The sequence below is a fragment of the Streptomyces sp. NPDC002133 genome (assembly GCF_040296405.1).
Lineage (GTDB): Bacteria > Actinomycetota > Actinomycetes > Streptomycetales > Streptomycetaceae > Streptomyces.
This window is the reverse complement of the sequence record NZ_JBEOXF010000002.1, coordinates 57,672-114,857: the sequence shown is the minus strand read 5'-3', so window position 1 is coordinate 114,857 and position 57,186 is coordinate 57,672. Positions and strand designations below refer to the sequence as shown.

52 protein-coding genes and 4 tRNA genes (1 of these 56 cut by a window edge) are annotated in these 57,186 nt (G+C 67.6%); 9 read left to right on the top strand and 47 right to left on the bottom strand.

From position 1 onward, the window contains the following. Window positions 1-49: 49 nt before the first annotated feature. A complete protein-coding gene (locus tag ABT078_RS02890) occupies window positions 50-1,891 on the top strand; it encodes a glycoside hydrolase family 18 chitinase (protein WP_502981144.1) in 1,842 nt (613 codons plus the stop codon). Window positions 1,892-1,931: 40 nt separating this feature from the next. Here ABT078_RS02890 and ABT078_RS02885 read toward each other — a convergent pair whose 3' ends face one another. The 27 genes from ABT078_RS02885 to ABT078_RS02755 all read right to left on the bottom strand — a co-directional run bounded on the left by ABT078_RS02885 (window position 1,932) and on the right by ABT078_RS02755 (window position 31,068). Beyond that, window positions 1,932-2,690, bottom strand: coding sequence for a 4'-phosphopantetheinyl transferase family protein (locus ABT078_RS02885; RefSeq protein WP_351223130.1), 759 nt, complete (start codon window positions 2,688-2,690; stop codon window positions 1,932-1,934). A gap of 15 nt (window positions 2,691-2,705) precedes the next feature. Continuing rightward, complete coding sequence (locus ABT078_RS02880; RefSeq protein WP_351223128.1) at window positions 2,706-3,158, bottom strand: DUF2550 domain-containing protein; 453 nt, start codon at window positions 3,156-3,158, stop codon at window positions 2,706-2,708. Window positions 3,159-3,281: 123 nt separating this feature from the next. Continuing rightward, window positions 3,282-3,653 (bottom strand): F0F1 ATP synthase subunit epsilon, encoded by a 372-nt coding sequence (locus ABT078_RS02875; RefSeq protein ID WP_351223126.1) that lies wholly within the window; start codon window positions 3,651-3,653, stop codon window positions 3,282-3,284. A gap of 280 nt (window positions 3,654-3,933) precedes the next feature. Continuing rightward, entirely contained in the window at window positions 3,934-5,376 is a 1,443-nt protein-coding gene (gene atpD, locus ABT078_RS02870; protein ID WP_351223124.1) for a F0F1 ATP synthase subunit beta, read from the bottom strand. Continuing rightward, window positions 5,376-6,293 carry a F0F1 ATP synthase subunit gamma gene (locus ABT078_RS02865; protein ID WP_351223122.1) on the bottom strand — a complete coding sequence of 306 codons (918 nt, stop codon included), beginning with the start codon at window positions 6,291-6,293 and terminating at the stop codon, window positions 5,376-5,378. Before ABT078_RS02865 ends, atpD begins: the two co-directional genes overlap by 1 nt. Window positions 6,294-6,313: 20 nt before the next feature. Continuing rightward, window positions 6,314-7,912 (bottom strand): F0F1 ATP synthase subunit alpha, encoded by a 1,599-nt coding sequence (atpA, locus tag ABT078_RS02860; protein ID WP_351223120.1) that lies wholly within the window; start codon window positions 7,910-7,912, stop codon window positions 6,314-6,316. Between the two features lie 130 nt (window positions 7,913-8,042). Further along, window positions 8,043-8,858 carry a F0F1 ATP synthase subunit delta gene (locus ABT078_RS02855; RefSeq protein ID WP_351223118.1) on the bottom strand — a complete coding sequence of 272 codons (816 nt, stop codon included), beginning with the start codon at window positions 8,856-8,858 and terminating at the stop codon, window positions 8,043-8,045. Further along, complete coding sequence (locus ABT078_RS02850; RefSeq protein ID WP_351223116.1) at window positions 8,855-9,403, bottom strand: F0F1 ATP synthase subunit B; 549 nt, start codon at window positions 9,401-9,403, stop codon at window positions 8,855-8,857. The genes ABT078_RS02855 and ABT078_RS02850 overlap by 4 nt, the downstream gene beginning before the upstream one ends. Window positions 9,404-9,444: 41 nt before the next feature. Beyond that, a complete protein-coding gene (atpE, locus tag ABT078_RS02845) occupies window positions 9,445-9,681 on the bottom strand; it encodes an ATP synthase F0 subunit C (RefSeq protein ID WP_351223114.1) in 237 nt (78 codons plus the stop codon). Window positions 9,682-9,757: 76 nt separating this feature from the next. Further along, window positions 9,758-10,576 (bottom strand): F0F1 ATP synthase subunit A, encoded by an 819-nt coding sequence (gene atpB, locus ABT078_RS02840; protein WP_502981142.1) that lies wholly within the window; start codon window positions 10,574-10,576, stop codon window positions 9,758-9,760. Between the two features lie 226 nt (window positions 10,577-10,802). Then, complete coding sequence (locus ABT078_RS02835; protein ID WP_351223112.1) at window positions 10,803-11,240, bottom strand: Cg1360 family ATP-synthase-associated protein; 438 nt, start codon at window positions 11,238-11,240, stop codon at window positions 10,803-10,805. Window positions 11,241-11,512: 272 nt separating this feature from the next. Continuing rightward, on the bottom strand, window positions 11,513-12,844 hold the full coding sequence (locus tag ABT078_RS02830) for an MraY family glycosyltransferase (RefSeq protein ID WP_351223110.1): 1,332 nt from the start codon (window positions 12,842-12,844) through the stop codon (window positions 11,513-11,515). 112 nt (window positions 12,845-12,956) lie between these two features. Then, on the bottom strand, window positions 12,957-14,213 hold the full coding sequence (glyA, locus tag ABT078_RS02825; RefSeq protein WP_351223108.1) for a serine hydroxymethyltransferase: 1,257 nt from the start codon (window positions 14,211-14,213) through the stop codon (window positions 12,957-12,959). A gap of 604 nt (window positions 14,214-14,817) precedes the next feature. After that, on the bottom strand, window positions 14,818-15,459 hold the full coding sequence (locus ABT078_RS02820) for an arsenate reductase/protein-tyrosine-phosphatase family protein (RefSeq protein WP_351223106.1): 642 nt from the start codon (window positions 15,457-15,459) through the stop codon (window positions 14,818-14,820). Further along, on the bottom strand, window positions 15,456-16,103 hold the full coding sequence (locus ABT078_RS02815) for an L-threonylcarbamoyladenylate synthase (protein WP_351223104.1): 648 nt from the start codon (window positions 16,101-16,103) through the stop codon (window positions 15,456-15,458). The genes ABT078_RS02820 and ABT078_RS02815 overlap by 4 nt, the downstream gene beginning before the upstream one ends. 43 nt (window positions 16,104-16,146) lie before the next feature. After that, the gene (prmC, locus tag ABT078_RS02810; RefSeq protein WP_351223102.1) at window positions 16,147-17,028 is read right to left on the bottom strand and encodes a peptide chain release factor N(5)-glutamine methyltransferase; all 882 of its coding nucleotides are present in this window, start codon (window positions 17,026-17,028) and stop codon (window positions 16,147-16,149) included. A 57-nt stretch (window positions 17,029-17,085) separates the two neighbouring features. Then, window positions 17,086-18,162, bottom strand: a complete 1,077-nt coding sequence (prfA, locus tag ABT078_RS02805; protein WP_351223100.1) for a peptide chain release factor 1 — start codon at window positions 18,160-18,162, stop codon at window positions 17,086-17,088. Between the two features lie 104 nt (window positions 18,163-18,266). Next, complete coding sequence (gene rpmE / locus ABT078_RS02800; RefSeq protein WP_351223098.1) at window positions 18,267-18,491, bottom strand: 50S ribosomal protein L31; 225 nt, start codon at window positions 18,489-18,491, stop codon at window positions 18,267-18,269. 190 nt (window positions 18,492-18,681) lie between these two features. Further along, window positions 18,682-19,773, bottom strand: coding sequence for an LCP family protein (locus ABT078_RS02795; RefSeq protein WP_351223096.1), 1,092 nt, complete (start codon window positions 19,771-19,773; stop codon window positions 18,682-18,684). A 281-nt stretch (window positions 19,774-20,054) separates the two neighbouring features. Continuing rightward, window positions 20,055-21,719 (bottom strand): trypsin-like serine protease, encoded by a 1,665-nt coding sequence (locus ABT078_RS02790; RefSeq protein ID WP_351223094.1) that lies wholly within the window; start codon window positions 21,717-21,719, stop codon window positions 20,055-20,057. 230 nt (window positions 21,720-21,949) lie between these two features. Then, complete coding sequence (rho, locus tag ABT078_RS02785; RefSeq protein WP_351223092.1) at window positions 21,950-23,947, bottom strand: transcription termination factor Rho; 1,998 nt, start codon at window positions 23,945-23,947, stop codon at window positions 21,950-21,952. 390 nt (window positions 23,948-24,337) lie between these two features. After that, window positions 24,338-25,255 carry a homoserine kinase gene (thrB, locus tag ABT078_RS02780; protein WP_351223090.1) on the bottom strand — a complete coding sequence of 306 codons (918 nt, stop codon included), beginning with the start codon at window positions 25,253-25,255 and terminating at the stop codon, window positions 24,338-24,340. Window positions 25,256-25,524: 269 nt separating this feature from the next. After that, complete coding sequence (thrC, locus tag ABT078_RS02775) at window positions 25,525-26,592, bottom strand: threonine synthase (protein ID WP_351223088.1); 1,068 nt, start codon at window positions 26,590-26,592, stop codon at window positions 25,525-25,527. A 6-nt stretch (window positions 26,593-26,598) separates the two neighbouring features. Further along, window positions 26,599-27,891, bottom strand: a complete 1,293-nt coding sequence (locus ABT078_RS02770) for a homoserine dehydrogenase (protein WP_351223086.1) — start codon at window positions 27,889-27,891, stop codon at window positions 26,599-26,601. A 112-nt stretch (window positions 27,892-28,003) separates the two neighbouring features. Then, the gene (gene lysA / locus ABT078_RS02765) at window positions 28,004-29,395 is read right to left on the bottom strand and encodes a diaminopimelate decarboxylase (RefSeq protein WP_351223084.1); all 1,392 of its coding nucleotides are present in this window, start codon (window positions 29,393-29,395) and stop codon (window positions 28,004-28,006) included. A 19-nt stretch (window positions 29,396-29,414) separates the two neighbouring features. Further along, complete coding sequence (nrtL, locus tag ABT078_RS02760; protein ID WP_351223082.1) at window positions 29,415-30,413, bottom strand: ArgS-related anticodon-binding protein NrtL; 999 nt, start codon at window positions 30,411-30,413, stop codon at window positions 29,415-29,417. Window positions 30,414-30,585: 172 nt separating this feature from the next. After that, window positions 30,586-31,068 (bottom strand): response regulator, encoded by a 483-nt coding sequence (locus tag ABT078_RS02755; protein ID WP_351223080.1) that lies wholly within the window; start codon window positions 31,066-31,068, stop codon window positions 30,586-30,588. 280 nt (window positions 31,069-31,348) lie between these two features. On the opposite strand from ABT078_RS02755, the gene ABT078_RS02750 reads away from it, so the two are divergent. After that, window positions 31,349-31,420: transfer RNA gene (locus tag ABT078_RS02750), tRNA-Arg, on the top strand. A 257-nt stretch (window positions 31,421-31,677) separates the two neighbouring features. On the opposite strand, the gene ABT078_RS02745 is transcribed toward ABT078_RS02750, so the two are convergent. The 14 genes from ABT078_RS02745 to ABT078_RS02680 form a co-directional block, all read right to left on the bottom strand. Beyond that, window positions 31,678-31,974: a GYD domain-containing protein gene (locus ABT078_RS02745; RefSeq protein WP_351223078.1), complete on the bottom strand. Its 297-nt coding sequence runs from the start codon at window positions 31,972-31,974 to the stop codon at window positions 31,678-31,680. Between the two features lie 279 nt (window positions 31,975-32,253). Next, entirely contained in the window at window positions 32,254-33,627 is a 1,374-nt protein-coding gene (locus ABT078_RS02740) for a tyrosine-type recombinase/integrase (RefSeq protein ID WP_351223076.1), read from the bottom strand. After that, entirely contained in the window at window positions 33,624-33,818 is a 195-nt protein-coding gene (locus ABT078_RS02735) for a helix-turn-helix transcriptional regulator (protein WP_351223074.1), read from the bottom strand. The genes ABT078_RS02740 and ABT078_RS02735 overlap by 4 nt, the downstream gene beginning before the upstream one ends. Further along, entirely contained in the window at window positions 33,794-35,113 is a 1,320-nt protein-coding gene (locus ABT078_RS02730) for a replication initiator (protein WP_351223072.1), read from the bottom strand. Before ABT078_RS02730 ends, ABT078_RS02735 begins: the two co-directional genes overlap by 25 nt. A 131-nt stretch (window positions 35,114-35,244) precedes the next feature. Further along, complete coding sequence (locus ABT078_RS02725) at window positions 35,245-35,532, bottom strand: DUF6251 family protein (RefSeq protein ID WP_502981141.1); 288 nt, start codon at window positions 35,530-35,532, stop codon at window positions 35,245-35,247. Next, window positions 35,529-35,723 carry a hypothetical protein gene (locus ABT078_RS02720; protein ID WP_351223068.1) on the bottom strand — a complete coding sequence of 65 codons (195 nt, stop codon included), beginning with the start codon at window positions 35,721-35,723 and terminating at the stop codon, window positions 35,529-35,531. Before ABT078_RS02720 ends, ABT078_RS02725 begins: the two co-directional genes overlap by 4 nt. 10 nt (window positions 35,724-35,733) lie before the next feature. Further along, the gene (locus ABT078_RS02715) at window positions 35,734-35,925 is read right to left on the bottom strand and encodes a mobile element transfer protein (RefSeq protein WP_351223066.1); all 192 of its coding nucleotides are present in this window, start codon (window positions 35,923-35,925) and stop codon (window positions 35,734-35,736) included. Beyond that, complete coding sequence (locus tag ABT078_RS02710) at window positions 35,925-36,116, bottom strand: hypothetical protein (RefSeq protein WP_351223064.1); 192 nt, start codon at window positions 36,114-36,116, stop codon at window positions 35,925-35,927. The genes ABT078_RS02715 and ABT078_RS02710 overlap by 1 nt, the downstream gene beginning before the upstream one ends. A gap of 19 nt (window positions 36,117-36,135) precedes the next feature. Beyond that, window positions 36,136-36,786, bottom strand: coding sequence for a DUF2637 domain-containing protein (locus tag ABT078_RS02705; RefSeq protein ID WP_351223062.1), 651 nt, complete (start codon window positions 36,784-36,786; stop codon window positions 36,136-36,138). Between the two features lie 80 nt (window positions 36,787-36,866). Next, entirely contained in the window at window positions 36,867-38,240 is a 1,374-nt protein-coding gene (locus ABT078_RS02700; RefSeq protein ID WP_351223060.1) for an FtsK/SpoIIIE domain-containing protein, read from the bottom strand. A gap of 5 nt (window positions 38,241-38,245) precedes the next feature. Next, window positions 38,246-38,596: an SCO3933 family regulatory protein gene (locus tag ABT078_RS02695; protein WP_351223058.1), complete on the bottom strand. Its 351-nt coding sequence runs from the start codon at window positions 38,594-38,596 to the stop codon at window positions 38,246-38,248. A gap of 133 nt (window positions 38,597-38,729) precedes the next feature. Continuing rightward, window positions 38,730-39,458, bottom strand: a complete 729-nt coding sequence (locus ABT078_RS02690) for a GntR family transcriptional regulator (protein WP_351223056.1) — start codon at window positions 39,456-39,458, stop codon at window positions 38,730-38,732. Between the two features lie 92 nt (window positions 39,459-39,550). Further along, window positions 39,551-39,988: an ATP-binding protein gene (locus tag ABT078_RS02685; protein ID WP_351223054.1), complete on the bottom strand. Its 438-nt coding sequence runs from the start codon at window positions 39,986-39,988 to the stop codon at window positions 39,551-39,553. Window positions 39,989-40,265: 277 nt separating this feature from the next. Then, window positions 40,266-41,006 carry a GntR family transcriptional regulator gene (locus tag ABT078_RS02680; RefSeq protein WP_351223052.1) on the bottom strand — a complete coding sequence of 247 codons (741 nt, stop codon included), beginning with the start codon at window positions 41,004-41,006 and terminating at the stop codon, window positions 40,266-40,268. Between the two features lie 99 nt (window positions 41,007-41,105). Between ABT078_RS02680 and ABT078_RS02675 the strand changes: the two genes are divergently transcribed. The 4 genes from ABT078_RS02675 to ABT078_RS02660 all read left to right on the top strand — a co-directional run bounded on the left by ABT078_RS02675 (window position 41,106) and on the right by ABT078_RS02660 (window position 48,946). After that, the gene (locus ABT078_RS02675; protein ID WP_351223050.1) at window positions 41,106-42,203 is read left to right on the top strand and encodes a DUF1152 domain-containing protein; all 1,098 of its coding nucleotides are present in this window, start codon (window positions 41,106-41,108) and stop codon (window positions 42,201-42,203) included. Window positions 42,204-42,780: 577 nt separating this feature from the next. Beyond that, window positions 42,781-43,923 carry a PIN domain-containing protein gene (locus tag ABT078_RS02670; protein ID WP_351223048.1) on the top strand — a complete coding sequence of 381 codons (1,143 nt, stop codon included), beginning with the start codon at window positions 42,781-42,783 and terminating at the stop codon, window positions 43,921-43,923. 353 nt (window positions 43,924-44,276) lie between these two features. Continuing rightward, complete coding sequence (locus ABT078_RS02665) at window positions 44,277-46,424, top strand: DNA methyltransferase (RefSeq protein ID WP_351223046.1); 2,148 nt, start codon at window positions 44,277-44,279, stop codon at window positions 46,422-46,424. After that, the gene (locus tag ABT078_RS02660; protein WP_351223044.1) at window positions 46,421-48,946 is read left to right on the top strand and encodes a DEAD/DEAH box helicase; all 2,526 of its coding nucleotides are present in this window, start codon (window positions 46,421-46,423) and stop codon (window positions 48,944-48,946) included. Before ABT078_RS02665 ends, ABT078_RS02660 begins: the two co-directional genes overlap by 4 nt. A 183-nt stretch (window positions 48,947-49,129) precedes the next feature. Here the strand turns inward: ABT078_RS02660 and ABT078_RS02655 are convergent, their stop codons facing one another. Beyond that, the gene (locus tag ABT078_RS02655) at window positions 49,130-50,272 is read right to left on the bottom strand and encodes a hypothetical protein (protein WP_351223042.1); all 1,143 of its coding nucleotides are present in this window, start codon (window positions 50,270-50,272) and stop codon (window positions 49,130-49,132) included. A gap of 453 nt (window positions 50,273-50,725) precedes the next feature. On the opposite strand from ABT078_RS02655, the gene ABT078_RS02650 reads away from it, so the two are divergent. Then, window positions 50,726-50,784, top strand: a tRNA-Ser gene (locus ABT078_RS02650). 297 nt (window positions 50,785-51,081) lie between these two features. Here the strand turns inward: ABT078_RS02650 and ABT078_RS02645 are convergent. The 4 genes from ABT078_RS02645 to ABT078_RS02630 form a co-directional block, all read right to left on the bottom strand. After that, window positions 51,082-51,181: transfer RNA gene (locus ABT078_RS02645), tRNA-OTHER, on the bottom strand. 19 nt (window positions 51,182-51,200) lie between these two features. Next, a complete protein-coding gene (locus tag ABT078_RS02640; RefSeq protein ID WP_351223040.1) occupies window positions 51,201-51,752 on the bottom strand; it encodes a hypothetical protein in 552 nt (183 codons plus the stop codon). A gap of 766 nt (window positions 51,753-52,518) precedes the next feature. Next, a complete protein-coding gene (locus ABT078_RS02635; RefSeq protein WP_351223038.1) occupies window positions 52,519-52,899 on the bottom strand; it encodes a hypothetical protein in 381 nt (126 codons plus the stop codon). A gap of 47 nt (window positions 52,900-52,946) precedes the next feature. Further along, window positions 52,947-53,018, bottom strand: a tRNA-Cys gene (locus tag ABT078_RS02630). A gap of 227 nt (window positions 53,019-53,245) precedes the next feature. Between ABT078_RS02630 and ABT078_RS02625 the strand changes: the two genes are divergently transcribed. Then, the gene (locus ABT078_RS02625; protein ID WP_351223036.1) at window positions 53,246-53,470 is read left to right on the top strand and encodes a cold-shock protein; all 225 of its coding nucleotides are present in this window, start codon (window positions 53,246-53,248) and stop codon (window positions 53,468-53,470) included. A 912-nt stretch (window positions 53,471-54,382) separates the two neighbouring features. Further along, window positions 54,383-55,228, top strand: a complete 846-nt coding sequence (locus tag ABT078_RS02620) for an alpha/beta fold hydrolase (protein ID WP_351223034.1) — start codon at window positions 54,383-54,385, stop codon at window positions 55,226-55,228. Between the two features lie 284 nt (window positions 55,229-55,512). Here ABT078_RS02620 and ABT078_RS02615 read toward each other — a convergent pair whose 3' ends face one another. Then, window positions 55,513-57,186, bottom strand: the final stretch of a protein-coding gene (locus tag ABT078_RS02615; RefSeq protein ID WP_351223032.1) for an outer membrane protein assembly factor BamB family protein. The gene runs 3,027 nt beyond the window's last position; only the last 1,674 of its 4,701 coding nucleotides appear in the window; its start codon lies off the right edge, out of view; its stop codon occupies window positions 55,513-55,515.

Here is a 57,186-nt window from a genome sequence, read left to right as displayed (position 1 = left end):
GCACGGACCGACCCCCCGACTTGTCCGTCCGCAACTCGAGGAGCATCCCTTGAGCACGAGTACCCCCCGCACCAGAGGCAGATTCAGATCCAGAGCGACGGCGGGACTCACCGCCCTGCTGCTCCCCCTCGCCGCGATGGTCGGCCTCGCGACGCCTGCCGAGGCAGCCACCTCCGCCACCGCCACCTACGCCAAGGTCCAGGACTGGGGCACCGGCTTCGAGGGCAAGTGGACGGTGAAGAACACCGGCACCACCTCCATCACCTCCTGGACCGTCGAGTGGGACTTCCCCTCCGGCACGTCCGTCACCTCCGCCTGGGACGCCGACGTCACCGCCTCCGGCACCCACTGGACCGCCAGGAACAAGAGCTGGAACGGCTCCCTCGCCCCCGGTGCCTCGGTGTCCTTCGGCTTCAACGGCGCGGGCCCCGGCGCCCCGTCCAACTGCAGGATCAACGGCGGCTCCTGCGACGGCGGCACCATTCCCGGCGACAACCCGCCGTCCGCCCCCGGCACCCCGTCCGCGAGCAACATCACCGACACCTCGGTGACGCTGAGCTGGGCCGCGGCCACCGACGACAAAGGCATCAAGAACTACGACGTCCTCCGCGACGGTACGAAGGTCGCGACGGTCACCGGTCTCACCTACACCAACACCGGGCTGACCGCCGGCACGGACTACTCGTACACCGTCCAGGCCCGTGACACGGCCGACCAGACCGGCCCCGTCAGCGGCGCCCGCGCCGTGCGCACCACCGGCGACGGTGGCGGCGGAGGCGACAAGATCAAGCTGGGCTACTTCACCAACTGGGGCGTCTACGGGCGCAACTACCACGTGAAGAACCTGGTGACCTCCGGCTCCGCGTCGAAGATCACGCACATCAACTACGCCTTCGGCAACGTCCAGAACGGCCAGTGCACCATCGGTGACGCCTACGCCGACTACGACAAGGCCTATACGGCGGACCAGTCGGTCGACGGCGTCGCGGACACCTGGGACCAGCCGCTGCGCGGCAGCTTCAACCAGCTGCGCAAGCTCAAGGCCCGGTACCCGCACATCAAGGTGCTGTGGTCCTTCGGCGGGTGGACCTGGTCCGGCGGCTTCCCGCAGGCCGTCCAGAACCCGGCCGCCTTCGCCGACTCCTGCTACCGCCTGGTGGAGGACCCGCGCTGGGCCGACGTCTTCGACGGCATCGACCTCGACTGGGAGTACCCCAACGCCTGCGGTCTGTCCTGCGACACCAGCGGCCCCGCCGCGTTCAAGAACATGATGCAGGCCATGCGCGCCAGGTTCGGTGCGAACAACCTCGTCACGGCCGCCATCACGGCGGACGCCAGCAGCGGCGGCAAGATCGACAAGACCGACTATGCGGGGGCCGCTCAGTACACCGACTGGTACAACGTGATGACGTACGACTTCTTCGGCGCCTTCGACGCGGACGGACCGACCGCCCCGCACTCGCCGCTGACCTCGTACGCCGGCATCCCGCAGGCGGGCTTCAACTCCGCCGAGGCGATCGCCAAGCTCAAGGCGCAGGGCGTCCCCTCGGGCGAGCTCCTGCTCGGCATCGGCTTCTACGGCCGCGGCTGGACCGGCGTGACCCAGTCGGCACCGGGGGGCACCGCGACCGGACCGGCGCCCGGCACGTACGAGCAGGGGATCGAGGACTACAAGGTCCTCAAGACCTCCTGCCCTGCGAACGGCACGGTCGCGGGTACGGCGTACGCGCACTGCGGCTCGAACTGGTGGAGCTACGACACCCCGTCGACGATCGGCGGAAAGATGAGCTGGGCGAAGAACCAGAACCTGGGAGGCGCGTTCTTCTGGGAGTTCTCCGGTGACACGGCGAACGGCGAACTGGTCGGTGCCATCAACAGTGGCCTCGGATAGCGGTCACGCGTCGCGAGCCCCGTCGGACCCGTCAGACCCGTCAGACCCGGACGTCCGTATCCGGGTGCCGTACCACCTGAACGCGGTCGCCGTCCCCCACGACGGCGACCGCCGCCCGGTAGTCGTCACCCTCGTCAAGATCCTCGAGCCGCACCGGAAGGTGCGGCTCGGGGCGTTCCCGCCACTCGATCAACTGCGCGGGCGCGGCGGGACCGGTCACCGTGAGTGTCGCCGGGTCGACCATCAGTCCCTCGCCGGTGGCCTTGAGCACGGCTTCCTTACGTGCCCAGTAGCGCGTGAAGGCCCCGGCCCGGTCCACTGACGGCAAGCGCTCCAGTTCGGCGCGCTCGGGCGCGGAGAGCACGTCGAGCGGCAGGTCCGCCTGCCTGGCGACCTCCTCGACGTCCACGCCGACCGGCCCGGCGGTCGTGAGCGCGACCATCACCCGGCGCCCCGAGTGCGACAGCGAAAGCTCCAGTGGAGTGCCCGGCAGGGTCGGCTTTCCGTGCGGTCTGCCCCGCGGCTCGGTGCAGTGCTTGCAGACGAGTACGAAGATCACGTCGCGCGGATCGACGGACAGCTGCGCCGCGACGACCCTGCGGGCGAGGACATGAGCGGTCAGATACAGCCCTCGGTGCTCCTCGCGGCGGAACTGCGCACAGCGCTCACGCTCGCCCTCGTCGAGGACATCGAGGAGCTCGGGCACCCAGTGGGCCCGGGCGGACCACACATGGCACTCCCCCGGCCCGACGACGGCGATGCCGGCCGTGCCGTCGCCGTTCACTCGGGCCCTGCCCAAGGTGACTCGCCCTCGTCAGGCGACATTGACTCGTTGGCCGGGAGGCGCCGCCTCCAGCCAGGCGAGAAAGCCGGTGAGCGCGTCCTCGCTCATGGCCAGTTCCAGGCGGGTGCCGCGGTGGAGACAGCCGAGGATGATGGAGTCGGAGAGGAGCGCGAGCTCCTCCTCGCCCTCCGGGAGGCGCCGCGCGAGCACCTCGATCGCGGCACGTTCCAGCTCGCGGCGAGGACGGATCGCGTACGAGAAGACACGGAACCACTCGATCCGGTCACCGCTGTAGCGGGAGACCCCGTACACCCAGCCCTTACCGGAGTGGTCCCGCTCCTCCGTCACGTTCCAGCGCAGGCTGCAGTCGAAGGTTCCGCCGGAGCGCTGGATCAGCCGTCGGCGCAGACCGAAGACGAAGAGCCCGATCACCAGCAGTGCGACGATCAAACCGCTCACGAGCAGAGTGAGGACCATCTCCACCGACCTCCTCGCTTCGTCCCGTAGCGGAATACAACCTGCACCTGCATTGCCTCAGCCGCGACCCGGTCTGGAGAAGTCCAGCCCGAGCCGCGGCTGAGGATGATCCATCGGCGCAGTGCGCGCTCAGCGCACCGCCAGCGCACGCAGCCGGACATCGGCGCGCCGCTCGGCGGCGGCGTCGGACTCAGACTGTGCGCGCTCCAGCGCACGCTGGGCGCGCTGCTGGTCGATCTCGTCCGCCAGCTCGGCGATCTCCGCCAGCAGCGACAGCTTGTCGTCCGAGAACGAGATGAAGCCGCCGTGCACAGCGGCCACGATCGTTCCCTCGCTCGTACGGATGGTCACCGGGCCCGACTCCAGCACACCGAGCAGCGGCTGGTGACCGGGCATGACGCCGATGTCGCCGGACGTGGTGCGCGCGACAACCAGGGTGGCCTTGCCGGACCAGACCTGGCGGTCGGCAGCGACCATCTCGACGTGCAGCTCAGCAGCCAAGGGTGGCTCCTCGGGTCACCACCCGGCGGTCATGCCGGGTGTTGGGTCATAAGTCTAATAGGGGTCCGCGCGCCGAAACGCACGGGCCCGCCCCGGGGTCTTGCGGCCTGGGGGTCCCCCCGCCGGAGGCAGGGGGAGGATCCCGGGGCTGCCCCCGGAGAATGGGGCACAGGGGTCCGCGCGCCGAAACGCACGGGTCCGCCCCGGCGTCTTGCGGCCGCCGGGAGGGCGTGGAGAAGGGGGCGGGACGGAACCCGCCCCCTTCCACGAGTCACGGGACTCAGGAGACGCCGAGCTCCTTGGCGTTGGCCTTGAGGTCCTCGAGGCCACCGCACATGAAGAACGCCTGCTCGGGGAAGTGGTCGTACTCACCGTCGCAGATCGCGTTGAACGCGGCGATCGACTCCTCCAGCGGCACGTCCGAACCGTCCACGCCGGTGAACTGCTTCGCCGCGTGGGTGTTCTGGGACAGGAACCGCTCGACACGACGCGCGCGGTGGACAACGAGCTTGTCCTCCTCGCTCAGCTCGTCGATACCGAGAATCGCGATGATGTCCTGGAGGTCCTTGTACTTCTGCAGGATTCCCTTGACGCGCGTGGCGGCGTCGTAGTGATCCTGCGCGATGTAACGCGGGTCCAGGATGCGGGACGTGGAGTCCAGCGGGTCCACGGCCGGGTAGATGCCCTTCTCGGAGATCGGACGGGAGAGAACCGTCGTCGCGTCGAGGTGGGCGAAGGTGGTGGCCGGGGCCGGGTCGGTCAGGTCGTCCGCGGGGACGTAGATCGCCTGCATCGAGGTGATCGAGTGACCGCGGGTCGAGGTGATGCGCTCCTGCAGGATGCCCATCTCGTCCGCGAGGTTCGGCTGGTAACCCACCGCGGAGGGCATACGGCCCAGCAGCGTGGAGACCTCGGAACCGGCCTGCGTGAAGCGGAAGATGTTGTCGATGAAGAACAGCACGTCCTGCTTCTGCACATCGCGGAAGTACTCCGCCATGGTCAGACCGGCCAGGGCCACGCGCAGACGCGTGCCCGGGGGCTCGTCCATCTGGCCGAAGACCAGCGCGGTCTTGTCCAGAACGCCGGACTCTTCCATTTCGGCGATGAGGTCGTTGCCCTCACGCGTGCGCTCACCGACGCCGGCGAACACGGAAACACCCTCGTGCAGCTTCGCCACACGCACGATCATTTCCTGGATGAGGACGGTCTTGCCGACACCGGCGCCACCGAACAGACCGATCTTTCCACCCTTGACGTACGGGGTGAGAAGGTCGACGACCTTCAGGCCGGTCTCGAACATCTCGGTCTTGGACTCGAGCTGGTCGAACGCCGGGGCCTTGCGGTGGATGGACCAGCGCTCGCCGACCTCGGACTCGGCCTCGGGCTCGTTCAGGATCTGGCCCAGCGTGTTGAATACGCGGCCCTTGGTGACATCGCCGACCGGCACCGTGATGCCGTTGCCGGTGTTCGTCACGACCGCCTGGCGGACCAGACCGTCGGTGGGCTGCATGGAAATGGTGCGCACGACACCCTCGCCGAGGTGCTGGGCGACCTCGAGCGTCAGGGTCTTCTTGGCGCCTTCCTCGGCCGGGTCGGCAACCTCGACGTGCAGCGCGTTGTAGATCTCCGGCATCGCGTCGACGGGGAACTCCACGTCGACGACCGGGCCGATGACCCGGGCGACGCGGCCCGTGGCGGCGGCCGTCTCAACAGTGGTCGTCATTACTTGTCACTCCCCGCGGTCGCGTCGGCCAGGGCGCTGGCGCCACCGACGATCTCGCTGATTTCCTGGGTGATTTCGGCCTGGCGGGCCGCGTTGGCAAGTCGGGAGAGCGTGTCGATCAGCTCACCCGCGTTGTCGGTCGCCGACTTCATCGCGCGGCGCGTGGCGGCGTGCTTGGAAGCGGCCGACTGGAGCAGCGCGTTGTAGATACGGCTCTCGACGTACCGCGGCAGCAGGGCGTCGAGGACGTCCTCCGCCGACGGCTCGAAGTCGTACAGCGGACGCAGCGTGTCCGTGGCGCCCGCCTCCTTCGCCACCTCGTCGAGGCTGAGGGGCAGCAGCCGGGCCTCGACCGCCGTCTGCGTCATCATCGAGACGAACTCGGTGTAGACGATGTGGAGTTCGTCCACGCCGCCTTCGGCCGTGTCCTGCTCGATCGATTCGATGAGCGGAGCCGCGATCTTCTTGGCGTCCCCGTACTCCGGCTGGTCCGTGAAGCCGGTCCACGAATCGGCCAGCTTGCGCTCACGGAAGTTGTAGTGCGCGATGCCTCGGCGGCCGACGACGTACACGTCGACCTGGCGGCCCTCGCCCTCCAGCTTCGCCGTCAGCTGTTCCGCCGCCTTGATGGCGTTGGAGTTGAAGGCGCCGGCCAGACCGCGGTCGCTCGTGAGGAGCAGAACCGCGGCACGGGTCGGGTTCTCCGCCTCGGTGGTCAGCGGGTGCTTGTCATTGCCACCCGTCGCCACCGCCGTGACCGCGCGCGTGAGCTCGGTCGCGTACGGAGTGGACGCCCGCACCTTGCGCTGCGCCTTGACGACACGCGAGGCGGCGATCATCTCCATCGCCTTGGTGATCTTCTTCGTCGCGGTGACGGATTTGATGCGACGCTTGTAGACCCGGAGCTGCGCTCCCATGAGTCAGGTCCCTTCCGTCGTCACTTCGAGACGTTGACGGCAGCGGGAGCGTCCTCGCCGAGCAACTTGCCGTCAGAGGTCTCGAACTGCTTCTTGAACTCCGCAACGGCGTCACCGACGGCCTGCAGCGTGTCGTCCGACATCTTGCCGCCCTCACGGATGGAGCCCATGAGGCCCGAGTGGCTCTGGTGGAGGAACGCCAGCATCTCGGACTCGAAGCGGCGGATGTCGTTGACCGGAACGTCGTCCATCTTGCCCGTGGTGCCGGCCCAGACGGAGACGACCTGGTCCTCCGTGGCCATCGGCTGGTACTGAGGCTGCTTGAGCAGCTCGACCATGCGCTGACCGCGCTCCAGCTGCGCCTTGGAGGCCGCGTCCAGGTCGGAACCGAAGGCGGCGAACGCCTCCAGCTCACGGAACTGGGCGAGGTCCACGCGCAGACGGCCGGAGATCTGCTTCATGGCCTTGTGCTGGGCGGAACCACCGACACGGGAGACCGAGATACCGACGTTCAGGGCCGGACGCTGACCGGCGTTGAACAGGTCGGACTCCAGGAAGCACTGGCCGTCCGTGATGGAGATGACGTTGGTCGGGATGAACGCCGACACGTCGTTGGCCTTGGTCTCGACGATCGGCAGACCGGTCATCGATCCGGCACCCATCTCGTCGGAGAGCTTCGCGCAGCGCTCCAGCAGACGGGAGTGCAGGTAGAAGACGTCACCCGGGTAGGCCTCACGGCCCGGCGGGCGGCGCAGCAGCAGGGAAACGGCGCGGTAGGCGTCGGCCTGCTTCGACAGGTCGTCGAAGATGATGAGGACGTGCTTGCCGTCGTACATCCAGTGCTGGCCGATGGCCGAACCGGTGTACGGCGCCAGGTACTTGAAGCCGGCCGGGTCGGACGCCGGGGCGGCGACGATCGTCGTGTACTCGAGCGCTCCGGCCTCCTCCAGCGCGCCGCGCACGGACGCGATGGTGGAGCCCTTCTGGCCGATGGCGACGTAGATGCAGCGGACCTGCTTGTTCACGTCGCCCGAGCGCCAGTTGTCGCGCTGGTTGATGATCGTGTCGACGGCCAGGGCGGTCTTGCCGGTCTGGCGGTCGCCGATGATCAGCTGACGCTGGCCGCGGCCGACCGGCGTCATGGCGTCGACGGCCTTGTAGCCGGTCTCCATGGGCTCGTGGACCGACTTGCGCTGCATGACGCCGGGGGCCTGCAGCTCGAGGGCGCGGCGGCCCTCGGTCGCGATCTCGCCGAGGCCGTCGATCGGGTTGCCGAGGGGGTCGACAACGCGGCCGAGGTAGCCCTCGCCGACACCGACGGAGAGGACCTCGCCGGTGCGCTGCACCGACTGACCCTCCTCGATACCGCTGAACTCGCCGAGAACGATCGCGCCGATCTCGCGCTCCTCGAGGTTGAGGGCGAGACCAAGGGTGCCGTCCTCGAACTTCAGCAGCTCGTTCGCCATGGCCGAGGGCAGACCCTCGACCTTCGCGATGCCGTCGCCGGCCAGGCTGACCGTACCGACCTCCTCGCGCGAGGCCGCGTCCGGCTTGTACGACTGGACAAAGTTCTCCAGCGCGTCCCGGATCTCGTCCGGCCGGATCGTGAGCTCCGCCATCTGGGTTCCCTGCTCTCCTTGTTGGGCCCGAAGTTTCTTTGGGGGTCTGGGGGCGACCCCCAGGAATCTTCTGCAATCTCTGCACGGCCCAACACGGGCCGTTGGTCATGCGTCTTGTATTGGTGGCCGGTCAGCCGGCCACTCGCCGAGCCGCCTCGTCGAGACGCTCCGCGATGGTCCCGTTGATGATCTCGTCGCCGACGCGCACCGAGATCCCGCCGAGGACCTCGGGGTCCACGTCGAGGTTCAGGTGCATCTCGCGGCCGTACAGCTTCGCCAGTACGGCTCCGAGGCGCCGCTTCTGCTGGTCGGTCAACGGCACTGCCGAGGTGACGACGGCAACCATCCGGTTCCGGCGTTCCGCAGCGATCTTGGAGAGGGACTCGAGTCCTGCCTCCAGGCTACGTCCCCGAGGCGCGGTCACGAGACGGACCACGAGACGCTCGCTGACGGGGTTGGCCTTGCCGCCGAGCAGGCTGCGCACCAACTCGCCCTTGGCGGAGGCCGCCGCGGAGCGGTCCGACAGCGCGGCCCGCAGCTCGGTGCTGGAGGTGACGATCCGGCCGAACCGGAAGATCTCGTCCTCGACGTCGTCGAGCACGCCGGCCTGCTGGGCGGCGGTGAGGTCGGCGGTGGCCGCCAGCTCCTCGACCGCGTCCACCAGGTCACGCGACTGCGACCAGCGGGAACGGACCATGCCGGAGACCAGGTCGACGGTCTCGCCGCCCACCTGACCGCTCAGCAGTCGCGCGGCCAGCTCGGCCTTGGCCGAACCACCCTGCGCCGGGTCGGTCAGGACCCGACGCAGCGACACCTCGCGGTCGAGCAGCGCGGTGACGGCGGCCAGCTCCTCGGCAAGCTTCGCCGCGTCGACCGACGTGTTGTCGGTCAGCGCGTCGAGACGCTCACGTGCGGCAGCCAGTGCCTCGCGGCTCGCTCCGTTCATCGGGCGGCCTCGGCCTTCTCCTCGAGCTCGGCGAGGAAGCGGTCGATGGTGCGGCTCTGGCGGGCGTGGTCCTCGAGGGACTCGCCGACCAGCTTGCCGGCCAGGTCGGTGGCGAGCGTGCCGACGTCCTGGCGCAGCGCCTGAGCGGCGGCCTTGCGGTCGGCCTCGATCTGGGCGTGGCCGGCGGCGATGATCTCCTCGCGCTGACGCTGACCCTCCGCCTTCATCTCCTGGATGATGGCAGTGCCCTGCTCGGTCGCTTCCTGGCGCAGACGCGCGGCCTCGTGGCGGGCCTCGGCGAGCTGAGCCTTGTACTGCTCGAGGACACTCTGGGCCTCGATCTGCGCGGACTCGGCCTTCTCCATGCCGCCTTCGATGGCCTCGCGGCGCTCTTCCAGAACCTTGTTGATGTTCGGGAGGAGCTTCTTGGCGAGGAAGAAGAAGACGATGGCGAAGGCGATCGTGCCGACGAGCAGCTCGGGGCCCGGGGGAATGAGCGGGTTCTGCTCCTCCCCGGCCGCCAGCTGAACGAGGTTGGCGATCACATCAATGCCTTTCGTCGGTAAGGGGTCCGTGAGGAGCTAGATCACTGACCGTAAACGAACGGCATGACGATGCCGATGAGGGCGAGCGCCTCACAGAAGGCGAAGCCGAGGATCTGGTTGGCACGGATCAGGCCGGCAGCCTCGGGCTGACGGGCCAGAGCCTGGGTGCCGTTGCCGAAGACGATGCCGACGCCGATGCCGGGGCCGATGGCGGCGAGGCCGTAGCCGATGGAGCCGAGCGAACCGGTGACAGCGGCGAGGGTCTCAGTGGCAGCCATGCTGATTCTTCCTTTTCTGTACGGACCGGTGGGGGTTGGCCACCGGACGTTCTCAGTGGTGCGGGCGTGGTGTGGCTCAGTGGTGCTCGGCGAGAGCGCCCTGAATGTAGGAACAGGCCAGAAGGACGAAGACGTACGCCTGGACGGCCTGGACGAAGAGCTCGAAGAGGATCATGCCCATCGTCATCACGAAGGAGACGCCGGCGGCCGGGATCAGCCAGCTGTTCAGCAGGTACCAGGAGGCGACCGTGAACATCACCAGCATCAGGTGACCGGCGAACATGTTGGCGAAGAGTCGCACCGCGTGCGTGAACGGGCGGACCAGCAGGTTCGAGAAGAACTCGATGAACGACACCAGCCACTTGATGGGGCCGAGCGTGGGGTCGTAACCGGTGATGTTCCTCCAGCCGCCGACGAAACCGTGGCGCTTGAAGGTCAGCGACACCCAGAGCACATAGACGATGAGCGCCAGGACCACCGGGTACGCGAAGATCGAGGCCACCGGGAACTGGGCCAGCGGGACCACGGACCAGATGTTCATGATCCAGACGAAGAAGAAGATCGAGACCATGAGCGGGACGTACTTCTCGCCCTCACGCTTTCCGATGGTCTCGTAGACGATGCCGCGGCGCACGAAGTCGTAGCCCGCCTCGCCGATCATCTGCAGCTTGCCCGGCACCACCTTCGCCTTACCGAAGGCCGCCCAGAAGAAGCCGACGACAAGGAGCGAGGTGAGCAGCGCGAGCAGCATCACCTTGTTGAACTCGAAGCCGCCGACGGTGGCGATCGGCTTGAAGAGGAAGGAGTGAAGGCCCGGTGCCGGAAAACCACAGCCGTTGTCGGCCATGATGCGGCAGCTCCAGTCAAAGGCGAGCGTGGTCTGTTCAGCACTCACCGCGGGCTCCTTCGGCGTGACGCATGGGTTCGGCAACCTCGTTGTGTCGGCGCGGCGCGCAGCCGCGAGTCGGCACCGGACTGGTGTTTCGGATGTGGGGGCGGCGGTCAGGCATCGAGGCCTCGCGTTCGAGCAGGCGTCAGCTCAGATGCCCGCGCCCGCAGTGCCGCAGTTGGAACCGGACGATAGCAGGATCTCGAACGGGCATTTATCCCGGCCCTACCCCTCATGCCGTCGACCCCGTCTTCTCGGGCTTTTCGGCCTTCGAGGAGTCGGGGTCGACGTAAAGAATCTTGGCCTTCATGTAGGCGCGTGCCTGCGCGGCCACCCAGACGAGGGTCGCCGCGAGCAGGGTGAAGGCCAGGGCCTTCCCGCTGAACAGCGTCGTGTCCTTGAACGCGGCCATGAAGACGAAGAGCAGCAGCAGCTGGGTGGTGTAGAGCATGAGGCCCATGGCCTGGAAAAGCTGCGGGAACTGCTTGGCGGTGCGCTGGAGCACCACCATCCCGATCCCCATGAAGAGGATGACCACCAGGGTGCCGACGACGGCGCCGATGGCACCCTTCCCGCCTGCGACGATGCCACTGATCACGGCGGCGACAGCGCCGGCGGCGGCAGTGGGTACGGCGGCCTGGAGGAGAGTGCGGGCGTCGTTGGACAGCATGGCGGCAGCTCCGCTTACGTGGGTGGGGGCAGTGGTGTCGTCATGGACGAGCGTAGAGCCGGTTCGAGGTGTGTCCCGTGGCCGAAGTGACCGTCGCACTACGGTCTTTCGGCTCTGTCTCCGGCTCTCGTGAACGGTATCACAAACTATTTGAATAGGTCTTTACCCGGGAGTGTGCCAACTCTCACACATGAGAGTGATCCTGCGCGTGTGTGCAGCATGGCGTACCAGTTTGTCTGGTATCGGGCGTGATTGCGGCACCGCTGACACCGTCAACCGGGAGTTCCGGCCTTACGCCGGTCCGTGAAACGTGCACGCGCGCCGATCGCGGTCGCTCCGTTGATGCCGGCGGGCACCGGAATCCGCTCCTCCGGCATCTCGTCGGCCATGCCGCCTTCGTCGTCGCACGAGAGCACGGGCACCGGCTGCTGCGGACGCTTGCGCCGGTAGCGCGGCGGCACGAAGGCCTCGGCCCAGCGCGGCGCGCGGGGGGTGAAGCGGGGCAGCAGCAGGAGGACCAGGCCGACGGCGCTGAGCACCACGATCGCGAAGACGATCCACATGGACGCGCTGTGCACGGAGTACAGGACGACGCCGAAGGCGATGAGCGCCGACCAGAAGTACATGATCAGCACGGCGCGGCTGTGCGAGTGCCCGATCTCCAGCAGTCGGTGGTGGAGGTGGCCGCGGTCGGCCGCGAACGGCGACTTGCCCTTCCACGTACGGCGGACGATCGCCAGCACCAGGTCCGCGAACGGGATCGCGATGATCGTCAGCGGCAGCAGCAACGGGATGAAGACCGGCAGTGCCGCGTGCGTGGCCTCGCGGGTACCGCCCTCGAACAGCTTCAGCGCGTCCGGGTCGACCTGGCCCGTCACCGAGATCGCGGACGCGGCCAGCACCAGGCCGATCAGCATCGAGCCGGAGTCGCCCATGAAGATCCGGGCGGGATGCATGTTGTGCGGGAGGAAGCCCAGGCACATGCCCATCAGGATCGCGGCGAACAGGGTCGCGGGGGCGGCCGCCTCGATCGTGTAGCCGAACCAGATGCGGTAGGCGTACAGGAAGAAGGCCGCGGTGGCGATGCAGACCATGCCGGCGGCAAGCCCGTCCAGGCCGTCGACGAAGTTCACCGCGTTGATGGTGATGACGACCAGGGCGACGGTCAGGAGCGTGCCCTGCCACTGGGTGAGAGCGACCGTTCCGATGCCCGGGATCGGCAGCCACAGGATCGTCAGACCCTGCGCCACCATCACGCCCGCGGCGATCATCTGCGCACCCAGCTTGATCAGCGCATCGATCTCGAACTTGTCGTCCAGGACCCCGACCAGCCAGATCAGCGCCGCCCCCGAGAGCAGGGCGCGCGGCTCGTTGGAGAGCTCGAAGACGCTGTTGAGGTTCGACAGATGGTCGGCGACGAGGAGCCCGGCGCACAGGCCGAAGAACATGGCGATGCCACCGAGCCGCGGTGTCGGTTCTCGGTGTACGTCACGCGCGCGGATCTCCGGCATCGCGCCGGTCGCGATGGCGAACTTGCGCACCGGACCGGTCAGCAGATAGGTCACCGCAGCCGTGACACAGAGCGTCAGCAGGTAATCACGCACGGGCTGCCCCACAGGAATCGCTGGCCATCTCAGCCCCACACCCTAGCTTTGTTGGCCATATGCATGAGGACATACGTACGGCGAAGACGGTTGCACGCAGTCCGATCTGCCCTTAATACGGAGGAAATCGCCCGGCCAGTTCCCGCACTTCTTCGCGCACGCGGCGGATGTCCTCGCCCTCCGCACGCAGCGCCGTGCCGAACAGCACAGCAATCCGGGCCATCTCCGCGTCGCCCATGCCCTGGGTGGTGACGGCCGCGGTCCCGAGCCGGATTCCGCGCCCGTCCCCGTAGGGCAGGGCGCAGGTGTCCAGGACGAGCCCCGCGGCCGCGAGCCGGCCACGTGCGGCGCGGCCGTCCACACCCAGTGGGGCGGGGTCAGCGGTGATGAGGTGGGTGTCGGTGCCGCCGGTGGTGATCGCGAACCCCTCCGCGGCCAGCCCTTCGGCGAGGACCCTGGCATTGGCGACGACCCGCTGGGCGTACGTCGTGAAGGCGGGGGTGGCCGCCTCGCCGAAGGCGACGGCCTTCGCGGCGATGGTGTGCATCTGGGCGCCGCCCTGGGTGAAGGGGAACACCGCCCGGTCGATGCGCTCGGCCAGATGGCTGCCGCAGAGGATCATTCCGCCGCGGGGACCACGCAGCACCTTGTGGGTCGTCGCGCAGACGACGTCGGCGTACGGGACGGGGCTCGGCGCCGCTCCCCCGGCGATCAGTCCCATCGGATGCGCGGCGTCCGCGATGAGATACGCGCCCACCTCGTCGGCGATCTCGCGGAACGCGGCGTAGTCCATGTGCCGGGGATACGAGATCGAGCCGCAGACGATGGCTTTCGGCCGGTTCTCGCGGGCGAGCCTGCGGACCTGGTCGTAGTCGAGGAGACCGGTCTCGGCGTCCACGCCGTACGGGACGAACTGGAACCAGCGGCCCGAGAAGTTGGCCGGGGAACCGTGCGTGAGGTGTCCGCCGAAGGCGAGCCCCATCGCGAGCACGGTGTCGCCGGGCCGCAGCAGCGCCGCGTACGCCGCGAGCACGGCGGACGAGCCGGAGTGCGGCTGCACATTGGCGTGCTCCGCGCCGAAGAGCGCGGTCGCGCGCTCGACCGCGATGCGCTCGGCGGCATCGACCAGCTCGCAGCCGCCGTGGTGGCGGGCGCCGGGGTAGCCCTCGGCGTACTTGTTGGCGAGCGGGGAGCCGAGGGCGGCGAGGACGGCGGGTGAGGTGAAGTTCTCGGCGGCGATCATCTGGAGGCTGTCGGCCTGCCGGGTGATCTCGCCGAGGATCACCTCGGCGATCTCCGGATCCTGCCGGCGCAGAGCCTCGAGCTCCGGCGCGTGGGGGGCGGCTGACGCTGCAGTGCTGACCGGCATCGTGGGCTCCGGGCCTCGCGTGGGACTACGGCCCCTCCAATGTAGGCCGGGCACCGCCGCCGCGCCCGGCATACGGCGCGGTCGTGTGCGGGTGAGCCCGGAGGCGCACGTGCGGGCGAGCCCCTCGGGGCCCAGCGACGTGGCCGGCACCGTCCAGCAGGCCCGCGCACCCGTCCTCGAGGGCCGTACGGGGGCTGATGCGACCGAGTCCGCCGGGCTCGACCCACCTGCCCGCCCTCGAAGCCCGCACGGGCCTGACGCGACCAAATACCGCCCGGCCCGACCCGCAACCCGCCCTCGACCCACCTGCCCGCCCTCGAAGCCCGCACGGGCCTGACGCAACCAAATACCGCCCGGCCCGACCCGCAACCCGCCCTCGACCCACCTGCCCGCCCTCGAAGCCCGCACGGGCCTGACGCGACCAAGTACCGCCCGGCCCGACCCGCAACCCGCCCTCGACCCACCTGCCCGCCCTCGAAGCCCGTACGGGCCTGACGCGACCGGGTCCGCCGGGCTCGACCCGCGCGCCCCGGCCTCGAACGCCGGACGGGCTCCACACGGACACTGGATGCCGCAGGAGGCAGAGCGCCGAGCGGCGAGCGGGTCAGCCGCGCGTCGGGACGCCCGTCAGGGCGGTGACCACGGGGTCCAGGGCCTGGTTGATCTCGTCGCCGATCGAGCGGAAGAAGGTGATCGGCGCCCCGTAGGGGTCGTAGACCTCGTCCGCCTCCGCGCTCGGCGCCAGCAGCCACCCGCGTAGAGCGGCGGCCGCACGCACCAGCGCCCGGGCTCGTTCGACGACGCCGTCGTCCAGGGGGTGCGGCAGCGTCGCCGGGTCTATCGCACGGACGAGGCGCGTGAACTCCTTCAGGGTGAAGGTGCGCAGGCCCGCCGAGTGGCCCATGGAGATGACCTGCGCACGGTGGTCGCGGGTCGCGGTCAGCACCAGGTCCGCACGGATGACGTGCTCGTCGAGCAGCTCACGGCCCACGAAACCGCTCGGGTCGGCGCCGAAGTCGGTGAGGACCGTCGCCGCGTTGGCCTCCATCGGGGCACCCTCGTGGCCCCAGGTCCCCGCGCTCTCCACGATCAGCCCACCGATCAGAGCATCGCCGAGGCGGTGGCTGAGGGCATGCCGGGTCAGCCGCTCGGTGATCGGCGAGCGGCAGACGTTGCCGGTGCTGACGTGGAGGATGCGGAAGGTGTTCTCCGTACCGCCTATGCCACGCCCCTCAGGGGCTGTCAATTGGCCACCTCGAGGTCGGGTACGACCTTCCGGAGCTCCTCCGCGTCCAGCGCGCCCGCACGCAGCAGGACCGGGACCTTCCCGGTGACGTCGACGATCGAGGACGGCACGATGCCGGGCGTGGGGCCGCCGTCGAGGTAGACGGAGACGGAGTCGCCGAGCATGTCCTGCGCGGCGTCGCAGTCCTCGGGCGCCGGGTGACCGGTGAGATTGGCGGACGACACGGCCATCGGGCCGACGTCCGTGAGCAGCTCGATGGCCACCGGGTGCAGCGGCATCCGGATCGCGACCGTGCCCCGGGTGTCACCGAGGTCCCACTGCAGCGACGGCTGGTGCCGGGCCACGAGCGTCAGCGCGCCCGGCCAGAAGGCGTCGACGAGCTCCCACGCCTGCTCCGAGAAGTCGGTGACCAGGCCGTGCAGCGTGTTCGGCGAGCCGATGAGGACCGGGGTGGGCATGTTGCGGCCGCGCCCCTTGGCCTCCAGCAGGTCGGCGACGGCCTCCGAGCTGAACGCGTCCGCACCGATGCCGTACACGGTGTCGGTGGGCAGCACGACGAGCTCGCCGCGGCGGACGGCCGATGCCGCTTCCCGCAGGCCGGTGGTGCGGTCCGTCGCGTCGTTGCAGTCGTATCGCCGAGCCATCAGCGGGCCTCCTCGTACCTGGACACGTACACAGTGCGGTTGATCACGGCATGGCCTTGCGGGCGGTCGCGAAGCGCGGGCGGTTGTTCAGGTCGGGGTGGTCGGCCGCGTCCGCCCAGCCGGCCTCCTCGTTGAAGATCCACGGCACCTGGCCGCCCTGGGTGTCGGCGTGCTCGACGACCACGAGACCGCCGGGCCGCAGCAGCCGGTGCGCGGTGCGCTCGATGCCGCGGATGGTGTCGAGGCCGTCCTCACCGGAGAAAAGGGCCATCTGCGGGTCGTGGTCACGCGCCTCGGGGGCGACGTACTCCCACTCGGTGAGCGGGATGTACGGCGGGTTGGAGATGACCAGGTCGACCTGGCCGTCGAACTCGGGGAGGGCGCTCAGAGCGTCGCCCTGGTGGACGGTGACCCTGGACCCCTCGGCGTTCTTGCGCGTCCAGCCGATCGCGTCCTCGGACAGCTCCACGGCGTGCACGCGCGAGCGCGGTACCTCCTGCGCGACGGCCAGGGCGATGGCACCGGAGCCGGAGCACAGGTCGACCACGAGCGGCTCGACGACGTCCATGGCACGCACCGCGTCTATGGCCCAGCCGACGACCGACTCGGTCTCGGGCCGGGGCACGAAGACACCGGGGCCGACCTGGAGCTCCAGATAGCGGAAGAAGGCACGTCCGGTGATGTGCTGCAGCGGCTCACGCGCCTCGCGGCGGGCGATGGCCTCCCAGTAACGCGCGTCGAAGTCCGCGTCCTTGACCAGGTGCAGCTCGCCGCGCTTCACGTCGTGGACGAACGCGGCGAGCTCCTCCGCGTCGAAGCGGGGCGAGGGCACGCCGGCGTCGGCCAGCCGCTGGGTGGCCTGGGCCACCTCGGCAAGCAGCAGGGATCGGGGGTACGGGGGTCGTCCCCCGGGGAGCGACGGCACGCTGGTCCTCCGGGCTGGGCGGTTCGTTCGGTGCGCGGCTCTCGCCACCGGTACGGCTCAGGCAGCGGCGAGCTTCGCCGCGGAGTCGGCGTCGACGCAGGCCTGGATCACGGCATCCAGTTCCCCGTCGAGCACCTGGTCCAAGTTGTACGCCTTGAATCCGACGCGGTGGTCCGAGATCCGGTTCTCCGGGAAGTTGTACGTACGGATCTTCTCGGAGCGGTCGACCGTGCGGACCTGGCTGCGGCGGGCGTCCGCGGCTTCCTGCTCGGCCGCTTCCTGGGCCGCGGCGAGCAGCCTGGAGCGCAGGATACGCAAGGCCTGCTCCTTGTTCTGGAGCTGGCTCTTCTCGTTCTGGCAGGAAGCGACCACTCCGGTCGGGAGGTGCGTGATGCGCACCGCGGAGTCGGTCGTGTTGACGGACTGGCCGCCGGGTCCGGACGAGCGGTAGACGTCGATGCGCAGATCGTTGGGGTTGATCTCGACGTCCACCTCCTCGGCCTCGGGGGTGACGAGCACACCGGCCGCGGACGTGTGGATACGGCCCTGCGACTCGGTGGCCGGCACACGCTGCACGCGGTGCACGCCGCCCTCGTACTTGAGCCGCGCCCAGACACCCTGACCGGGCTCGGTCGCGCCGTTGCCGCCCTTGGTCTTCACCGCGACCTGGACGTCCTTGTAGCCGCCCAGCTCGGACTCGGTGGCGTCGATGATCTCGGTCTTCCACCCGACGCGCTCGGCGTAGCGCAGGTACATCCGCAGCAGGTCGCCGGCGAACAGCGCCGACTCGTCGCCGCCCGCGCCGGCCTTGATCTCCAGGATGACGTCCTTGTCGTCGCTGGGGTCGCGCGGGACGAGCAGCAGACGGAGCTTGTCGGTGAGCTCCTCGCGCTGCTTCTCCAGCTCCTTGACCTCGGCGGCGAAGTCGGGATCGTCGTGGGCGAGCTCCCGGGCCGTCTCGATGTCGTCCCCGGTCTGCTTCCAGGCGCGGTACGTGGTGACGATCGGGGTCAGCTCGGCGTACCGCTTGTTGAGCTTGCGCGCATTCGCCTGGTCCGCGTGGACCGAAGGGTCGGCGAGCTTCTTCTCGAGATCGGCGTGCTCGCCGATCAGTTCCTCGACCGCCTCGAACATCGGGGGCTCCTGGTTTCTTGCATGATGTGGCTGCTGGGGAGACGGCAAAGCGCCGGTCCCGGCCGCCCCGCACAGGGGCAGCCGAAGACCGGCGCAGTGGCTCGCTACTTCTTGGCGGAGCCGGCAGCCTTGCCGAAGCGGGCCTCGAAGCGGGCCACACGGCCACCGGTGTCGAGGATCTTCTGCTTGCCCGTGTAGAACGGGTGGCACTCGGAGCAGACCTCGGCGCGGATGGTGCCGGCCTGGATCGTGCTGCGGGTGGTGAACGACGCGCCGCAGGTGCAGCTCACCTGGGTCTCGACGTACTCGGGGTGGATGTCGCGCTTCAAGGTGTCTCCTAGTTTCGGGAGGGCACCGGGTCGCACACGCGGGATGCGCGTACGTGAACCGGGGCCGACGTACCAGTCTGCCAGGACTGGCCGCATCTCCCAAAACCGGGGTCGGTCCGCAGGTATTCCTGGGGCACGCCCGCGGCGATACGCCCGAGGCGCGCCCGCGGTACGCACGAAGTGATCCCGGCTACTGCACGATGTCCTCGGCCAGGCCGTCCGCGGTGCCCTTGGTGGCGGACGCGGGGATCGGGAGGTCGTTCTGGAGGGCGGTCCAGACCTGCTTGCCCTGCTTCTTCAGCGGCACGACCCGGTTGGGGTCGATCCTGTCGTAATCGACGGGCATCGTGATCATCGTGACGTCCTCGGCGCCCAGTCCCTTCAGCCCGTTCGCGAAGCCGACGAGTTCCTGGACCGAGTCGAGCTCGGAGTCGGTCGTGATCGCCTTGGTGGCGCTGTCGGCCAGGTCGTACAGCTTCTTCGGGCTGCTGAACACGCCGACGTCCCTGACCTGCTGGATCAGTGCCTTGATGAAGGCCTGCTGGAGCTGGATCCGGCCCAGGTCGCTGCCGTTGCCGACAGCCTTGCGGGTGCGGACGAGTCCGAGGGCCTGCTCCCCGTCGAGGGTGTGGGTGCCGGGCTCGAGGTCGAGGTGGCTCTTGGAGTCGTTGATCGCCTCGGTGGTGGTGATGTCGACGCCGCCGAGCTCGTCGATGATCTTCTTGAAGCCGGTGAAGTCGACCTCTATGTAGTGGTCCATGCGGATGCCGGAGATCTTCTCGACGGTCTTGACCGCGCAGGCGGGGCCGCCGACCTCGTAGGCGGTGTTGAACATGGCGCGGCTCTCGCCGTCGATCGCCTTGCCGTCGCCGTCGGCGCACTGGGGCCGGTCTATGAGGGTGTCGCGGGGCACGGAGACCACCGAGGCCTTCTTGTGGCCCTCGTAGACGTGCACGATCATCGCGGTGTCGGAGCGGGCGCCGCCGTCGTCGGCCCCGTACTTGCCGTTGGCCCCGGAGCGCGAGTCGGAGCCGAGGACGAGGATGTCCATGGAGCCGTTGTCGACGTTGTCGGGACGGTTCTTGCCGAGCTGGGCGTTGATGTCGACGCTCTGGATGTTGTCGTTGAGCCTGAAGTAGACGTAGCCGGCTCCGGACCCGCCGATGAGTACGAGGCCGGCCGCTGACCAGGCGGCGAGGGCCGCGCCACGGTGTCCCGCGCTGCGCTGCTTGCGGCGCCTGCCCGTGGCTCGTATTCGACTGCCCTTGGTCTGGTCGGCCATATCTCCTCAAGCCCTCGTAGGTTCTGCTGCCCCCCGGCCGTCGTGTTCAGGCACGGTTTGTCCACCCTGTCAAGCTTTGTTACGCCACTGGTGAGACGGCGGAGTGCGCAGAAGGGTTGCACGGGGTCCTGAGAGGTGAGTGAGAAAAGGGCCGTGCCCACCGTGGTGGACACGGTGGGCACGAACCCTGTTTCACCTGCTGTTTCGTCTCGGTCACCGCCCTGACCCAGCGGGCCGGGGGTGTGACCGGGATCTCTTGTCGGTCTCCTGCTGCGGCCTGCTCAGCCGAAGAGGTTGTAGCCGGAGAAGCCGGTGCCGGCCTGGACCGGCGCACGCAGCGTTCCCGTGGTGGTGCCGTTGCCCCGGTGGAGCTGGAGCGCGCCGTTGGAGGTGCGGGTCACCACGTCGGGCTTGCCGTCGCCGGAGACGTCACCGGGCGTGACGATGAGGTTGTACGTGCCCCACGACGAGGCCTGCAGGACCGGCGCCCCGAACGGGGCCGCGGCGTTGCCGGTGCCCGGGATCAGGTAGAGCGCGGTGCTGCTGCTGTTGCGGACGAGCAGGTCGGTGAGGCTGTCGCCGTTGAAGTCACCGTGGCCGCGGACCGCGTTGTACTTCTGGTAGCCGGAGCCGATGACCTTGAGGGTGCCGACGCCGCCGGCGCCGTTGCCCGGCAGGACCACGAGCGCACCGGACGAGGAGACGCCGACCACGTCGGGGAGGGCGTCGCCGGTCACGTCACCGGGAGCGAGGATCGCACGGTAGGTGCCGAACCCGGCGGCGATGCGGCCGGAGACGTACGTCGACGAGGTGGGGCTGCGACGGACCCAGCGGAGCTCGCCGTTGGAGGTCTGGCGGACCACGAAGTCCTGGTAGCCGTCCCGGTTGAGGTCGGTCTGCGCCACGATGTTGTAGCCCGAGTACGTGCCCGAGAACGCGGTCTTCGTGGAGAAGCCGACGCCGTTGGACGTGAAGCTGTAGTCCGCACCGGCGGACGTACGGGCGAACAGGTCGGCGCGGCCGTCACGGGTGAGGTCCGTGTCGTCGATCCGCGGCTGGACCGCCGACTTCAGGTTGGCGACGTGGGCGAACGCCTCGTAGGCACCGACCACGTTGCACAGCTGCTGGCCGTCCGCGGAGTTGATGCCCCAGGAGACGACGCCGACGACCTTGCCCTTGACCAGGACCGGACCGCCGGAGTCACCCGGGCAGGGCGTCTTGCCGGTGGCGTCGCTGCCCGTACCGGCCTGGCCGGCGCAGAACATGGTGCCGTTGTCCTGGAAGAACGGGTCGAGGTTCTCCAGGCACTCCTGGTTCGAGTGCAGCGGCAGCACGACCTGCTGGAGCGTCGACGCGAGCGTGGCGGAGTCGGCGTCCGACGAGGTCAGGCCCCAGCCGAGCGTGATGCTGTTGGTGCCCGCGTTGTACGACGCGAGGTCGCCGGGGCCGGCGAGCGGCAGCGGCTTGTACGGCAGCGGCTTGGAGAGCGTCAGGACGGCGATGTCGTTGCTGAACGTCTCGGTGCTGTAGCCGGGGTGGACCCACTGGCGGCTGACGTTGACAGCGGTGCCCTCGGAGTTCGTGGGGCCGCCGACGAGCTTCGAGGTGCCGGCCAGGATCAGGCCGTCACGCGCGAAGTCGAGCGGGCTGCCGAACTCGTCGGTGACACAGTGCGCGGCGGTGAGGACCTTGTTGGGGGCCACCAGCGTGCCACCGCAGTTGAAGTACAGGTAGCCGTCGTCGTAGAAGTCGAACAGCAGCTGCACCATGTACGGCGCGCTGCTGAACGAGGTGGTCGTGCCGCCGATGATGCGCGGCGACGGCGTCCCGGACTTCGGCGGGGCGTCCGCGACCTTGTAGCCCTTCGGGGCCCGGAACTGGGGCTCGGTCTCGTCCGCCTGGGCGCTGAACGCGAAGGCGCCGGCGGCGAGGGAGAGTGCGGCCACACCGGCCGCTATGAGTCTGCGGACCCGGTGAACGGGTCTGCCATGGCGCGATGCGCGCACGCGTGTCTCCATGAGTATGGGTGAAACGACAAAGGAGGCCGCGTGGGGGAACGGCTGGTGAAGTGTAGGTGGCCGTTGGTGGGGAACGGCTGCCCGATACTACAAACAGAGGGCCCGCTCCGTCACTCGCGTAACGGAACGGGCCCTCAATTGGGCAGAGTTGTCCAGAATCAGTCGTTGCCGTTGCCCGGCGCCGGCGTCGTCTTCTGGATCTGCAGCAGGAACTCGGCGTTCGACTTCGTCTGCTTCATCTTGTCGAGCAGCAGCTCGATCGCCTGCTGCTGGTCGAGCGCGTGCAGCACCCGGCGCAGCTTCCAGACGATGGAGAGCTCATCGGCACCGAGCAGGATCTCTTCCTTACGGGTGCTGGACGCGTCGACGTCCACCGCCGGGAAGATGCGCTTGTCGGAGAGCTTCCGGTCGAGCTTGAGCTCCATGTTGCCGGTGCCCTTGAACTCCTCGAAGATCACCTCGTCCATGCGCGAGCCGGTCTCGACCAGCGCGGTGGCCAGGATGGTCAGCGAGCCGCCGTCCTCGATGTTGCGCGCGGCGCCGAAGAAGCGCTTCGGCGGGTAGAGCGCGGTCGAGTCGACGCCACCGGACAGAATGCGTCCGGAGGCCGGGGCCGCCAGGTTGTAGGCGCGGCCCAGACGGGTGATCGAGTCCAGCAGGACGACCACGTCGTGACCCAGCTCGACGAGACGCTTCGCGCGCTCGATGGCCAGCTCGGCGACCGTGGTGTGGTCCTCGGCCGGGCGGTCGAAGGTCGAGGAGATGACCTCGCCCTTCACCGACCGCTGCATGTCGGTGACCTCTTCCGGACGCTCGTCGACGAGGACGACCATCAGGTGGCACTCGGGGCTGTTGACCGTGATCGCGTTGGCGATCGCCTGCAGAATCATGGTCTTGCCGGTCTTCGGCGGGGCCACGATCAGGCCTCGCTGGCCCTTACCGATCGGCGACACGAGGTCGATGATGCGGGTGGTCAGCACACCCGGGTCGGTCTCCAGACGGAGCCGGTCCTGCGGGTAGAGCGGGGTCAGCTTGTTGAACTCCGGGCGGCCACGGCCGGATTCGGGCGCCATGCCGTTGACGGAGTCCAGGCGGACCAGCGCGTTGAACTTCTCGCGGCGCTCGCCCTCCTTGGGCTGGCGGACCGCGCCGGTGACGTGGTCACCCTTGCGCAGACCGCTCTTGCGGACCTGGGCCAGCGACACGTACACGTCGTTCGGACCGGGCAGGTAGCCGGAGGTCCGGATGAAGGCGTAGTTGTCGAGGATGTCCAGGATGCCCGCGACGGGGATCAGAACGTCGTCCTCGGAGACCTGCGGCTCGCCGGTCGCGAAGTCGTCGCGGCCACGGCGGCCACGGCGGTCGCGGTAGCGCCCACGGCGTCCGCGCCGACCGCTCTCGTCGTCGAAGTCGTCCTGCGGCCCGCCGCCCTGGCGCTGCTGCTGGCCGCCGCCCTGCTGGCGCTGGCCGCCCTGCTGGTCGTCGCCCTTGCCGCCGCGCCGGTCACGGTCGCGGTCGCGGTCGCGCCGACCGTCGCGCTGACGGTCGCCGCGCTCGCCGCGGTCACGCTGACGGTCGCCCCGGCGGCCCTCCGCCGTGTCCGTGGCGGCCTCGGCCCTGGCCTCGGGCTGCGCCTCGGTCCTGGCCTCGGTCTTGACGTCGCCCTTCGGCTCGGCCTGTGCGGCCTCGCCCTCGGGACTGCCGGCGGGTGCGGTGGCACGGCGACGACGGCGTTCGCCGGCCGGGGCGTCCTCGCTGGCGGGCTGACCGGGAATGTCGATCTGCTGCTGGGCGACGGCCTTCTCGGCCTTCGGCTCGGCTGCCGCGGTGCTCTCCTCGCCCGCACGGGCCCTGGAGGTGGCACGCCGCTTCGGCTTGGCCTCGGCCTCGCCCGCATCGGCGCTCTTCGCCGGGGCTGAGCCTCCGGCCTGCGCCTCCTTGATGACCTCGATCAGCTGGCTCTTGCGCATGCGCGCGGTGCCCCTGATGCCGAGGCCGGACGCGACCTGCTGCAGCTCGGCCAGGACCATGCCCTCGAGGCCGGTGCCGGAGCGGCGGCGCCGTGAGGTGGTGCCAGTGGCAGCACCTGCGGCGGGCGCGGTGGTGTCGACGTTGCTGTCGGCAGTCACGCCCATCAGATCGGTGGTGTCGCTCACGAAGGGTCCTTCCCTGGAGCGGACGTCGGCCTTCTGGCTCGGCGACCGGTTGTGCTGTCCGACGGCGGTCTGTGATCTTGCGGATCGCGGACCGAAGCCGGGGCGGTGGTCCCGCCGGGTACGGCGGAAGAGATGTACGTGCAAGGCCCGGCCCGAGTCCCCCTGCTCGGCCCTCTCCTGGGAAAGCGAGGGGTGTCGTGCCGGTTCCGGAGCGTGCTCGAAACTGCTCAGGCAGGCTGCTCAGGCAGTTGGGGAGGCTCCCGGAAGAATGGGTGGTCCCGGATGGGGACACGAAGCACCGCACCACAAGAATGTGGGCTGCGTACTTGAGGTTAACACTACCGGCTCCAACAAACATTCCCCCTCTCCATCACCGGCAATCCCGTGTCGCTACGAAGCGAGCGGCAGGACACTCGCTCCCGCAGCGTCGAGGGCCAGCCGGTTCGCCGCCCAGCCCTCGCCCGCCAGTCGTGCGACCTTGTCGGCCGCACCGCCCTCGGCCAGCGCGAGCACCGTGGGGCCAGCGCCGGAGATGACTGCTGGGACGCCGTCCGCGCGCAGTCGGTTGACAAGTTCCACGCTCTGCGGCATCGCGGGAGCCCGGTACTCCTGGTGGAGCCGGTCCTCGGTGGCGGGCAGCAGCAGCTCGGGGCGCCTGGTCAGGGCCTCGACGAGCAGTGCGGCACGGCCCGCGTTGGCCGCGGCGTCGACGTGCGGAACCGTACGCGGCAGCAGGCCGCGCGCGGTCTCGGTGAGCACCGGCTTCGACGGCACGAAAACCACCGGAACGATGGAATCGGACGGATCCATCCTGATGGCCCGCGCCGCGCCGGCGTCGGTCCAGGCAAGAGTGAAGCCGCCGAGAAGACAGGCGGCGACATTGTCCGGGTGCCCCTCGATCTCGGTGGCGAGCTCCAGCAGCGCCGCGTCGTCGAGCCGGGCGTCGCCGCCTATGGTCACCGCGCGCGCGGCGACGATGCCGGCGCAGATGGCCGCGGACGACGAGCCCAGGCCACGGCCGTGCGGGATGCGGTTGGCACAGACGACCTCGAGGCCGCGCGGCTGCCCGCCGAGGAGGTCGAAGGCCGTGCGCAGCGAGCGCATGAGCAGATGGCTCTCGTCGCGGGGCAGCGTCTCGGCGCCCTCGCCGGCGATGTCGATGTGCAGACCGGAGTCCGCCACCCGGACGACGACGTCGTCGTACAGCCCCAGCGACAGGCCGAAGGCATCGAAGCCCGGCCCGAGGTTGGCGCTGGTCGCGGGGACGCGCACCCGGACGGCGGCGGCGCGGAACGCAGGACCGGCCATCGCTCGACGACACTCCTTGGTTCTGATCGGCGGGATGACGAGGTTTTGACGAATGTACGAGGACCCGTGGGCCGCGAACACGGCAACTCCGCGGCATATGCGCGGGCGGGTCAGTACAGCCTATCGAAGGAAGGTTGAGCGGCGACATAGGGCGCATGGGAGGCGCACGATGCGTGTCGCAAGCCTCCCATGCTCCTTCTGTACGAGGTGGGTCGCACGTGCCGCATACACGTAGGGCGCGCAACGCGGACAGGTACGCGACCTGGGCCCTACGCGAGCCCGAGCCGCTCGGCGGCAGCCACCGCGTCCACCGGCACCGTGACGGGCTGGGGCGCTCCGGCGACAGCCCAGTCCGGGTCCTTGAGGCCGTTGCCGGTGACCGTGCAGACGATCTTCTGCCCGCGGTCGACCTTGCCCTCCTCGGCGGCCTTCAGCAGACCGGCCACGGACGCGGCCGACGCCGGCTCCACGAAGACGCCCTCGCGCGTGGCCAGCAGCTTGTAGGCGCGCAGGATCTGACGGTCGGTCACCTCGTCGATGAAGCCGCCCGACTCGTCCCGGGCCGCCAGCGCGAACTCCCAGGACGCCGGGTTGCCGATGCGGATCGCGGTGGCGATGGTCGACGGGTCCTTGACGACCTCGCCGCGCACGATCGGCGCGGAGCCGGAAGCCTGGAAGCCCCACATGCGGGGGGTGTGCGCGGCCAGCTCGTCCGCCGCGTACTCCTTGTAACCCCGCCAGTACGCCGTGATGTTGCCGGCGTTGCCGACGGGCAGCACATGGACGTCGGGGGCGTCGCCGAGCGCGTCGACGATCTCGAACGCCGCGGTCTTCTGGCCCTCGATACGGACCGGGTTGACCGAATTGACCAGCGCCACCGGGTAGTTCTCGGAGAGGCCACGGGCCAGCACCAGGCAGTCGTCGAAATTGCCGTCGACCTGGAGGATCTTCGCGCCGTGGACCAGCGCCTGGCCCAGCTTGCCCATCGCGATCTTGCCCTGCGGGATCAGCACGGCGGAGACCATTCCGGCGCGGCCGGCGTATGCGGCGGCGGAGGCGGAAGTGTTGCCGGTGGAGGCGCAGATGACGGCCTTCGCACCCTCCTCCTTGGCCTTGGTGATCGCCATGGTCATACCGCGGTCCTTGAAGGATCCGGTCGGGTTCGCACCCTCGACCTTGAGATACACCTCACAGCCGGTGGCCTCGGAGAGCGTCTGGGCGTGTACGAGCGGCGTGCCGCCCTCGCCGAGCGTGACGACCGGCGTCGTGTCCGTGACCGGGAGCCGGTCCCGGTACTCCTCGATGATGCCGCGCCACTGGTGAGTGCGAGTGCTCATGGGTGCTTACTCTCCTTCAACCCGCATGATGCTGGCGACACCACGCACGGTGTCGAGATTGCGCAGCGCCTCGACGGTCCCCGAGAGGGCGGCGTCGGGCGCGCGGTGGGTGACGACGACGAGCGATGCCTCGCCGTCCTTGCCCGTCTGGCGCACCGTGTCGATGGATACGCCGTGCTCGGCGAAGACCGTCGCGACCTGGGCGAGGACGCCCGGCTTGTCGGCCACGTCGAGGCTGATGTGGTACCGCGTCACGACGTCGCCCATGGGGCTCACGGGCAGCTGCGTGTACACGGACTCGCCGGGCCCGGTGGCCTCGGCGAGCTTGTTGCGGCAGACCGCGACCAGGTCGCCGAGGACCGCGGAGGCGGTCGGGGCGCCGCCGGCGCCGGGCCCGTAGAACATGAGGCGCCCGGCGGCCTCGGCCTCGACGAAGACCGCGTTGTACGCCTCGCGGACGGAGGCCAGCGGGTGGCTGAGCGGGATCATCGCGGGGTGGACGCGGGCCGTCACGGACTTCCCGTCCGCCGCCCGCTCGCAGATCGCCAGCAGCTTGATGGTGCAGCCCATCTGCCTGGCGGAGGCGAAGTCGGCGGCCGTGACCTCGGTCATGCCCTCGCGGTAGACGTCGTCGAGGCGTACGCGGGTGTGGAAGGAGATCCCGGCGAGGATCGCGGCCTTGGCCGCGGCGTCGAAGCCCTCGACGTCGGCGGTCGGGTCGGCCTCGGCGTATCCGAGGGCGGTGGCCTCGTCGAGTGCCTCGGAGTAGCCGGCGCCGGAGGTGTCCATCTTGTCGAGGATGAAGTTCGTGGTGCCGTTGACGATGCCGAGGACACGGTTGACCTTGTCGCCGGCGAGCGACTCGCGCAGCGGCCTGATCAGCGGGATCGCGCCGGCGACAGCGGCCTCGAAGTAGAGGTCCTGGCCGTGTTTCTCGGCGGCGGCGTACAGCGTGGCGCCGTCCTCGGCGAGCAGCGCCTTGTTGGCGGAGACGACGGAGGCGCCGTGCTCGAAGGCGCGGGTGATGAGGGAGCGGGCGGGCTCGATGCCGCCGATGACCTCCACCACCACGTCGATGTCGTCGCGCTCGACCAGGCCCTTGGCGTCGGTCGTCACGAGGTCCCGGTCGATGCCCTCACGGACCTTGGAGGGACGGCGGACGGCGATCCCTGCGAGTTCCACCGGGGCGCCGATGCGCGCGGCCAGGTCGTCGGCGTGCGTCGTCATGATGCGCGCCACCTCTGAGCCGACCACTCCACAGCCCAGCAGCGCCACCTTCAGCGGTCGCGTACGCGTCATTCGACCTACGCCTTTCATCGAGCACAGCCGTTCCGTCGGCAGAGTGCGATCCAGTCTCACTCACCGGACGGGGCTTTCTGTTCCCCGTCCGGATCCTGAGACATTCATTTCATTACCCGACATCGAGACGCAGAAGATCTTCCTCCGTCTCACGCCGGACGATCACGCGCGCCTCTCCGTCCCTGACCGCGACGACGGGCGGGCGGAGTGCGTGGTTATAGTTGCTGGCCATCGAGCGGCAGTACGCGCCTGTGGCGGGCACCGCGATCAGGTCGCCGGGCGCCAGATCGGCGGGCAGGAACGCGTCCCTGACGACGATGTCGCCGCTCTCGCAGTGCTTGCCGACGACCCGGACGAGCATCGGCCCGGCGGTCGACGTACGCGAGACGAGCGCGACGCTGTAGTCGGCGTCGTACAGCGCGGTGCGGATGTTGTCGGACATGCCGCCGTCGACGCTGACGTACGTACGCAGCCCCTCGAGCCGCTTGATCGTGCCGACCTCGTACAGCGTGAACGCCGTCGGTCCGACGATGGCGCGGCCGGGCTCGACCGAGATGCGAGGCGTGCGCAGCCCGGCCGCCTCGCACTCGCGGGTGACGATCTCGCCGAGCGCCTTGGCGATCTCATGGGGCTCGCGCGGGTCGTCGTCCGAGGTGTACGCGATACCGAGGCCGCCGCCGAGGTCGATCTCGGGCAGCTCGACGCCGTGCTCGTCCCGGACGGCCGCGAGCAACTGGACGACGCGGCGGGCGGAGACCTCGAAGCCGGCCATGTCGAAGATCTGCGAGCCGATGTGGGAGTGGATGCCGATGAGTTCGAGCCCGTCGAGCTGGAGCGCCCGGCGCACGGCCTCGGCCGCCTCGCCGCCCGCGAGCGCGATCCCGAACTTCTGGTCCTCGTGGGCGGTGGCGATGAACTCGTGGGTGTGCGCCTCGACGCCGACGGTGACGCGGATCTGGACGCGCTGGCGCCTGCCGAGGGACTGGGCGATGTGCGCGACGCGGACGATCTCCTGGAAGGAGTCGAGGACGATGCGCCCGACGCCGGCCTGTACGGCCCTCTCGATCTCGTCGGCGGACTTGTTGTTCCCGTGGAAGGCGATGCGCTCGGCAGGCATTCCGGCATCGAGTGCGGTGGTGAGCTCGCCGCCGGAGCACACGTCAAGGTTGAGCCCCTCCTCCTTCAGCCAGCGCACGACGGCGCGGCTGAGGAAGGCCTTCCCGGCGTAGAACACGTCGGCGTCCTTGCCGAACGCGTCGGCCCAGGCACGGCAGCGGGCACGGAAGTCGGTCTCGTCGAGGAAGTAGGCAGGAGTGCCGAACTCCTCGGCGAGCCTTGCCACATCGATCCCGCCGACCGTGACGACGCCGTCGTCGTCGCGGCGCACGGTGCGCGCCCAGACCTTCTCGTCGAGGGCGTTGAGGTCGGTGGGCGGCGGGGTGTAGTGCCCCTCGGGCAGGACATCTCCGTGACGGGGCCCGGCCGGGTGCGCTGAACGGCTCATGCTGTCTCTCTCACATCCACTACAAGTATTCGGGTGCGCTGATGCCGAGCAGGGCCAGGCCGCCGGCCAGCACCGTCCCGGCGGCTTCGGCGAGTGCGAGCCGGGACCGGTGGGCGGCCGAGGGTTTCTCGTCGCCGCGGGGCAGCACGGTGTGCTGGAAGCCGAGGAGTGCGTCGGCGGTGGTCTCCAGGTGCCGCGCGAGCCGGTCGGGCGCGCGAAGGCGGGCGGCGGAGGCGAGGACCGCGGGGTGATCGCCCATGGCGGCGAGGAGAGCGGGTGCGTCGACGTCGTCCTCGTACCGGCCGGGCATGCCGAGCCGTGTGGCGCCGCGGGTGAGGGCCCGGCTGCGGGAGTACGCGTAGCGCACCCGGAAGAGCGGGTTGCCCTCGCTCTGTACGAGAAGGTCGTCGTCGAGCTTCGGATGATCGTGACCGGCGGCGCGGAGCAGCGCCCAGCGGGCGGCGTCGGGGCCGAGCCGCTCGAAGAGCCCGTCTCCGTGGCCGTCGCGGTCGTCGCGTACGGGAACGGCCGTGATCCGTTCCTCGCCGCCCGGCTCGATGCGGGCGTCGACGCCCTGGGCGCGCAGCAGCCGCACGACGGTGTCGGTGACGATGGCGGCGCGGAGCCCGTCGGCGGGCGCGAAGGAGAGGCGCGTCCCGGCAAGGCCGTCGCCGTAGCCGTACCGCGGTCCCTGCTCGCGTACGGCACGGAGGGTCGCGGCGGCGGAACCCTGCGCCAGGGTGAAGTTCAGGAACCCGGGTCCGGTGATCTCGACCTGTGCGATGCCGGGGGCGCCGTCGATGCGCGCCCGCAGGATCTCGGCGACCTCACGAGTCTGCCGCCCGGCGGGCCCGGCCAGCCGCAGCGCGACATTGGTGGCGTAGTCCCCGCGCCCCCCGGGCCGGGGCCGCTCGATCTTGACCCGGTCGGGCACCGCCCCGCGCACCCCCAGGGCACCCTCCTCGACCGCACGGCGCACGGCGCCCAGCACGGTATGGGAGAGCTCTGCGGGGGTCACGGGACAAGCGTATGGGAGGAAGGGGGTGTGATCGCGAACCGGTTTCGCCATCCGGGCAGCCGTCGGTCACCCTCCCGGGCTCAGCCCTGCGGGCCGACGGACTACAGGTCTACGGTCCGCGGGCCCAGTGGCCCACGGATCTACCGGCCTACGCAGCCACGGGCCGACGGATTCAGCCCCGGGTGCTCCCCGCCCGCCCGGCACCATGCCTGCCGTCGACTGACGGCGGGCCCTCCCGATGCGTCAACCGCCGCACGAGCCGCACCAGCTCGGCCGGCTCGAACGGCTTCGCGAGAAAGGCGTCCACCCCGGCGGCGAGCCCGGTCTCCACCTCATACTGCGTACACGCGCTGATGATCGCCACCGGCACGCTCCTGGTCCGCGGATCGGCCCGCAGCCGAGCGGCGGTCCGCAGCCCGTCGAGCCGCGGCATCACCACATCGAGCGTGATCACATCCGGCCCCACCTCGTGCACGACGTCCAGGCACTCGGCACCATCGGCCGCGGTCACGACCTCGAAGCCCTCCAGCTCGAGATTGACCCTGATCAGCTGCCGAATGACCCTGTTGTCATCAACAACGAGCACCCGGCCGGAAGCGCCTGACACAACTCGAGAGTAGGTCCCGCAGCCGGGCCGCGTCCGGGTTTTCCCCACTTCCGACCCGCGCGGGGGACGCGGGGGGTGTGGGGGACGCCGGCGTGGGGCCTGCGGGGTGGCGGGCGCGCGGGCGCACAGGGGGCCGACGGCTCGGGGCGGTGGGCGCGTGAGGGCCGGCGTGGGGTGTGCGTGGGGCCTGCATGGGGCCTGCGTGGGCTGCGGAACCCCCGCGGTGACCTGCGCGGAAACGGCACTCGTGACAGCCCGGAAATACCTGTTCACGGCCACCCCGCAGGAGCTGGTAGGGTTCTACCCGTCGCCGCCGAGAGCGGTGAACGCCCCCGTAGCTCAGGGGATAGAGCAACGGCCTCCGGAGCCGTGTGCGCAGGTTCGAATCCTGCCGGGGGCACCCTTGATGAGGTGCCCAAAGACCCCGCCACCAGCGAGAACGCTGAGGACGGGGTCTTCGCGTATACGCAGCCGCACGCCGCTCGGAGCGGCCGTATGTCGGGGTCTGTGGACTATTCGTGGACAGGATCTTGATGGCATCCACCCAGGTCAGTCCACCGAAATAACGACGACTCCGAACGTGTCCACGGGCGTCGGAGCGCACCGCCGTGAGCGTGTCACTCGTACTCGCGTAACAGGTCCTCGATCTGAAAGTCCTCAGCCCGAGGCTTTGGCGATGATGCGGTCCATCTCCTCCCGGCCGAAGGCCCGCAGGGTCGTGGTACGGACGTTGCCCAACCCGCCGACCTGCAGGAGCACCGCGGTGGCGGTCTCGTCGTCAGGCGCCTCTACGACGGCCACGGCGTCGTACGGACCGACGGTCCAGAAAATGCTCAGGACCTTCGCCCCGAGCCTCTGTGCCGCTGCGGCGAAGGCCTCGGCGCGCTGCAGGGTGTCCTTGTAGCCCCGGACCCCCTGATCGGTCCAGTTCAGCAACGTGACAAACGTCGGCATGGCGTTTCACCCCTATGAAAGGAGACACAACACATCGTGAGCCAATCCTGGGCGTCATGCACATAATGCGCATACGAAGCGCACCAGAATGAGTGATACGAGCGATCAGCGATCGAACTCCTCAACCGGTCGTCAGCTCGTCGGATCACCGAGTCCCGGAGCTCACCGCCGTGGACTGTTCTGTGGACAGGAATGCCGGGCATCGGCCCAGGTCGGCCCGCGACATGGCGAAGGCCCCCGGAAAGGTCCAGGGGCCTCGGGGCGTGCCGTCGTCTGCGGTCACTCGTACTCGCGCAACAGGTCCTCGATCCGGCGGTTCGCCACCTCCTGCCTGCCGTCGAGGCACTTGGCGTATCGACTGAGCAGGACCTCAACGCTGTTGCCCGCGCGCTCGGCTACCTCGGTCGCGTCCACCCCGGCGTTGAGCCACGTGGAGAGCGCAGAGTGCCGCAGGTCATACGGGCGCCGGGCGAGCGGCGAGGCGACCACGGCCGGCGGGAGCGCCAGCGTGCGGGCTTCCTGCCAGGCCCGGTAGTAGGTCGAGGACGAGACCACTCCCCCGTTCTCGCTGAAGAACAGGCGGCCGTCGTCGGCGGTCCCGAAGGTGTCGATGTGCTCGCGGAAGATGCTCACGAGCTGGGGAGGAATGGGAACGCGCCGGACGTCCTCGTTCGGACGGTTCTTCAGCCCGCGGTCGTCGTGGCTCTCGCCGGAGTCGGTCCACTGCTTGCCCACGCTCGGACGCGTCCGATGGAGGAGCGCAGAGCCCCACCCGGAGGTGGGGAGCGTCAGGTCCGGCTCGGCCAGGCCCACCACCTCGGCAGGCCGGAAGCCCCCGAAGTACATCCCGGCGAACAGCCCCATGAGGCGCCGGCCGCGGGCCCTCCGGTAGCCGCCGACGTACGAGACTGCGGTGAGCAGCGACCGGGCCTGTTCAGGGTTGGCCACGACCCGGGGGTCCACCTCGCTGGACACCTTCGGCTTCTGCCAGCGCACGGCTGTGAGGGGATTCTCCTTGAACTCCCCCAGGTCGACCGCGTAGTGAACGGCGTTTACGAGGGTGCGTCGCTTTCGCCGTACGGTCTCTGCAGCAGCCACGGTGCCGTCCAACTTGAGCTTGAGCGAGTCGAGCACGGCGCGCCCGATCACCGGGTCGGCCAGGTCGGCCAAGGGCCGCGAGGCCTTGGCGGCCCAGTGGAGTGCGTTGCCGATCTCTGCGGGCAGCTCCCGCTCGTCCGGGCCGGGGAGGACAAAGGCCCAGTTGCGCAGGGCTTTGCGGAGCAGTAGATCGGCCGGCCGTCCGGGCCGATCGTCGAGTAGTGCCATGGTGACCGAGGCCAACGATTCGTTGATGCCGTCCCGCGTATTCGGTGCGGCGTGCGGCCATTTCATCGCGAGGTACTTCAGTGCGAAGGCGTACCAGGTCAGAGCCGATTTCTTCTCCGCCATGGAAGCGGGAAGACCCATCTCAGTGTCGAATTCCTCGCCGTCGCGGGTTGCTCGCATCAGCTTCGAGCGGTAGTTGTCGGCGAGCCCTTTGGTCCTGAAGGATTCGGAGAAGACCTGGCCGGCGACCGACCAGCGCACGTCGTAGGACGGCTTCTGGGTGTTCCGCTTCCGGACACCCCAGACCTTCACATCGAGGGATTTCATGCCGCTTCCTCCAGCTGCCGCAACCATGCGCTGAAGTCGCTTCGCCAGACACGCAACTCACCGTTGGGCAGCTTGAACGCGGTCGGTCCGATCCCCAACTCCCGCCATCGGTAGAACGTCCGACGAGACACCCCGCCCAACTCGTTCAGTACCTGGGGCACGGTCATCAGTTCGTCGCGCCGACGGTCCATGTCGGCTCTCCTTCCGTTCCGGGGGCGGGTTCGAGTGATTCGGCGAGCCATGCCTCGCCTCGGGACAGGCCGGTGCCGGCGAAGACCCAGTGGGCGAGGGCGAGCGTGGTTTCGCCGTCCTGTGGAACAGGTGGAGCCGCTTGGGCCCGTCGCCAGTCGGCGCGGGCGTCGCGGAGGGCGCCGAGGGTGGTGGAGTAGCGGCGGGACTTGGTGGAGAAGTGGCCGCGAAAGCCGAGCATGTGGGCCCAGGCGCGCAGGCGGAGGTGTTCGAGGTCTCTGCGGGCGCCGAGGGTCCAAGCGGTGCGGATCATGCGGCGTGCGTGCTCGGTGATCCGGGCCTGTGCCAGCTCGGCGAGGAAGCGGATCGGCCGGTCCAGGGTGCCGGTCGCCGTCTCGGCGCCCTTGGTGGCGTACTTGGCGATGTACGCCGCTACGGCCCGCTCGGTCAGCTCCTGGCCGTCGTCGAAGTCGGCGGATCGGATCGGGCGAACGTCGAGCTGTCGACCGAAGGTGAAGCGGTGCGCCCGGCCGTCGATCTCCGGTCCGGAAACGTGCGCGGCGGTAGCAGCAGCCCCGATCGCGTCGCTCAGCAGCTCGGCCGTGGCCCAAGCCGGGGGCGAGGTGTCGCCACCCTCGGGACCGTCGATGCGGATCACTGCGTGAAAGTGGACGGCGCCTCGCTTCTGGTACTCGGCCACCTTGGCGAAGGAGATCCGAGCGTGGTCCCGGAACGCCCTCTGGGTGAGACCGGCACGCTTGGCGACCTCTCGGCGGAGGTAGATCGAGAAACGCCGCCACAGGTCACCGGCGTGCGCGTTCCACAGCACAGCGGCTTCGTAGTCGTAGGTGTCAGGGTCGAGTGGTGTCCCCAGGACGGCATCGCCCTCGTCGTGCCGGATGCCGCAGCGGCAGTCCCGGCCGCCGGACGGGCGGTTGTGGACCGGGCCGAAGCTCGGCGCGGTGAAGGTGGCGAACACGCGCGGGTGAGTGGCGACCCTTTCCGGGGTGCCCTTGCCGCCGCGTAGTCCGGCGGTGATGACGTGATAGGTGTCGCGGCGGTAGGTCTCGGCGCAGGCCGCGCAACGGGTGGCCCGGCGGTTGTTGCATCGGACGAGCAGTTGGCCGGCGGGGAGGGCGACGGAGTCGAGGCGGTTCAGGATCCTGCCGATCTCGCCGGTCGTGGTGTCGACCGCGTATTCGGTGCGGTGGCCGTCAAGGCGTACGGGGCGTGTGCAACCGCCCAGGGTGGAGAGTTGGCGGGCCAGCTCGGGCATGGTGCCGAGAGAGGCCAGCATGGAGAGTTCCGCCAGCGGGGGCGGAGTCTGCCGGGTGATGATGGGAGTTCCTTTCGGCTGTTTCGGCGGTTGGGAGGGACGGCCCTCGGGGCGGCGGGATGCTTGGCGGCTTGTTGCCGCCCCGGGGCCGGTCAGCGCTGGTTCGCGCCGTTGAGGAGAGAGCGCAGGACCACGGCGGCGATGGCCACGGACACGGCCGAAAATGCGACGGCCGCCAGGAGCGCGGTGAGTACGACTCCGACAACGGCCACGGCGGCGACCGCGGCGACACCCACCCCCACAGACGGGGTGAGCGGGCGGCCGACGGTGCGATCCGGGACGTGAGCTTGCGGGATGTGCGTGGTGATGCTCGGAACGTGCGGAGTGTCGGGCAGCTTGGGGCGGAACATGGCTGGACTCCTCATCGGTCGGGTTGTCATTCGCGCGTGCCGTTGACGACGTCGACCCCGGAGCGGGTGCCGGACTCGATGGCAGGGGCAAGGAAGGTGTGCGAGAGCCAGAAGCCGAACAGGGCGATCACGACGGCGACCCACAGGCGGATGCCGAGGAACTTGATCGCGGCCCAGGCGATGACGCCCAGGACGAAGACGAGCGGCAGAGAGACGGTCATCGGTGTCTCCTCAGTGGGCGGGGCAGCGGTGGGTGCGAGCGGCCAGCTCGGCGGCGGCCCGGCTGTCGTAGTCCGTGGAGAAGCCGCAGCGCGGAGCCGTACAGGCGGCGGTGTGCTTCTCGCGGCCCCGGCCGTCGTAGTAGGTGCCGACCCGCACGGGACCGATGCGGACGACACCGCGGAAGCGGCGGTTGACGGGCATCAGGGGGTCTCCCTACTGGTGTCGCCGGTGAAGTCGGCGGCGTGTTCGGCGAGCCAGCGCAAGATCTCGTCGCCCTCGTAGCTGTCTGCCGCGAGGATCACCGGCTCGGCGATCAGCACGGCTTCGGTAAGGCGGTTCTGTCGGGTCAGCTCGGCAGCGCGCTTCAGCGCGCGGAGCGTGGACGGGCGCACGGGGAAAGGTCCTCCGGGATCAGGGGAGTTGGGTAGCGATGGCCTCGGCGAGCGGCATCGGGATGCCGAGCCGGGCGCGAAGCGTTGAGGTGTCGATGGGCGTTCCGGTCCGGGCGCGGTGGTCGTCGGCGACCTTCCGGGCGAGCGCGACGAGGGCGGGCGGTGCCGGGGCGGGCAAGGCCGACTCTGGTTCGGCTGGGGGAATTTCCGCCGTTGCCGAGAGCGGCGCGGCTTCTGCGGGAGTAGGTTCCGGCCCTGTGATCGTCGAGGGCGGTTCGGATGCCGTCGCACGCGCCTCGTTCGGCTTCGGTGCTCCGTGGGCGAGCAGGGTGCCGCCGAGGAACGCGACCGCGGGCCAGCCTGCGACGAGGATGCGGAGCCAGTCCGGTACGTCGTCCAGGTCGAGCAGGCCGGCGGTGGCGACGTTGGCGCCGAGGGACGCGGTGAGTGCGACGAGGAACCAGCACCAGCCGGCCGCTATCGCGTCACCGGAGCGCAGCCGTCGCCAGGCCGCCACCAGCAGCAGGTCGACGGAGACCGGGTAGGCCAACGCCTTCCAGCCGTCCTGTCCGGCGGCCAACGCCAGGTCATGCAGATGGGCGAAGGACAGCGCGGCAGCGATCAGTGCTTGGACGAGTACGGCGTCCACGCGGACGGGCAGGGCGCGCACGGCCACTCCTTCCAGTTCCAGGCATGGGTGGGGTAGGGACTTGGCGCGGGACGGCCGCGCCGGCCGTTGGAACGTGAGAGCTACTCGGTGACCATCTGAGGAGTGGCCACGGGGCCGGACTCGTTCACCGGCACGGGCGGGGCATACCGCCGGAACGGCGAGAGCGCCGGTACATCCGGAGCGAGATGAGCCGACTCACGGCAGGTGGCCGCAGCGTCGGCGAGGGACAGGTACGGGGTGCGAATACGGGACCAGCCCCCGGAGGTGTCGCCCACGACCGCGAGACCGGGCAGCTCGGGGGCGATGGCGCAGGAGGCCAGGACCGCCTCAGGAGCGATGTCGCCGAGCGCCATCTTGGCGGAGGCCTCGTCGTTCACACGGTGACAGACCCGGCCTGTCAGCTGCGCCCGGAGCATGGTCGCTCCCTTGCCCAGCTCGGCCCCGAACCGCTGGCCGCAGACCTCCAGGTAGATGCCGGCCGCGCGGCCGAGCTGAGCGAGCCGGATGAGCTGGGTGACCATCTCGTCCCTCCGCTCTTCCTCCCTTTTCGTGGCTACGAGAAAGAGCTCCGCCACTTCGTCGATGAACAGCACGATGGGAGCCGGGCGCTCACCCTGCGGCAGTCCCCAGATGTCGGAGGTGATCAGCTCTTCCGGTGTGCCGGGCGCGATGCCCTGCCGGGCCTTGATCAGGTCATATCGGTCTTCCATTTCCTTGACGAGCACGGGCAGCAGCTCAGCCGCTTGCTCTGGGTCGGTCGCCAGGGCGGAGAGCCGGGCGGCGAAGGGCGCGAGCTCCACCCCGCGCTTGCAGTCGATCCCCACCAGGACCACTGGCTGAGCAGCCAGTCCGGTAAGCAGGTTCCGCAGGAACATGGACTTGCCGGAGAGCGTGGCGCCGAGTACGAGTTCATGCGGTACGGCCCGGTAGTCCCGTACGAAGGCAGTCGCGTCCTCCCTCAGAGCCACGGGCACGCAGAGCGGACCGGCGTCGGTCTGGCGAGGCATCCGCACCTTGCGCAGGACGTCAAAGCCGACGAGCCGCAGTTCCACGACACCGGGCTTGACGTCCCGCACGTACACGGCGTGTACACCCCAGGCGTGTCGCAGCCGTTCGGCCGAGGCCGCCACGTCCGCCGGTTCCTGCCCCGGAGCGAGCCGCAGCCGGAGCCGCAGCCCGGTCGAGGTGGGCCGGATCATTCGCCGACGAGGAGGCACCGGCCGGACCTCACGCCGGGTGGTCGCCTTGACGGTCAGGGCCCGTAACCGCGACGGCTCGACCGTAAGGCCGCACGCGTCCATGGTCGAGGAGTACGAGGCCAGCAGCCGGGCCACCGAGATCGGCAGTCCGACCGTGGCCCAGTACGCCGCCGGGTGGGCGTGCCGGGCGTAGGCCGCACCGTCTATCGCAGCGAGTCCCCCGCCCAGCTCGGCCCACGTCACCAGGTCCGCCACGCCGATCAGCCCGCCCGCTCCATCGAGAAGGCGCCCGGAGCAACGGCAGTAGCCCGGTAGGCGATGCCGTGCCGCTGCTGCCCGTTGAACACGCTCTGCCAGGGCCGGGCGACGAGACCGGGCAGCGAGACCGGAGCGCCGACGGTCAGGCCGTCCGTCACGCCGCTCTCGGGAATGGTGACCTGGATCAGCGACGACTCGCCCTCGTCGATGTAGACGACGCCGACGGTCATCAGTGCCTCGCCGCTCACGGCGTCCTTGGCGATCTCACCGGTCTGCCGGTCACGCACCTTCGGGGCCGGCGCTTCGGTGAGCAGGATCGTGGCGGTCGAGGCGTCAACGCGGATCACACGCACAGATTTCTCCTTATGAGTCGAGCCAACCTGACACCTGCCAAGTTGACTTAGCAAGTTCGAAGTTAGAGATGCCAAGTTGACTTGTCAAGTGCGAACGGCGCGGAGATGAGGGCCAACTGCCCGTAGGGCAGGCTCAGTTCAGACGGTAGGTGTCTTCCAGTTCCTGCCGGTCGGCAGGAAGGAGCACGTCAGAGACCTGCAGCGCCTGCCCGGAAGCGTCACACGCGACGACCAGGACACTGAGGACGGGAACCGCGTCCGGAAGATCCAGAAGCTCGGCTTCGACAGGCTCGGGCAGTCGGGCGGAGACCCGCTCCGTCACATGGTCGAAGCGGACCTTCTTCCGACCTTCCAGGTATGCGCGAGTACTGCCACCCAGCGCTTCGGCACTCTCCAGCTCGGTGCCCTCAACGAGGCCGGCGGGGAAGTATGACGAGACCAGCTCAACTGGTTTGCCGTCCTCCTCGACCAGGAAGCGGCGCATGAGGATCTTGCCCCGCTTGGGCAACCCGAGCACCGAGGCGACTCGCGCCGGAACGGGGATGTAGCCGACCTGGACCAACCGCCCTGGAGCCTGCGACTCGTCACGCGCGAGCGCCGCACTCCCCCGGCGGTCCCTCTGCTCGACGACGGCCGGGCGACCCCGCACGATCGTGCCGTACCCCTGCCGGGACTCCAGCCAACCGTCGCGCTTCAGCAGCTCCAGCGCCCGGACGACGGTCGGCCGGGACATCCCGAAGGTTTGCACCAGTTGGTTCTCACTGGGCACTCGGGTTCCGGGCGCATACGTGCCGTCCTCGATGCGACGCTGGAGGGTCTGAGCGAGGCGAACGTACTTCGGTGCCTCCACTTCATACGCCATGAATGCCGCCGCCCGTCGAGATTGGCCAAGTCAACTGGTCAACCAGACTAGCGACGATTCCGCCGGCGCAGTACCAGCGGAGCGTATTCCGCCTACGACGGCCAGGCATCGGCCATCTCGAAGGAGACCACCGTTCCGCCGAAGCGACTGGGCCCATGACGCCACGAGTCTGCAATGGAATCGACCAGGAGCAGCCCGCGGCCGTGCGCGTCGTCAGCATCGGGACGCCGCAGCCGCACGTTCGCCGGGAAACCTGGGTTGTGCACCTCGACCCGGAGCGAAGTCCCCTCGCGAAACCACTCCACTCGAACGACCCAGCTGTCGTCGGACCAGCCGTAGGCGATGGCGTTGGTCACCAACTCCGAGATCATCAGCGCACAGTCGTCAACCGAGCAGGCCGGGTCGTACGGCGCGATGAACTTGCGGAACCAGCGCCGGGCCCGAGGCACGGACTCCGCGACGGGGTGCAAGGTCATCGCGCCGAGCCGCGGGGAGCCCTCAGAGGGATAACGGTCGAACATGTAGGCCATCCGTGCTCACTCTCTACCGCTGCCGTCGCAGTCGAGGCAGCGCCGCTTCGATGTGGCACGCGTACGGTCGGCGGCGGCAGCAAGCCCCAGGGTCGTACGCGAGCCGACGCGCTTCCAGCCACGTCCCCGGCAACCCTGGCAAGGTAAGTGCGTGCCCTGATCCGGCCGCTGACTCGTCACACCGTGCCCCCTTCAGATGAAGTGGCCTTAGCCACTTCCTGGATAGTGGCATTAGCCACTTCATCGATGCAAGCGGTTCGCCACAACTGGCTGGCCGTCAGGCGAGGGGGTAGCCCTGCTCGAACGCCCAACGGTGCGGCGGGTAGGTGGCCTCCGCGAACTCAAGCGGCCGATCCTGGAGGTCATAGACGACGTGATGGACGACCAAGACAGCGGATCCAGGGTCGAGTTGGAGATCGGCCGCCTCGTCAGGCGTCACGGTCCGGGCGCACATGCGATCTTCGGCGTAGCTTCCCTGGCGTCCCGTCATTGTCTCGACGTACATCAGGGTCCCCTCCTGGATCCGCTCGGGATCCAGAAGCTTCGGGGCCCGCTCTCCGACTTCCGGCCCGAACCACGAGGTGGACAACGTGATGGGTCCGTCCTGGTTGTTGGTCACCCGCCGCCGGTGAACAGCCCGCCGGTCCTTCACCAGGCCCAGCGCCTCAGCGACGTGATCCGGCGCCTCCAGCCAGCCGACCGACGTGATGACCGCGTACTCGCCCGGCGTGTAGATCTTCCCCGTCTGCCGGGCGCGGCCGTACAACTCGCGTGCACGCCGGTTCACTTCCAGGCTCCGCACGTACGTGCCCGACCCCTGCCGCTTCTCGACGAGCCCCTGATGGCTCAGCGCCTCCAGCGACCGAGCCGCCGTCGGCCTGGACACCTTCCAGTCGGCCGCCAGTTGCCGCTCAGAGGGAACCTCGTCCCCCGGGCGCAGGTCACCCCGAAGGATCTGATCGCGGATGTAGTGCGCGATCTGGAGATACTTCGGCTGAGCCTCCTCGATCTTGGGCATGCGCCCTCCTGATTCAGAGCCGCTCGGACGGCAAAGTGGCTATGGCCTCTGGCCACTATAGGGTGAGTGGTCAAGACCCGACCCCGTACTCTTGGGGCCATGCCGAGGTTGATCGTCGCAGCAGGAGGAGGGGGCGACGCAGTCGCCGCCGCAATGCTTGACGCCGCCCTGTACGGCGAAGACAACGGTCGGGCGGTGATCCTCACGTATGCGTGGGACCGCTTGTTGATCGACCCGGTCCCGGGCCCCCGAGGGCCCGAGAACTTCACCGGCCTTGAACCAATCACCTCAGCGGTATGGAAAGTGCCGGCGGAGGCCCAGCCGATCGCCCCGGCAGGCTCCACTCTCCCCCGGCTTGCGGCGGAGCTCCCGCACACGTTCGCATTGATCGACCCAGGGCACGGCGCCGAGGGCGTCACCCGCCAACTCGAAGAGTTGGTGAGCCACCTGGAGCCAGAGTCGATCGATCTCCTGGACGTGGGCGGCGATGTGCTGGCTCGGGGCGACGAACCGACGCTGAAGAGCCCACTTGCGGACGCCCTCACGTTGGCAGCGTGCGGGCAGGTGAACGCGCCTATCCGGCTGCTGGTCGCGGGACCAGGCTTGGACGGGGAGCTTCCACTCGCCGACATCCGTGGCATGCTCAGCCATGTCGTCCACACCCTCACGGCCAAGGATGTGGAGCCGGTCAGGTCCGTCATGGAATGGCACCCGTCCGAGGCGACCGGGATGCTCGTGGCGACGGCTCGAGGAGTACGCGGCACATGCGAGGTCCGGGACGCGGGGCTTCCCATCCCCCTGACCGACGAGGGCCCGACGGTCCACGAAGTCGACCTGGACGAGGCACTGAGCCGCAATGAGTTGGCCCGCGCGATCATGGCGACGACCACGTTGAACGAGGTAGAGGCACTGAGCCGCGAAGTCTGCGGCTTCTCTGAAATCGACTACGAGCGCAACAAGGCGCTGTGGCTCAAGGAGCACCGGCCGGCGAAGCTCGACCCCGAGTCGCTGCTGTCCCAGCTCGACCAGTTCGAAGCGGAGGCCCGAAGCCGCGGAGTCACCCATACGACGTTCCGCCGACTCACAGAGGTACTGAGCCTCGACGGCACTCAGCGCGAGGCCCTGCGTCAGCTGCTCATCAACAGTCGGCCGGAGCAGTACACGCCCCCACTATGGCGCATGTCAGATGGCGCCTGAGTTACAACCTTCTTCACGGGTTCAAGGCGCATCCGCCGCGCTCAGCGCGGCGGCGCGCGGCCCGGCGCCCCGGGCCGACGCTCTTGTCTTCGCCCCGCTCCGGCCCGGCCGCCGGCCGCACGCCTGACAGGGTCGATGGGTGGTGAAGCCCGCTGTGGCTGGGGCAGTCGGCTCCACGGCTTTAGCCACCTCCCCGGTCAGGGACCCGCGTCGAGCAAGACCAGGGGGCCACTCGGACACATTGCGGGCAGAGGACAAGCCTGCCCGAGTTGCTGACAAGCGTACGGCCCCCTGATCATGCTCGACCCCAGCCCGGGCAGGCCACCGGCCAAACCCGCTGCGCCGCCCTAAGATCGTCGCACTCAGGAGACGACACATGCAGTGCCGAGCCGGATCCCTGAGAAGAACAAGTGGATCACCATAGCCCTCGACCACACTTCCTGAGCCGAGGCAGGCAAGGTATGTCAGAGATGCATGCGAAGTCCACCTATTTACAAGTTGCAATTCCATGATCCGCTACCATGAACCGCTTCCCGCACATTCGCGCACATCGCCACCCGATCGGAAGTAGGTATAGATGCCTGGAACACCAGTCATAGTCGTGGATACATCCTGCTTCTACTCTGACCTTTCACTAGAAAATGAGGCATGGAAAAGTCTCCTCTATCGCTGCCATGAACAGAAGATCATTCTATGGATTCCTGAAATAGTTATCCGCGAGACGGTGCGCCACTACAACCGCAGCCTCGGCGAATCAATCCGCAGCATGCGGACAGGCCTGGCCCCCTTGCGTGCTCTCCGCCTAGATGTCGACCTTCTTCCCAAACATAAGGATCTTGAGAAATCTGTACGCGAGAAGGCGGAGGGGTTCGAAGAGCGCCTCCGGGCGAAACTGCGTACATCCAACGCCCGGGTCCTTCCACTACCGCACGTCTCCCATGACGAGTTGCTAACACGCGCCCTGATGGAGAAAAAACCGTTTCGCAACAAGGGGTTGGACCCGGAAAAAAGGGGACCCGACGGTTACCGGGACGCCCTGATTTGGATGAGCGTGGTCGAGGCATCCAAAGAACTAAACAGCGACAACATGCTGGTCATTGTCACAAACAACCACAAAGACTTCTGCGACCGAGATGACGAAAACCTGAGCTTGGACCTACTGGCAGACCTACAGATGCCGCATCCCACGGTAAAGCGGGTCAAGAACCTTCAGGAACTCCAACCACTGATCTCCGATTCTTCGAGTCACGTCACCTATACACCTCCTCCTCCTGACCGCGAAATTGGCGAGCGCATTCGGCGTGCGATTATCGGAGCCTGCGACGAGCTACTTGGCGCCCGTGTCGCAAACCCGGACTATGAATGGTCTGACAGTCTGCAATTCGAAGACATTGAGTTGCCCCCCACGTTGCAGTCGATCACAATTGAAAGGGTAGAGCCCGAAATTGAGACCGTTGACCTATCTTCCTATGACGACTATGACTCGGGCCCCTCACTGGCCCACCTAACCGTGAAAGCTAATGTCCAATTTGACGGCTTCATGGATAAATTCGATTACCGCGAAAACGACAGTGAGGTTGAATTGCACGACGGTGATTGGAGTAGTTACGCCGTTTGGGTCTTTGTCGAGCGCAACGTTGAATTGATGTTCCACGCCACTGTCGACAGCTCTACAGGCGAGATCGAATTGACCTTCGAGAGAGGTGGCCCTGCGGCGTAAGGGCTACGGCAACTGGATCGTCTACGTCATCGACAGCTGGTTCGAGCGTGCCAGCCCGGCTCGACGGCCACGCGTGACGTTGGGAGCGGAGCCAACGTTCAGGTTGCCGCGAGGCGGCCATGCCTGCAGGACGCTGGGGCCCAGTAGTGCAAGCCCGCATGCATCCCCGCACGTCACGCGCCTAGAGCATGCCTGGAGCCGTGCCCCGCGGTGCAGTCCACAGCGTCGACCGCGCCTCCGCGTGTGACCACGAGACCGTGTACCCCCTCAACAACCCTGCCCGTCAGATGATATGACGGTGCCTCACACCTGTGATCGACACTGTGAGCAGAACCTACAGGGGGCCGGCCAAGATGGCCTACATAGACGATGTCTTGAACAATCTCGGGGACCAGGACGCAGCACAGGTCATACGGGCCGAACTGGCCCGCATCCGGGACCGGCAACAGTTCGGCATCTTCTTTGAACGCCACTTGCCAGAGCACACAGCGCTACCAGGAACGCCCGTCGTGCCTGGAGCGCGAGTGATGCGCCGTGACCGCCCCGGTGATGAGAGCACTTGGCAGGTGACAGCCGTCCAAGGCGAGATCGCCTACATCACCGAGTCGAGCACTAGTGAAACAGCGTTGGCTGTAGCCCTTTCAGACCTGGTGCCGGTCGCCGTGTTTGGCGAGCCGCTGTACCCAGGGCTTCAGTCCGTAGCACGAGTCGAGAACGGGTCGGCTGGACGGGCCTGGAGTGCAGTCATCAACGCGGAGAACCACCACGCCCTGGAAACCCTTCGATACACGCATCACCAAAAAGTCGATTGCGTCTACATCGATCCCCCATACAACACCGGGGCCCGCGACTGGCGCTATAACAATGATTACGTGGACGGTCAGGATGGTTACCGTCACAGCAAGTGGCTCGCGTTCATGGAGCGGCGGCTGCTGCTCGCCAGAGATCTACTAAACCCCACATCCTCCGTACTGGTGGTTACGATCGACGCAAAAGAGGTACACCACCTCGGATGCCTCCTGGAACAGATCTTCCCAACTGCTGTACGACAGATGGTCACAATCGTTATGAACCCTAACGGCTCCCCACGGGCTTCCGAATTGTTGCGCGTTGAGGAGTTTGCCTTCTTTGTTTTCATAGGAAACGCAGCTCCGTCAAGCGTGGCCGATGATCTTCTGGGCGGGCAGTCACGGGATACCGAAGAACTCACTGCAGCTGAAGAGCCAGAGCAAAAGGTCCGCTGGGAGCGGTTGCTGCGTGGCGGCGTAAACTCAAACTCTTCGCGCGCTGATGTGCCGACATGGTTTTATCCCCTGTACCTGGATCCCCAAAAGCGGCATATTGTGGGAGCCGGGGAATCAATTGCACCTGATGAGGACTGGCGAACAGTCCCCGCGCCTCCAGGAATTGTGTTGCTATGGCCGCTCAAGACTGACGGCAGAGAAGGAATTTGGCGTATGCGCCGTGAATCCTTCCTTCGAAAGCTTGAGGCTGGGCATGTTCGCGTGGGTCAGTACAACGCTAAGCGCGATCGCTGGTCGGTTCTCTATCTGCCCGATCGTCTAGCAAACATGATCAACACTGGTGAACTAATCTTGACTGGTCGGGACGAGAACGGTGTCGTGCAAGTTGAATACAACGGCACGCTACGCATCCGCACCGCCAAGACCGTATGGAACCGGCTATCTCACGCAGCAGGGAAGCACGGGACAGAACTCGTAAAGGCCCTTACCGGACGCCCATTCCCCTTCCCGAAATCCCTCTACGCTGTGGTGGACTCACTGCGCATCGCGGTGGGAGATAAGCCAGATGCTGTAGTGCTGGATTTCTTTGCCGGTTCCGGTACGACCGGACATGCGGTAGCTAAGCTGAACGCGGAGGATGGTGGGCACCGCAGCTTCATCTTGGTGACTAACAACGAAGTCGGTCCGGAACAAGCCGGAGCTCTACGTGCAGCACGTCTAGCCCCCGGCGAACCTGCCTGGGAAGATCAAGGCATTGCCGAATACATCACCTGGCCTCGGATTCGAGCTGCCGTTACAGGTCGTAATCCGCAGAATCGACCGGTGCCCGGTGCGTACCTAGATGGCACCCCTATGGCCAACGGCCTTCAAGAGAACGTCGAATTCTTCCGTCTGGCTTACCTCGATCGTGACTCGGTGAGTCTAGGCCTCGCTTTCGAGGCTATAGCCCCTCTGCTTTGGCTGAAGGCTGGCGCTGTCGGCTCCCGGATTGATCAGGTAAATGCAGCAGGGTGGGCGCTTCCGGACGATGCAATCTACGGAGTGCTCTTCACTCCGAGCAAGGCGCGCTCCTTTGTCCGAGCTGTCCGAAGGCGAGACGACGTGAGATGTGTCTTCATCGTCAGCCGGTCCGCTGCGGTCTTCACGCAAGTGGCTGCAGAGTTGCCGACCGGGGTCGAAGCAGTACACCTCTGGGACGACTACCTTACGAGTTTCGAGATCGGCACCGTTGACGTAACGGAAGAGGAAGCAGCGTGAAGTACGCGCTCAAGGACTACCAAGAGGCGGCTGCCGGCGACCTGCTCGTCGCGCTGGAGCGGGCTCACGAAGAATACAAGAGCTCAGGCGAGCATCAGTCTGTATGCCTAGTGGCGCCTACTGGTGCAGGCAAGACGGTCATCGCTACAGCAGTTGTCGAGCGTCTCTTCCATGGTGACTCTGAGAGCGGCAGGCCGGCGCTCGACGGCGCTACGGTCCTCTGGGTAACCGACGACCCGTCGCTCAACATACAGACGCTTCGAAAGATGTACTCTGCCTCGTCTCTTTTGCACGCGGGGCCCCAGCTACTCACGATTGATGGGGCGTTTGACGCAGAGTTCCTTCCGTCACGTACAGTATCGTTCCTAAATATCCAGAAATTGCGCCGCGGCTCCATCTACGAACAGAGCAGAACCGATCGCAGAAGATGGTCCCTCTGGGACACAATCAGCAACACCGCTCACCGTTTCGGCGGACGATTCCTGGTCGTAATCGACGAAGCACACCGCGGCACAGGTAACGGTTCGGATCGGCCAACAATCATTAGTCGCATTATCTCGGGAAGCCCGGAACGGCAGAGGGCAGCAGCCCCCGTCGTGTGGGGCATTACAGCGACCCCAGAGCGGTTCCAGCAGGCTATGTCCGCAGCCCGGAAACCCTCACGTGTCCAACGGGGCGTGAACGTGGAGGTTGCCGATGTTCGAGCGTCAGGTCTAGTGAAGGATATCATCGTCCTGCACAACCCTCAGGGAGGACCCGCCGCCGACACCGCGCTTACCGTAGAGGCAGTGCGGGCCATACGGGAATATGAAGCTAAATGGGCGGCATACGGAGACTCGAATTACGAAGAAGCCCCTGTGCCGATCCTGGTTGTCCAAGTGAAGGCAAAGGTAGCAGGAAAGGAAATTGGCGAACTCGTAGCTTCCCTCAAAGATGCCTGGCCAGGCTTGACGACAGACGGAATCGTTCACACCTTCGGAGAATGGGATGGCGTCGCACATGGCCACATTCCGCTCTCGAACGGAACTGCTGTTCGCTACGTGGAACCGCACGCTGTACAGGACGACCGCCGAGCCCGCGTCGTACTCTGCAAGGAAGCGATTACGACAGGGTGGGACTGCCCTCGCGCCGAAGTTTTGTTGTCCTTTCGTACTGCGCGTGATGCGACGTACATTGCGCAACTACTAGGGCGCATGGTGCGCACGCCGCTTGCTCGCCGAATCGACGATGACGAGACGCTCAACACTGTTGCTGTGTTCCTGCCCTACTTCGATACCCGGCAGGTAGAAGCCGTTGCCGCGGCCTTCCATGAGGGTGCGCAGTCTGAAGATGTCGGTGCTTCTGAGGCAGTAACGTCTCTGATTACGTGTCCTCGAAACCTGTTGATATCCGAGGAGGTCTGGGAGGCAGTTGCCGATCTGCCCACCTACACCAAGCCGGCGCAACGCAGTCGCTCCCATATCACCCGCCTCCGCAAGCTTGCGCACCTCCTTGCCTACGATGGCGTCGACGATGACGTTCCGACGCAGGCCAACGAGGTCATGCTGAATGCCATGGCAGGCCGCGTCGAGTCAGCACGGGCAACTGGCGAACTTGAGAAGGCAGTCACGGCAGCGACAACTGTTCGTATGACCGCGACTACGCACGATCTCACAACCGGGCAGACGAAGGTGATCGAGGGTACCGCGGTACGCCTTGATCATCGCGGCGTAGAGCGGGAGTATCGCAAGGCTGCCCGACTCTGGCCGGATCAGATTGCGGACGAGTACATAGCTCGTCGCTACGAGAATGGTTCCGACCTTACGGCCGCCAAGGGAGAAGTTATTGCACTAACCAAAGATCCAGATGCACTAAATGCCGTGGAGTCAACGGCGGCTGCTTACGTTCGTGAACTGGATCGAAAGTACCGACGCCGCATCGACGCCCTGCACGCGGCGCGACGCGCGGAATATGACGAATTGCGTGAACAGTCCGGAAGCGCAGAAGAGACACGTTTGATTCTCCCGAATGCGGTAACTGCGCGGCCGTCGGATGCCACCTCAAGCGACCGCCTTCATCTCTATGCAGATAAAGCGGACGGTCTTTACCCGCACGTCGCCAATGGCTGGGAACGTGAAATCCTCAACGCTGAGCTTGGTGATCCAATGATGCTGGGTTGGTATCGAAACCCTTCATCTGGGAGACGAGCGCTGCGAATCCCATACGTTGATTCTCCAAAGAATGCAGTGCATCCCGACTTCATTTTCTTTCATCGAAACGCCGACGGTGGAATTTCGGTATCTATTGTAGATCCGCATGGAACTCATCTAGCGGATGGTGTCGATAAGCTCCATGCTCTGGCTTCTTACGCCCGACAGCACGGACATAAATATTCCCGAATCGACGCAGTAGCAAAAGGGCAGGATGGAAGATTGTTGCGCCTAAACCTTGTCAGGAGCGAGGATGCCGCCGCAGCGCTTGACGTTCAACAGGTTAGCGAGATTGAAGACCTCTTTGAGCGACTCGGAACTCTCTATTGCTAGGCGGTAGTTGAAGAGTGGCGTTTCGTGTCGGGTTGAATACGCCCGCACTCTTGCGTGTATCAGCCCGCCGATGCCACATTCATGAGGAACTCGTAACACGGTGTTTGCCCGCAACGGTAGCTAGCGGACTGACGCTGTGGCCGACTCCGCCAGTCCACGCTCGGAACCCACCTTCTAGGGCCGCTACAACTGGTCGACGCACACCCGTAGTAGAGCGTTGATGTATCCAGGAAGCGGTACATCGTGCATCGTGATGACGCCTCGGCTAGTGCGAATCTGGCGGTGCATCACGTCATCCGCCTGGTTTTTGAACTCCATCAACTTCTTGATGTACTTCCGGTCGGCCGCAGTCGGCCAGGTGTAGTTGCTCGCCGCCGCTTCGAACGTCTTGTATCCCAGGATGGGTGGAACATGGTCGATGATGGCGCGCACCAAAGCATGGCAGGCGTAGGCATGGTCATCTGCGAAGCAGGCGTTTAGCTCTCGCATGAGCTGCAAGAGCTTGTCCGGGCTCAGCCGGCTACGACCCTTCTTATCCTCCAACTCGGTGATGAGATCGGCATTGACGTACTGAGGCGGGTCCACAACTCGTGTGACGATCGGCGGGGCGCCGGCCGTGGTGACGACGGACGGAGCATTGCCAAGCTGGAAATCGATTGGGGTCGGGAGCCGACGGCTGGTCATGTTGGAAGCCACGAAGGTGATGGTGGTGGCTTCCGTGGTCAACTTGGCGACTCGTTCCACGTAACTCGGCAAGTCTTCGACGTCTCGGTAGTCCTTGAGCCAACGGTGAAGTTGAAAGCGCCATCCACCCCGAGTGGTACCCCACGACTGGTAGCCGCGTCGCATCACCGGTTCCCGCTCGAAGATGCCCGGCAAGGCCGCAACGAACTCAGGAGTGACAGCGGGAAAATCCCGCTTGAAATCGTCCGACGTGACATACGGGGCATCAGACCGATCCGGGGATGGCTTGGCTGCTCGCTGTTGCTTCACGAAGTACTGCAAGACAGCAATGAAGTTGTCACCGAAAAGATGCCGCATCTCGGGCGCATGGAGGGCAGCGGCGGCGGTGAGGGCGGGGCGGCTGTCATCGGCCAGGTGGACGCGGTCGTACCATGCCAGCCCGTATGAGGGACCGATAGACATCGTCGTCCCAACAACAGGCAGAGACTTGAGAACTGCCTCGGCGTCGTCGTACCCCAGATGATCCATCATCCGCTCTACGTAGTGCCAGAACGGCCACTGTCCGTCACGCAAGTACGGCTCAGCCATGACCTTCAACAAGGCGAGCTGGGCATCATCGAGCGGGTCTTGCAGCGCCAACATGGGTGGTCCGATCTTGGAATAATCCTCGCAGGTGCCCCAGATGGTACGCCGGGCTACTGACACTCACCACGACTTTGAGGCCCGCCGACCAGCATCGCGGGGCCAGGGGCTAACTGACCCGAAGGCAGATCATCCAGGAACCACCGCCAGCGGAACCATAGTTTGTGGCAATGATGGGCAGAGCGCCGCCAGCTCGTCGCCAACCAACTGCAATAGCGGCTCGGCTGACCACCACCAACCAGAGGCCCGAACGATGACCGGTAGATGTCCTGTCGGCAGGCATGAAGAGGCGCCCTCAGACGGAAACCTCAAGGTAAAAGCAAGGCACACTGAGACTATCGACGTCCCCAGCCCTTGCAGCAGTGGACAGTAGGTCCCTCAGTCCAGGCCGTGGACCATTCGTGGACGAATGAGTCAACTGGGCGTCTCAGCAGGGACGTGACCTGCACGAACGCCGACGGGTCAGACGGCCTCCGGAGCCGTGTGCGCAGGTTCGAATCCTGCCGGGGGCACTCGCCTGGGATCAGCAGAAATCAAGCTCTGACCTGGGCGGATGCCTACAGACGAGGGCGGGAGTCAGTCTCACTGACTCCCGCCCTCTCTCGTTGTCTCTCATCGTCCGCGACACACCTCCGACACACCGTGCGGACCAAGCGCTCCCCAACGTCCTAACCTCGCGCTTTCACGAAGCGGTCTGTCCGGCACGTGATCAGGGACGTGGGAAGTGCCTCTGAACAGCGAGGATGGAGATTGCTGAGGTTCTGGTTCCCGTACGAGGCGGAGACACTTTCCAGGTGATGCGGTGCACCTGCGGTGGGTGTGGGATTTGAACCCACGGTGACGTCGCCGCCACGACGGTTTTCAAGACCGTTCGTAGCTTGACTCGGCCATCAAGACTCCACCGACCGCGTGGACATGCAGCCACCAGCTACGCGGGAGGCGCGAAAGGGTTCCCGCCGGACGTAGAGCGACCGTCCCGCCGCGCCAACTGTGGCGAGACAGGAGACCAATCCGGTCCGCGGTGAGCCAGCCACCATTGTCCGATGGCGTGGAATTTCTCCTCGAACCTGCGATCCCAACAGAGGACTCCCGTAACGGGCGCCCGCAGGCGGGTGCGGCGACCAGAAGCCTCGTAGATCACGACGGTCCGCTGCCCCAGAGAAGACTCGGTGTGGACGCCTTGCACGTCGGACCACCGGATGGTCCGCCGGCGCAGATTGTGCACGACGGCCGCCGACGCCGTGAGGGTGATCCCATGGCGCGGAAACACGATCATCGCCAACAACGGCATGGCGATCCACACCCAAAACGGGTTGGCAGCCCCAACACTGAACGCGTCGCCTCGAATCCAGTCCACGACCTCGACGACCTCGATGACGACACAGAAGACAGCAAGCGGCAGAAAGGGCAGCGCGCGCTGGAAGGGGGTCAGCCCATAGCGGATGCGCTCCGGCGGCAAGGCCTCGGCCTGTGCTCGCATCACCAATCCCCACCCCACTGCACCGTGCAGCCACCGCTGCGCATGATCGCCGATGCAGCATGTCGAAGCAGAGCCGCGCTGTCCAGATACCCCGCGCACCGTGCCCCCTGCGTGCCCGTTCAGTCGGAGACGAGCGGGGACCCTCGGGGAATGGCGGCGGCTCAGCAGCTCCCCCGCAGGTCGCGCATGCCCCAGGTCAGGCCGCATCCGCATACGGGGACTTCCAAACTGGTGCTCATGACGCGCAGTGCCGGCGCTTGACTGGCGCCTTGAGACTCCACCGACCTATTGCGGGACCCTGCCCAGACCCTCACGGCTGGCACCGCGTCTCCTTGTAGAGGCTGATTGCCCGACGTGTCATCACGATCGCAAGCCCGGCGTATCCGGCCATGAGAATCGAGCGACCCACAACGCCCCACCATCCGAACGTTGCGCTCGTCACTTCTTCCGCGATCCGGCCCAGGCAGACGAGAGTGCCTCCGCAGAGCGCTATGCCTACCAGTGCAGTGGTCCACCACCGCTACCGCTTCGGCCAATAGAGCACGTGCCCCCTCCTTGGAATCACCACCGTCGCCCGGTGCCAGTTTGCCGCCCATCCGTGCCTGATCGCACGGGGGGGCGACGGTCGCCGTCGGGCACCGAGCAACAGCGCGGCCCCAAACCGGGCAGGACACCGGCCAAACCCGCTGCGCCGACGTCAGGAGCACGGCCCTCAAACGGTGTGATCGTCCTTGTGGAGGGCGGCCGGAGTGGCCTCGCCGGGTCGTCAGTCCGCCGTCGGCTCCGTGCCGATCAGGGAGAACGCGAGGATCGAGACTCGCGTGATCAGTCCCGCAAGCAGGATCGTGCCAAAGCCCTCGACCTCCAGCTCGGCGAACTTCCCGCCGAGCCAGGAGAGCAGCCACCAGATGAGCGAGTCCTGTACGAACCCGGCAAGGCCGAAGGCCAGCAGCGCCGGGGCCGGGACACGGGCGGACGGGCCGACGTAGACGAGCTGGGTGAGGAGCATGACCACGAGGGCGGCGACCATGAGTGAGAGCGGCACGTCCACATCTTCCGCACCCAGGGTGATGCCGGGCAGCAGGGCCCCGGCGATGCAAACGCCAGCGAGGGCACCGAGCTTGCGTCGTCTGCCTATGTCAGTCATGGGTGGACTCTCGCACGCGGGATGTGGGCCCGTGAAGATCCCGTAGACGCCGATGATCGGATCGAAACCGACGTCACCCGACTTGCAAGCGGGTCCCTGAACCACTCGGGCGCACCGCCGTGTTGTGCACGAGTACGACGTGGGGCGGGCAAGCGGGACGTCGTGCTGTACAGCAGCGAAGTGCAGCAACTGTCCCCGTCCGATTGCGTTCCTCCAGGGCCGTGCAGCGACCGGTATGGCCGTCGCTGACCGGTCTGGCTAGAGCTACGGATCAGAAGACGGCCCGTCACGTGACGGCAGTCTGACGGCAACGGCCGACACAGATGAGCACCGTAAGGTTCCGCTTATGGTGACTGCGACTGTCCGCGAGTGGCGCGACGAGGAAGGCTGGGGCGTACTCGACTCCCCGGAGACTCCCGGCGGCTGCTGGGGCCACTACTCCAACATCCAGATGGCCGGGTTTCGCACGCTGACACCTGGCCAACAAGTCGACCTCACATGGGAAGCCCCGGGCTTCAAGCAGGACGGCTACGTCTACCGTGCGGTGAATATCGTGCCGAGGTCCGCCTGACATCCACGGGTGACATCAACGGAGACGTACAGCGACAGCCGGACATGGCTCGCCGTGGCTTCGGGCGCTGCACCACAGACGGCAACGGAGGCTCGTCGATCGAACTCCTAATGCGGTGGTCAGCGGCTGTGCTGTACAGCAGCGGTGTACAGCAACCACAGAGCCCACAGCCGACCTTCAGCACCCCCGAGCAGCCGCCTGGCCGTCCCGCCCGTAGTTGCACCGAGGGGCGCAGCTCAGGTGAGCATGGTGCCGTAACTGCAGGGCATCTCGCTCGTCTCATGCCCGACCCTCACGAGCAGGTAGGTCCGCTTCTGGATCATGTGGCCGGATCGCTCCCTTGTGGGTGATTCGCGAGCGTGTCACACAGTTGAAAGCGGGTGACCAGGGGAGGGAGACGCTGCGTGCACGCGTTTGGTGACGGTCGGGTCGCACCCTCGGCATGGGCGGTGAAGCGGTTTGGACGGCAGGCGGGCAGGCTCACTGCTGCGGTTCCAGTGCAGCTGGCTCGGGCTCACGCGCAGGCACACGCCACACACCCGTGTGCGCAGGTTCGAATCCTGCCGGGGCACCCTTGATGAGGTGCCCAAAGAACCCGCCACCAGCGAGAACGCTGAGGACGGGGTCTTCGCGTATGCGCAGCCGTATGCGGCCCTGAGCGACCCCAGGACGTCGTCCGTGGACTGTTCGTGCACAGGATCTTGGAGCGTTTACCCAGGTCAACCCATCTAAGCGCGCGTAACTGTCGGGGAGCCAAGGGCTGGTCCAGGTGTTGTCGAAGACCATCACCGGGCCGGCACCGGACCGCTGCAACCCCCGGACCGACCCCTGGCTCCCGGCCGGCTACCGGCAGAACCTCCGGAAAGCCGCTCAGGCAGCTCTCAGATCAAGGTCATGGGAGACGATATGAGAGTGGAACTGCGTCGAGCCGACGGCGGGGTGATCGCGGTCGAGGTGGTGGGTGAGCCGGACGCGCCTGCGGTGCTGTTCTGCCACGGGTTGGCCGACTCCCGGCTGGCCGCGTACGGCTTCGCGGGCGCGGCCCACGCCCTCGGACTGCGCCTCATCGCCCCGGATCGCCCCGGCATCGGCGACACTGACGCCCGTCGCCTGCCGCGGGTAGTGGACTGGGCTGCGGAAGCCACCCTGGTCCTGGACGCGTTGGACGTCGGCTCGGTGGCGCTGCTCGGCGTCTCGGGCGGCGGAGCGTTCGCGGCCGCCTGCGCGTCCGAGCTGCCTGACCGCGTCCGCAGCCTGCTGCTCATCGCGCCCCTGGGCCCGCCTGCCTGGCCCACCCGCGGGATGGCAGGCGGGCAGCGCGCGTCCTTGCAGATCGCCCGGCACGCTCCGGCCTTCGGTGGCTGGTTTCTGGGCCGCCTGGCCACGCTGGCGCGCCGGGCACCAGGGCTGTTCCTTCGCCTGGCGACCAGCGAGATGCCCGTCGGCGACCGGCGTGCCCTCGCCCAGTCGGACGCACGCGCGGCCTTCCTGGCCAACTACCTGCGAGCGTTCCACCGCGGCAGCTGGGGAGTCGGGCAGGATCTGCGCGTGCTGACCCGACCCTGGGGTTTCGACCTCGAGTCGATCAGGGTGCCCACGTCGATCCACCACGGGGACGCCGACACCACCGTCCCCCTCCAGCACGCCCGCCGCTTCGCCGCCGCGATACCGGGCGCACGCCTTCACATCCATCCCGGCCAAGGCCACTTCTCGATCCTCACCGCACCCGAGCAGACGCTGGCGACACTCGCCGCATAGCCGGTCGAGGCGCGACGCGGCAGGTGCAACCGGCGGCTGACGGCATGCGGCTGGGACACGACCGATCGACTGGGCCCAGCGCGGGTTCTTCCTGCTGTCGGCCGACGCCGCCTTCGGCGTGGGGAACGCCGCCGGCCGCGAGGCAGTCGATCACGGTCGGCCCGCGCACCGTCGTGGTGGTGCAGTCCACCTGACGCGACCCGCCGCGTTGTTATGGCGGATCGGCGCACGGGGCCGGCCCGGTAGGAGTCCGGGCCGGCCCCGTGTGGTGGGGTGGGTGTGCGTTACGGCGCGGGGACCTCGTCGAGGATGCCCACCGCGTCGGTGCCCGGGGTGACGACGAGCTTGCGGGTGAGGGTGTAGGAACCGCCCGCCGGCACGTCGACGTTGAATCGGCTCATCACCCAGTTGCCCGCGGCGTAGACGTCGAAGGCGCCGGCCGGCGTGCCGTAGACGAGACCGAACACCTGCGGGTCGGTCCCGGTCATGCCGATGTACGGCTTGGTCGGGGTGTACGCCGCCGTCGCACCCGGCGCGACGATGCCGGTGCCCGGGATGACACTGGCCTGGCCGGCCGCGTCGTGGTCCATCGCGTCACCGGTCCACACGCTGAGGGGAGCCGAGCCGGAGTTGCTCAGCTCCGTCGAGACCGTGGCGAAGTTGTCGCCCGGCTTCAGCGTGTACGTCGTCGTCGCCGTCAGACCCGTGAAGCCATTGACCGGCCCGGATACCCGGACGACGGCCTTGTCGCCGGTCGCCTGGACGATCTTGACGTCGGTCGCCCCCACCGTCCGGACGTCCCACGCGTTACCGCCGGTCGGCTGGGTCGCCGAGACGTAGGGCAGGTTGATCCAGTCGAACTGGTCGGCCATGCCGCGGACGGCGATGTCGACCGGCTTGCCGCGGGTGCTGCCGGAGAGCTGCGAGTCGTTGAAGGCGTCGGCGATCGCCATCGAGAGCTTGTCGTTCTCGAGCATGACGTCGCCGTGGCCTGCCTCGACCAGACCCGAGCCGATCTGCTTGCCGTAGCTCGCCTCGACCTCGACCGGGCTCAGCGCGACGTCGGCGACGCCGCTGCCCGCCGCCGGCACGGTGACCTTGTCGGCGGCCGTCTGGTAGCCCAGCTTGGACACCCGGACGTCATACTGACCGGCGGGGGCCTTGACGCGGTACTTGCCCTGGGCGTCGGTGCTCGTGGTCGCGACCACCTTGCCGTCCTGCTCGAGGGCGACCCGGGCACCGGAGACGGCGGCGCCGTCCGCGGTGATCGTGCCGGCCGCGCGAGCGGCGTCCGGGACGGCCTCGTCGTGCAGGTCGATCTCGTCGGCCCACTTCGCGATGTTGCGGGTGGGGTCGCCACCGGCGGTCGCGTAGTCGGTCAGGTGGTAGAAGCTGAACTGCTTGGTGGCACCGGGCTCCATCGTGGCGTCGTAGTAGAGACCCTCGATGTAGCCGTACGCACCGACCGCCGCCGGCCTGTCCTGTGCCCAGGCGAGGCCGTGGGCGGCCTGGCCGTTCGTGGTGGCCGTGTCAGCCCCGGCGTAGACGTGGTTCCCGGTCCAGCCCGAGGTCTTCAGACCCGGGTTGGTGCCGCTGAACCCGGGGATCCGGCCGTTGTCGACCGAGCTGTCGGGGTCGATCATGTAGTTGAAGTAGCCCTGGTAGCCCGTGGTGCCGGTGTTGGTCAGCTTGACCGTCATCTTCACGACCGGAGCGTCGGGCAGGGTCTCGTAGCGGACCTGCGCCTTGATGGCCCCGTTCCCCCGGTACTGACCGTTGCCGACCACGGCCGCGCCGTCGACCGCGAGGTCGGGCAGGTCGATCTGGTCGCCCGGCCGGTCCCACGAGTCGGGCGGCGTGAGGCTCGGACGCAGCAGCAGCTCGCCCCAGTCGAGGGTTTCGGCGCCGTTGGCGTCGTTGAGCATGACGTCCGACAGCTCGCCCTGGCCCAGACCGCC

What these genes read in the sequence shown, in the direction of transcription:
- ABT078_RS02715 (WP_351223066.1), bottom strand. Translation starts at nt 35,925, where the DNA reads ATGCCCGTCAACCGCCGCTTCCGCGGTGTCGTCCGCATCGGTCCCGTG.
- lysA (WP_351223084.1), bottom strand. Translation starts at nt 29,395, where the DNA reads ATGAGCCGTTCAGCGCACCCGGCCGGGCCCCGTCACGGAGATGTCCTG.
- ABT078_RS02745 (WP_351223078.1), bottom strand. Translation starts at nt 31,974, where the DNA reads ATGCCGACGTTTGTCACGTTGCTGAACTGGACCGATCAGGGGGTCCGG.
- ABT078_RS02740 (WP_351223076.1), bottom strand. Translation starts at nt 33,627, where the DNA reads ATGAAATCCCTCGATGTGAAGGTCTGGGGTGTCCGGAAGCGGAACACC.
- prfA (WP_351223100.1), bottom strand. Translation starts at nt 18,162, where the DNA reads ATGTTCGAGGCGGTCGAGGAACTGATCGGCGAGCACGCCGATCTCGAG.
- ABT078_RS02815 (WP_351223104.1), bottom strand. Translation starts at nt 16,103, where the DNA reads ATGGCTCGGCGATACGACTGCAACGACGCGACGGACCGCACCACCGGC.
- ABT078_RS02725 (WP_502981141.1), bottom strand. Translation starts at nt 35,532, where the DNA reads ATGACAACCCGACCGATGAGGAGTCCAGCCATGTTCCGCCCCAAGCTG.
- ABT078_RS02855 (WP_351223118.1), bottom strand. Translation starts at nt 8,858, where the DNA reads ATGAACGGAGCGAGCCGCGAGGCACTGGCTGCCGCACGTGAGCGTCTC.
- thrB (WP_351223090.1), bottom strand. Translation starts at nt 25,255, where the DNA reads ATGGCCGGTCCTGCGTTCCGCGCCGCCGCCGTCCGGGTGCGCGTCCCC.
- ABT078_RS02720 (WP_351223068.1), bottom strand. Translation starts at nt 35,723, where the DNA reads ATGACCGTCTCTCTGCCGCTCGTCTTCGTCCTGGGCGTCATCGCCTGG.
- ABT078_RS02635 (WP_351223038.1), bottom strand. Translation starts at nt 52,899, where the DNA reads ATGACTGACATAGGCAGACGACGCAAGCTCGGTGCCCTCGCTGGCGTT.
- ABT078_RS02685 (WP_351223054.1), bottom strand. Translation starts at nt 39,988, where the DNA reads ATGGCCTACATGTTCGACCGTTATCCCTCTGAGGGCTCCCCGCGGCTC.
- ABT078_RS02735 (WP_351223074.1), bottom strand. Translation starts at nt 33,818, where the DNA reads ATGGACCGTCGGCGCGACGAACTGATGACCGTGCCCCAGGTACTGAAC.
- ABT078_RS02640 (WP_351223040.1), bottom strand. Translation starts at nt 51,752, where the DNA reads ATGCGAGCACAGGCCGAGGCCTTGCCGCCGGAGCGCATCCGCTATGGG.
- ABT078_RS02670 (WP_351223048.1), top strand. Translation starts at nt 42,781, where the DNA reads ATGCCTGGAACACCAGTCATAGTCGTGGATACATCCTGCTTCTACTCT.
- thrC (WP_351223088.1), bottom strand. Translation starts at nt 26,592, where the DNA reads ATGAGCACTCGCACTCACCAGTGGCGCGGCATCATCGAGGAGTACCGG.
- ABT078_RS02865 (WP_351223122.1), bottom strand. Translation starts at nt 6,293, where the DNA reads ATGGGAGCGCAGCTCCGGGTCTACAAGCGTCGCATCAAATCCGTCACC.
- atpD (WP_351223124.1), bottom strand. Translation starts at nt 5,376, where the DNA reads ATGACGACCACTGTTGAGACGGCCGCCGCCACGGGCCGCGTCGCCCGG.
- ABT078_RS02665 (WP_351223046.1), top strand. Translation starts at nt 44,277, where the DNA reads ATGGCCTACATAGACGATGTCTTGAACAATCTCGGGGACCAGGACGCA.
- ABT078_RS02795 (WP_351223096.1), bottom strand. Translation starts at nt 19,773, where the DNA reads ATGGCCGACCAGACCAAGGGCAGTCGAATACGAGCCACGGGCAGGCGC.
- ABT078_RS02835 (WP_351223112.1), bottom strand. Translation starts at nt 11,240, where the DNA reads ATGCTGTCCAACGACGCCCGCACTCTCCTCCAGGCCGCCGTACCCACT.
- ABT078_RS02675 (WP_351223050.1), top strand. Translation starts at nt 41,106, where the DNA reads ATGCCGAGGTTGATCGTCGCAGCAGGAGGAGGGGGCGACGCAGTCGCC.
- glyA (WP_351223108.1), bottom strand. Translation starts at nt 14,213, where the DNA reads ATGCCGGTCAGCACTGCAGCGTCAGCCGCCCCCCACGCGCCGGAGCTC.
- atpE (WP_351223114.1), bottom strand. Translation starts at nt 9,681, where the DNA reads ATGGCTGCCACTGAGACCCTCGCCGCTGTCACCGGTTCGCTCGGCTCC.
- ABT078_RS02680 (WP_351223052.1), bottom strand. Translation starts at nt 41,006, where the DNA reads ATGCCCAAGATCGAGGAGGCTCAGCCGAAGTATCTCCAGATCGCGCAC.
- ABT078_RS02625 (WP_351223036.1), top strand. Translation starts at nt 53,246, where the DNA reads ATGGTGACTGCGACTGTCCGCGAGTGGCGCGACGAGGAAGGCTGGGGC.
- atpA (WP_351223120.1), bottom strand. Translation starts at nt 7,912, where the DNA reads ATGGCGGAGCTCACGATCCGGCCGGACGAGATCCGGGACGCGCTGGAG.
- ABT078_RS02690 (WP_351223056.1), bottom strand. Translation starts at nt 39,458, where the DNA reads ATGGCGTATGAAGTGGAGGCACCGAAGTACGTTCGCCTCGCTCAGACC.
- ABT078_RS02730 (WP_351223072.1), bottom strand. Translation starts at nt 35,113, where the DNA reads ATGCTGGCCTCTCTCGGCACCATGCCCGAGCTGGCCCGCCAACTCTCC.
- ABT078_RS02655 (WP_351223042.1), bottom strand. Translation starts at nt 50,272, where the DNA reads ATGTTGGCGCTGCAAGACCCGCTCGATGATGCCCAGCTCGCCTTGTTG.
- ABT078_RS02770 (WP_351223086.1), bottom strand. Translation starts at nt 27,891, where the DNA reads ATGACGCGTACGCGACCGCTGAAGGTGGCGCTGCTGGGCTGTGGAGTG.